This window comes from Shewanella sp. AS16, assembly GCF_021412365.1.
Lineage (GTDB): Bacteria > Pseudomonadota > Gammaproteobacteria > Enterobacterales > Shewanellaceae > Shewanella > Shewanella salipaludis.
In genome coordinates this window covers 57672-115342 of sequence record NZ_JAKCLK010000004.1, presented here as the reverse complement: position 1 = coordinate 115342, position 57671 = coordinate 57672, and the positions used below count along the sequence as shown (strand labels likewise).

Here is a 57671-nt window from a genome sequence, read left to right as displayed (position 1 = left end):
AGGAAGAGAAGTTACTCTCAAGCTATGCGCACCAGGAAAATCTGGCCAAGGCGATACATAAGGGGGTGCTGCGTTATTTCGAGAATAACCCGCCGGTCGACAGCCTGCTCGCCAGCAAGAGCGATATCAGGCATAAGGTGAGCCGGGGTGAGTCGCTCTCGGCGATAGCCAAGAGATATCAAGTGTCGGTCGCCAGCATCAAACAAGCCAACAATCTCAAGACCGACGTAGTGCGTATCGGCCAGAAGTTAGTGATCCCCAGGGCTTAACACAGGACGCATTTATGGGTATTCAAATACTGCCGCCGCAATTGGCCAACCAGATAGCCGCGGGTGAAGTGGTGGAACGGCCTGCATCCGTGGTCAAGGAACTGGTGGAAAACAGCCTGGATGCCGGCGCTACCCGCGTCGATATAGAGATAGACAAGGGCGGCAGCAAGCTTATCAGGATACGGGATAACGGCGTTGGCATTCCCAAGGATGAGCTGTCACTGGCCTTGTCGCGGCATGCGACGTCCAAGCTGCATAGCCTGGACGATCTCGAGGCGATCCTCAGTTTCGGTTTTCGCGGTGAGGCGCTGGCCAGTATCAGCTCAGTGTCGAGATTGACCCTGACATCCAATACCGCCGGACAGAGTGAAGCCTGGCAGGCGTATGCCGAGGGCTCGCAGATGGCGGTCAGGGTGATACCTGCGGCGCATCCCATAGGCTCGACGATCGAGGTGATAGATCTCTTCTTCAATACCCCGGCGCGGCGCCGTTTTCTCAAGAGCGATAAAACCGAATTTACCCATATAGATGAGTGGCTAAAGCGCATCGCCTTAGTGCGGGGGGAGATACATTTCACCCTGAGTCACAATGGCAAACTGGTGCGCAACTACCGCCCGGCGCTCACCCAGGCCCAGTATCTGCAGCGTTTGGCCCAGGTCAGTGACCGCCATTTTGCCGAGCAGGCGCTGCGGATCGAGTGTGAGCACGATGGCCTCAGGCTCAGCGGTTATCTGCAATCCCCGCTGCAGACCAAGGCGACCGAGACCCATTATTTCTACGTCAATGGCCGGCTGGTGCGTGATCGCCTGGTAAACCATGCGGTGCGCCAGGCGTTTGCCGGGCAGGCACAGGCAGAACAACCCGCCTATGTGTTGATGCTGGACCTGGATCCCCATCAGGTCGATGTGAACGTGCATCCGGCCAAGCACGAGGTGCGCTTCCATCAGGGGCGTTATATCCACGACTATATTTTACAGGCCTTGCAATCGGCCTTGGAGCAAGCGGGGGAACTGGCCCTGTCTGGCGCTGTGCCGGCGTTGGCCGAGGCGGTCGCTGAACCTGTCGGCGAGTATCTAGCCCAAGTCCAAGGTGCTGAAAGTGCTGCCGTAGCGGATGCAGCGCCAGAAGCTGCGGCCGCACCCCATACCTGGGTCGGCTCTGCGGCGACTCAGGTGCATGCCTCGCCGCATTCTTCCGCGGCAAGGCACGCCAGTCAGAGCCGTTATGGCAGCATGGAACTCCCTGGCAGCGGCGGTTACTCTGGCGGGCGGTCCGCCACCTCTGGCCAGCAAACGTTGCCCAGCCAGAGCGCCATCGCCAGTTATGGCGCCCTGTTGACCACGCCTTCGGCGAGCTGCCAGGGAACAACTTCGGCCGCTCAAACGCTCAAGCCGGCAGGCATGCCACCCTTGCTCGGCGGCCGCTATTGGGTATTGACCCAGGGAGAGGCGCTGAGTCTGTTGGCGGTACAAGATCTGGCACTCTCGACCCGCAAGGCGGAGATCTCGGCTAAGCTGACGACTGGCCTGATAGGTCAGCCGCTGTTGATGCCGGTATCCGTCGCCGTCGATCCGGATTGGGCCGAGATACTCGTTAGCCGCGAGACCCTGATCAGGCAGATGGGGCTGGAGCTAACTATTCGTTATCAACAGTTGATTATCAAGAAAGTGCCCCCATATCTGAGGGACAGTCAGCTCGCGACTCTCATCCCCGAATGGCTGCAATGGGTTAAGTATGAGACGCCAACCCCCGAGGCCCTGGTGGCTTGGTTGGCAAAACAGAGTTTATCGGGTTTTATTTCTGCGCCGCAGATTTGGTCGGCCTACCTGATGCTTGACGAGCAGCAACAAACAGATATTTTGCGTAGCGCTAAGGCGCTGCCCTGGCAGTCATGGTTAGAAGAGCAGGCAAGTGAATAAAGAAACCCAGCCGAGAGTCTTGTTTTTGATGGGGCCCACGGCCTCAGGCAAAACGTCATTGGCAATCGAAATGGCTCAGCAGCATAACTGTGAGCTGGTGTCTGTCGATTCGGCCTTGATCTATCGCGGCATGGATGTGGGGACGGCTAAACCTACTCAGGCCGAACTCGCCCTGGGGCCACACAGGTTGATCGATATTCGCGATCCCAGTGAAAGTTACTCGGCGGCGGATTTCAGGCGAGATGCGCTCAGCGAAATAGAACAAATAGTGCAGGCGGGTAAGACGCCCCTGCTGGTCGGTGGCACCATGATGTACTTCAAGGCCTTGCTCGAAGGCTTGTCGCCACTGCCAAGCGCCAACGAACAGATACGGGCCGAGATCCAGGCTGAAGCCGACGGCTTGGGCTGGCAGGCCTTGCATGACAGTTTGCGCAATATAGACCCGGTTGCGGCGGCACGTATTCATCCCAACGATCCCCAGCGCCTGGCGCGGGCGTTGGAAGTCTACCGCATCTCAGGCAAGACACTGACGGAATTGACCCAAACCAAGTCGGCGGCCTTACCCTATGAGGTGGTGCAGTTTGCGATAGCACCGAGCGAGCGTAAGGTGTTGCATGAGCTGATTGCGAAACGTTTCGAGATCATGTTGTCCCAGGGCTTTGTCGAAGAAGTGGAACGCCTGAGGGCAAGGGGCGACCTGCATTTGGATCTGCCATCCATGCGCTGCGTCGGTTATCGCCAGTGTTGGCAGTATCTGGATGGTGAGTACGACTATAAGACTATGGTCGAAAAAGCCGTAGCTTCTACTAGGCAATTGGCCAAGCGTCAATTAACATGGTTACGTGGTTGGCCGGCCTTGGAATGGCTGGAAAGCGGTGCGCAAGGGAATTTAGTTAGACTAATGCAACAAAGCCGCTAGCTTATTGGTCCTTGCTGTATAATACTAAAACTAAACAAGAAAGCTGCACGATAGTAGATTTTTTATAAATTAAAAAGGAAAAAACAAATGGCTAAGGGGCAATCTTTACAAGACCCATTTTTGAACGCATTGCGTCGCGAGCGTGTACCGGTTTCTATTTACCTGGTTAACGGCATCAAACTCCAGGGACAGGTGGAGTCTTTCGATCAATTTGTGATCTTGTTGAAAAATACGGTAAGCCAAATGGTTTACAAACACGCGATTTCAACGGTAGTGCCGGCGCGTCCATTTAACGTCAATGCGCATCAGAATACCCAAGGCGGTTATGGTGCCACTGGCGATGAAACCTCAACGGCTGAGTAATTTAGCCTTAAGGAGTTAGCTTCTTGTTTGATCGTTATGAGGCGGGAGAAACAGCGGTTCTTGTCCATATCGACTTTACCGATGATGAAAAACGCGAAGATTTGGTAGAGTTGCAACTTTTAGTCGAGTCTGCCGGTGCCCGTTCGGTCGGTGTCATCACAGGCAGTCGGCGTTCACCGGACCGCAAATATTTTGTCGGTTCGGGGAAAGCGGAAGAATTGGCCACTCTGGTGGCGGCAACGGACGCCAACGTAGTGATATTCAACCATGCATTGAGTCCGGCTCAGGAGCGTAATCTTGAGCAGGTGTGTCAATGCAGGGTATTGGATCGTACTACACTCATTCTGGATATTTTTGCTCAAAGGGCCAGAACCCACGAAGGCAAGTTACAGGTGGAGCTAGCGCAATTGCGCCACATGTCGACTCGCTTGATCCGGGGCTGGACTCACCTGGAGAGACAAAAAGGCGGTATCGGCCTACGGGGTCCGGGTGAAACCCAGCTCGAAACCGACAGGCGTTTACTCCGCGGGCGGATTAAGAATATCAACCGCCGTCTGGAAAGGGTCGATAAACAGCGGGAACAGAGCCGCCGGGCGCGCAAGCGCAGTGACATGGCGACTGTTTCGCTCGTGGGTTATACCAACGCCGGCAAGTCGACGTTGTTCAATGCCTTAACTTCTTCAGAGGTTTATGCCGCGGATCAGCTGTTTGCTACTCTGGATCCCACCTTGAGGAAGCTTGACCTGGCCGACGGTTCGGTGATCTTGGTGGACACGGTAGGCTTTATCCGCCATCTTCCCCATGATCTGGTCGCCGCATTTAAGGCGACCCTGCAGGAGACGCGTCAGGCCGAGATCTTGCTGCATGTTGTCGATTGTGCCGATGACAACATGGCGGATAACTTTGAGCAGGTACAGAATGTGCTCAAAGACATAGAGGCCGATGAGATCCCCCAATTGGTCGTCTGCAACAAGATAGACCTGCTCGATGAAGTCCCCCCCAGAATTGATTATGATGCTGAGGGCAAGCCTGAGCGGGTATGGATTTCGGCGCAGAAATCACAGGGTTTTGATTTGCTCTTGCAAGCCATAGGCGAGCTTATCGGGACTGTGATCAAAGAGCTGACATTGAAGATTCCAGCGACGGCCGGACATTATCTTGGCCAGTTTTATCGACTGGAGGCGATACAGCACAAAGAGTATGACGATCTGGGGAACTGTATTTTATCTGTTCGTTTATCGGATGCCGACTGGCGCCGACTGGCGAAACAGAGTCAGGGTGAGTTAGACACTTTTATCTTGAATGAAGATAGTGTAGCTTGCTAATAATCTAATTTATTTCATCCACTTATGGAGTGCTAAATGGCTTGGAATGAGCCCGGTAACAAGGGTAATGACCCTTGGGGAAATAAAGGTGGTAACGACAAGGGACCACCGGATCTGGACGAAGTATTTCGTAATCTTTCAAAACGCTTCGGCGGCAAAGGCAATGGCCCAGCGGGTCAGGGATTCAGCGCCTTGAGTTTCACTGTGGTGCTCGGCATTATCCTGGTGGTGTGGGGGCTTTCAGGCTTCTATACCGTCAAGGAAGCCGAACGTGGTGTCGCCTTGCGTTTCGGCAAACATGTTGGCGAAGTCGCTCCCGGTCTGCAGTGGAAGGCGACTTTCATCGATCAGGTCTACCCTGTGGATGTGCAATCGGTACGCTCCATTCCTGCTTCGGGCAGCATGCTGACTTCGGACGAGAACGTGGTGAAAGTTGAGCTGGATGTGCAGTACCGGGTTGTCGATCCCTATCTGTTCCTGTTCAGTGCCGTCGATGCCAACTCGAGCCTGCGTGAGGCCACCGACAGCGCACTGCGTTATGTCATTGGGCATAACAAGATGGATGACATTCTGACCACGGGACGTGACGCCATACGTCGCGACACCTGGAAGGAAATCGAACGCATACTTGAGCCCTATAAGTTAGGACTCACTATCGTCGACGTCAACTTCCTGCCGGCGCGTCCGCCGGAAGAAGTCAAAGATGCCTTCGATGATGCCATCTCTGCACAGGAAGACGAGCAGAGGTTCATCCGTGAAGCCGAAGCCTATGCCCGCGAAATCGAGCCTAAGGCCCGCGGTGAAGTGCAACGCATGGCGCAACAAGCCAGCGCCTACAAGCAACGTGAAGTCTTGGAAGCTCGGGGTAAGGTCGCCCGTTTCGAGAAGCTGCTGCCCGAGTATCAGCTGGCGCCGGAAGTGACACGTAAACGTTTGTATCTAGATGCCATGCAGCAAGTGCTGACCGATACCAACAAGGTTGTCATAGACGCTAAGAATAATGGGAATTTGATGTATTTACCCTTGGATAAACTGATGAATAACAAGTCTGCCCAGACCGAGCCCATGACTCAGACTGAACAGCATATCAATTCATCTTCTGTGTCCGGCACCCGCACTTCTGTGCCTCTGTCCGGGCGCCCGCCCCGTGATGAGCGTGCTCGCCAAGGGAGGGAGTAATGATGGGTAGATTTGGTGTTATTGTCATAGCGATAATCTTGGGTATCAGTCTGTCATCCATCATGGTGGTCAGCGAAGGCGAACGTGCCATAGTGGCGCGTTTCGGCAAGGTGCTTAAAGACGAGGTCGATGGCCAGGGGATTACCCGGGTCTATGCCCCAGGATTGCACTTTAAGATCCCGGTTATCGACAAGATCAAGCTGCTCGACGCGCGTATCCAAACCTTGGATGGCGCCGCGGATCGCTTCGTGACCTCTGAGAAGAAAGATCTCATGGTCGATTCCTATGTGAAGTGGCGCATCAGGGATTTCGAAAAATATTACCTGTCGACCAACGGCGGGGTAAAATCGAATGCCGAGTCCCTGTTGCAACGCAAGATCAACAACGATTTGCGTACCGAGTTCGGTCGCAGGACCATCAAGGAAATCGTGTCCGGCGAGCGTGATGAGTTGCAAAACAACGCCTTGGAGAATGCTTCCGAGAGTGCCAGAGATTTGGGTATCGAAGTTGTCGACGTCCGTGTCAAGCAGATCAATCTGCCGGCCAACGTCAGTAACAGTATTTACCAAAGGATGCGCGCCGAGCGTCAAGCCGTTGCCAAGGAACACAGGGCACAAGGTAAAGAGCAGGCCGAGATCATTCGTGCAACCATAGATGCCAATGTGACGGTCAAGATTGCCGAAGCCGAACGTAAGGCATTGACAGTGCGTGGTGAAGGTGATGCCCTGGCGGCGAAGATCTATGCCGATGCCTACAACAAGGACGCCGAGTTTTTTGCTTTCGTCCGCAGTTTGGAAGCCTATAAGGCCAGCTTCGCGGGTAACTCGGACATCATGGTGCTCGAGCCGGACAGTGAGTTCTTCAAGTACATGAAGACCACTTCGCCCAAGGGCAAGTAGCGCCGACACACAGACCCTCTCGCATAAGCCCGGCATCGCCGGGCTTATTTTTTTGCCTGCCCAATAGGGTCTGCACCGCTCAGCCTGTGCCAGGCTCGCCTCAATCAGCTGCGCTTGTCGGGAGTCGTTGGCATTGAAATATATTTGCTGTCGATCACAGTTTCGCCAGATAAATATTGCTTTCGATTGGGGGGGATTTTGCTTGCCGCTGCACCTCGATAACCTCGGCTAACCCATATGAATTATGGCCTTTTTATGCCTGCAAGCCATGCGCGGACAGCGTAAGCCGCAGGGCATTTTTGCTGCTTTTTTAATCCTCGTGTCCGCAAACCCGCAATCCCCACAAGTAACTTGTGTGTTTTCGCTATGATCTGCTTGCAGTTTTTAGCTATAATGAGCCCCGCCTCAAACTTTGGCTTTTATTCTTAGTCTAGGCTAAGCAATCTAAAGTCTTGATAAAACAAAAATTCCAACACCCTCTGGGAGATAAGTGGATGAGCAATGCGCCAGTCGATACCGGACGTCGCAGATTCCTGACAGCCGCAACCGCCGTAGTAGGTGGTGCTGGTGCCGTCGCTGCTGCGGTTCCTTTCATCAAGTCATGGAATCCGAGTGCCAAAGCGAAAGCTGCAGGTGCACCGGTCGAAGTAAATATCAGTAAAATAGAGCCAGGCCAGTTAATTCGTGTCGAATGGCGCGGTAAACCAGTATGGATTGCCCGTCGTACAGAAGCTGTGCTGAATGAATTGCCAACACACGAAGATAAGCTGCGTGATCCCGCTTCTGCAGAAATGCAACAGCCCGAGTACGCGAGAAACGCACTTCGTTCGATCAAGCCCGAGTACTTCATTGCCGTCGGTATTTGTACTCACCTGGGTTGTTCCCCAACTTACTTACCCGATTCATTCGGCGAGCAGGTTGAAGGCATCTCTTCAGGCTTCTTCTGTCCTTGTCATGGTTCAACTTACGACATGGCCGGTCGCGTCTTCCAAGGGGTACCGGCACCACTGAACCTGGTCGTTCCTCCGCATCAATACATCAATGATGGCACTGTCATCATAGGTGTAGACACAGGAGTCGCATGATGTTTACTAATCTGATTAATTGGATAGATGCTCGCATCCCAATGACGGCGACCTATAACCGTCACGTGGGCCAGTATGCGACACCAACCAACTTCAACTTCTGGTACTTCTTCGGCTCGCTGGCCATGTTGGTATTGGTTAACCAATTACTGACCGGCATCTGGCTGACCATGAACTATGTCCCTACGGCAGAAGGCGCATTCGCTTCCGTCGAATACATAATGCGTGACGTCGAATACGGTTGGTTGCTGCGTTATATGCACTCCACCGGTGCCTCGGCCTTCTTCGTGGTCATCTATCTGCACATGTTCCGTGGTGTGATCTACGGTTCTTATCAGAAGCCAAGAGAGCTGTTATGGCTGTTCGGTATGCTGATCTTCCTGGTGTTGATGGCCGAAGCCTTCATGGGCTACCTGCTGCCTTGGGGCCAGATGTCCTACTGGGGCGCTCAGGTGATTATCTCCCTGTTCGGTGCCATCCCCGTCATAGGTGATGATCTGACCCTGTGGATCCGTGGTGACTATGTGATCTCCGGTGCTACCCTGAACCGTTTCTTCGCCTTGCACGTCATCGCCTTGCCTTTGGTGTTGGTGGTACTTGTGTTCCTGCACTTGGTGGCACTGCATGAAGTGGGTTCAAACAACCCGGACGGCATAGAAATCAAGAAGAACAAAGACGAGAATGGCTGGCCATTAGACGGTATCCCATTCCACCCTTACTACACGGTCAAAGATATCATGGGCGTCGCCGGCTTCCTGATCGTCTTCTGTTATGTGATGTTCTTCGCCCCTGAGGGCGGCGGTTACTTCCTCGAAGGTCCGAACTTCGAAGCGGCCAACCCTATGAAGACGCCACCACACATAGCGCCGGTTTGGTACTTCACACCTTTCTACGCCATCTTGCGTGCGATTCCGGACAAGTTGACCGGGGTTATCATGATGGGTCTGTCGATTGCCGTGCTGTTTGTACTGCCTTGGTTGGATCGTTGTAAGGTCAAGTCGGTTCGCTATCGCAGCATGCTGCACAAGCTGAACATAGCGCAGTTTGCGATATCCTTCATGATTCTGGGCTACCTGGGTACCGTACCTGCAACGCCTGAGCTGACCATTCTTGCACGTGTTTTCACTGTGACTTATTTCGGCTTCTTCTTATTGCTGTGGCTCTACAGCAAGAACGAAAAAACTAAGCCAGTTCCAGCGAGGTTGACACACTAATGAAGAAATTATTGATTGCCTTAGTCGCATTACTGCCAAGCTTAGCCATGGCGTCGAGCGAACATCTGCATTTGGAAAAGGCCAATATTGACCTGCATGACAAGGCCTCTCTACAGCGTGGTGTGGATTTGTTCCAACACTACTGCTCAGGCTGTCATAGCACCCAATATCAGCGTTACGAGCGGGTAGCGACAGATTTGGGTATCTCGTTCGATGATATGCGCAAAAACTATATGTTTACCGATGTCAAAATCGGTGAGCTGATGCAGAACGCTATCCCGAAGAAAGATGCGGCCAAATGGTTTGGTACTACGCCACCGGATCTGACACTGGTTGCCAGGGCTCGTGGTGAAGACTGGGTATACTCTTACCTTAAAGGTTTCTACCAAGATCCCAGCCGTCCGTTCGGTGTGAACAACAAGGTGTTCCCTTCCGTGGGCATGCCACACGTGTTGCAGGAACTGCAGGGCTTGCCTGTCGAGCAGGAGGACGGTACTACCGTCGCCACCGGCGGCAAGTTGAATGCAGAAGAGTATGATCAGGCGGTACGTGATATCACGGGCTTCCTGGCTTACTCGGCCGAACCTGTCAAGCTTGAGCGTCAAGCCTTGGGCTGGTGGGTGCTCGGATTCCTGTTCGTGTTCTTCATAATTGCCTACCTCTTGAAGAAAGAATATTGGAAAGATGTGCACTAGCTTGCAATAACGGGTAAAATGTATTATCCGCATAGTGTAAACGGGGGGCTTAGCCCCTCGTTTATTTTTGTTTATTTCGATTCTGGAGGGTATCAATGGCTGTTGCTGCCAATAAACGCTCTATCATGACCCTGTTTTCGGGTGCTGATGATCTCTATAGCCATCAAGTACGCATAGTACTGGCTGAAAAAGGGGTAACTGTTGATGTTTTACAGGTCGACCCTAATGAAATGCCTGAAGAGTTGCTTGAGGTCAATCCTTATAACTCTGTGCCTACCTTGGTAGATCGCGAACTTGTGTTGTACGAGTCACGCATCATCATGGAGTATCTGGATGAGCGTTTCCCTCACCCACCTCTGATGCCTGTTTATCCTGTGTCTCGTGGCCAAAGCCGTCTTATGATGCACCGCATAGACACCGACTTCTATTCACTGGTCGAGCGTATCCGTAAGGGTGATCGCGCCGAGGCGGCCCGCAAAGAGCTGACCGAAGGTCTGCTCGCCATCGCCCCTGTGTTTGGCGAAGTGCCTTATTTCATGAGCGAAGAGTTTGGTCTGGCAGATTGCTATCTCGGTCCCTTGTTGTGGCGTTTGCCTGTATTGGGCATAGAGCTGGACAGTCGCGCCGGAAAAGATATCAAGGCTTATATGACGCGCATTTTCGAACGCGAATCCTTTAAAGCCTCTCTGACCGAAGTCGAGCGCGAAATGCGCATGGGTATCTGATGAAAGCTTTGACGCCCAATCGTCCTTATTTGCTGCGCGCCTATTATGACTGGTTGATGGATAACCAGTTGACGCCGCATGTGGTTGTGGATGCCTTCGTCAAAGGAACTGAAGTGCCACAGCAGTATGTGAAAGACGGCCAGATAGTGCTGAACATCACCGCGGGTGCCGTGGGAAATTTGCTGATGAACAACGAGTTTGTCGAGTTCAGTGCCCGTTTCGGCGGCGTGCCTCAGCGGGTGATACTGCCGATGGCGGCCATAGTGGCCATCTATGCCAGGGAAAATGGCGCCGGCATGGTGTTCGATCCGGAAGATGCCTATCTGATCGAAGACGAGGCCGATACCTCCCTCTCTGTGGTTGCCGATAAGCCGCCGCAGAGTGCAGTCGATAAGACTCAGGAGAAGAAACGCCCGAGTCATCTGACCGTCGTCAAGTAACCCTGTCTGTACCCAAAACGCCTGTCTCTATGACAGGCTTTTTTTTTGCCCTGGGCCGGGTCGACTCGGCGCCGGGATGATTAGTCCGGTCCAGTATGTTAGCATCAGCGCCAATCAAAGGCGGGCAGCAGCTTAACCCTGTGCCCAGCAAGAGCACCAGCGTCAGACGGATACCCTAAATGTTGTTGATGATAGATAACTACGATTCTTTTACCTTTAACCTGGTGCAATACTTTCAGCACTTGGGGCGGGACATCTTGGTTAAACGCAACGATGAGCTGAGCCTGGCGGATATCGAGGCCCTGAATCCCACCCATCTGGTGATCTCTCCCGGTCCCTGCAGCCCCAATGAAGCAGGGATCTCCCTGGCCGCCATCCGCCATTTTGCCGATAAATTGCCGATACTCGGGGTCTGCCTGGGCCATCAGGCGCTGGCCCAGGTCTATGGCGCCGCCGTCGTCCGGGCCAAGCGGGTGATGCATGGCAAGACCAGCAATATCAGGCATACGGGGCAAGGCCTGTTTGACGGCTTGAATAACCCCCTGACTGTGACCCGCTACCACTCACTGCTGGTCGAGCACTTGCCCGAGGATTTTCGTCTGGATGCCTGGTTCGACGATCCCCTGCACGGGCGGGAAATCATGGCCATGAGCCACAAGTCTCTGCCTTTGTTTGGGGTGCAGTTTCATCCCGAGTCGATCTTGACCGAACAGGGGATTGAGTTGCTGGCGAATTTTCTGCGTTATCCTTGAGTTAGGCTTCAAAGCCCAGATCCGCTTCCCTACAGGGGTTGCAGACCCGGCACCCGGCCCGGCTCAATCCCTGTTACAAGATTTCCACTTCCCGGCGCCCAGTTTACCTGGCAAATATGATATAACAGGCCGCAAAATAGCCCCAATCATCCTGGCTGCAACGTGACGCCGCCATGGCGGATTGAGATAACAAGAAAGGAAGATAGATGACCAGCCTGATGCGTAATACCGGCCTCAGCGCCATAGCACTCCTGGTGCTGACCGCCTGCAGCGCCACCCCCTCGACTCAAGCGACGACTCAAGTCAAGCACGCACAAAGGGCCACGCCACTCCTGGCAACGCCGCCCCGGGTGTCGGACCAACTGACATTGGAGCAGATCATGGCGGATCCCGACTGGATGGGGATTTTGGTCAAAGACGCCTATTGGAGCGACGATAGCCGGAGTGTCTATTTTGCGCGTCAGGCCAGCGCCTCACCGCTGCGTGATTACTACCGCCAGGGAATAACCCAAACGAGTGCGACCCAGTTGGGTTTGGATGCGTTGCATCTGGCGGATCAGCAATACGGGGTATTCGATGCCGAGAAGCGCCGCAAGGCCTACCTGTATCAGGGCAATCTGTTCGTCAAAGATCTGCACTCGGGCGAGATCAAGCAAGTCACACGTCAGAACGCCGCCATCGCCGGGGTACGTTTCCTGAAGGATGGCGATCTCGTCTATTGGCAGGGGGAGAATATTTTCCGCCTGCACCAGGACACAGGGCTCATAGAGCAACTGGCTAACATCCAGATGCTGAATGAGCCCAAGGGCGAAACCGAGCCCGACACCTATATTGGCAAGCAGCAACAGAGGTTGATCCGCTATGTGGCGTTGCAGCATGAGAATGCCAAGCGCGGCGAACAATACAAGGCCGAACTGCAAGCGGCCGATCCTACCCTGGCGGCCAACAGCTGGTATTTGGGTGACAAGGAAAAGGTCTCTGAGCTGAGCGTGTCCCCGGATGGGCGTTACGTCTTACTGGCGCTGACAGACAAAAATTATGATTGGCGCAGCGAGCATGACATCATGCCTAACTACCTGGGCAAGCAAGGCTATGTCGATGCCGTGCCGGTGCGGGCGCGGGTCGCAGAAGACAATCCGCCGGGGCAGCGTTTGGTGCTGCTGGATTTGAGTTCACACCAGAAGCAGGACATCACCATAGAAGGCCTGCAGGGTTTCGATGAAGACGTGCTGGCCAAGGTCAAGGCAGAGAACGCCAAGGCCATGGGGACAAGCTACAAGAGTGAGAAGTCCCCCCGCAAGATCCAGTTGATCGAAGACTGGGGCTGGAGCCAGAGCGCGATTCAGTGGAGCGATGACGGTAAGCACCTGGCGGTCATGCTCGAGGCTGTGGACAATAAGGATCGCTGGTTGGCCAGGGTCGAACTGGAAAAGGGCAAGCTGCGCACTGAGCATAGGTTGCATGACGATGCCTGGATCAACTATGACCATAACCAATTTGGCTGGTTACCTGGCACTGACAGCCTCTATTACCTCTCGGAAGAGACGGGTTATTCCCAGCTGTATCTCAAGCCGCTCGCCGCCAAGGCCAAGGCATTGACCCAAGGCAAGTTTGTGGTCTCGGATATCCAGCTGGGCCCCAAGGCCGAGTATATCTACTACAAGGCGAATAAGACTCACCCAGGTATCTATAATGTCTACCGCGTCGCCTTGGCGACGGGCGAGGACGAGCAGCTGACCCATTGGGATGGCAACCTGGATTACCGCCTGAGTCCGGATGGTCATAGCTTGCTGCTGACGGCCTCACGCCGTACTCAGCCCGCCGAGCTCTATGTTCAGCCCATCTCGGGTGAACTCAGGCAGCTGACGCATTACACCAGCGATGCCTTTAAAAACTACCCCTGGCAGGCACCCGAGGTGGTCACTGTCCCCTCGAGCCATGGCGCCGGCGCTATCTACGCCAGGGTCTACCTGCCACAAGGGTATGATGCAACGCGGGCGGCCAAATACCCAGCGGTGGTCTTCAACCATGGTGCCGGCTATCTGCAGAATGCCGACTATGGTTTCTCGGGCTATTTCCGTGAGTTCATGTTCCATAATCTGCTGAGCCAACAGGGCTATGTGGTGCTGGACATGGATTATCGCGGCTCCAAGGGCTACGGCCGCGACTGGCGGACCGCCATCTATCGCAACATGGGCCACCCGGAAGTGGAAGATCTCAGGGACGGTGTTAGCTGGTTGGGCGCCAATGCCCATGTCGACACGGAGAAGGTGGGCACCTATGGGGGGTCCTACGGTGGCTTCCTGACCTTCATGTCGCTGTTTACCGCCCCTGACCTATTCCAGGCCGGCGCCGCGCTGCGTCCCGTGAGTGATTGGGCCCATTACAATGCGCCTTATACCTCCAACATACTCAACACCCCGGATGTGGATGCCATCGCCTATCAACGCAGTTCACCCATAGAAGAGGTCCAGGGGTTGCAAAAGCCCTTGCTCATCATGAGCGGTGTGATGGATGACAATGTCTTCTTCCAGGACAGTGTGCGCGTGGTGCAGCGGCTGATCGAGCTGGAGAAACCCATGTTCGAGACGGCCATCTATCCGGTCGAGCCCCATGGTTTCCGGCAACCATCGAGCTGGCTGGATGAATATCGCCGCATCTACAAGCTGTTTGAGCGGGAACTGAAATAGTCCGCCGCCCATCCGCTGCAGTCCACTGAACAACCGCCGAAAGCCTGCTTTCGGCGGTTTTTTTTTCGAAAGCTCCTGCCCGCATGCCCAGGGCTAATGAACCGGAAAGCTGCGGCAGCAAGCATGCAGTGTCCTCATAACGCCATGGATTAAAAGCCATTTTAATATGTGGATAAGATCTGAGTGCCCACCCTTTTAGCGCCAAAATCGCCTGGTGCAGGGGCTATACTTTCTTATGCCAAGGTATCATTAGGAGGTAGGTATTATGGCGATTAAAGACACCTATGCGGAAATCGAGAAAACTCTGGGGTTGGTGCCCGAATGGCTGAAACAGATGCCGGAAGGGGCTGCCGAGGGTTTTTGGGTAACAGCGAGAGATTTTTGGTTGGCTGAAACTGAAATCCCAAATAAATATAAGGAGTTGATAGGTTTGGCCGTCTCAGGCGCGACCCGCTGCAAGTACTGCTGCTTGTTTCATACCGAAGCGGCGCGACTCTTCGGTGCTACCGAAGCCGAAATCGCCGAGGCCAGCATGATGAGTGGCGTCACCATGATGGGCAGCACTTTCATCAATGCCCAGCAGGTGGATTATGATAAGTTCGCGGCCGAGACCCGGGATATAATCAATTATGTCAGAAGCCATAGACAAGTTGCTGCAGAGCAAGCCGGCACTGAAGCCCATCATCACTGAGTTGAGTGCCAGGAAGTTAATCACCGTTAAGGGCGGCCGTTACCAGACCACCAGGCGTTGGCATGGTGCCATGATGCGCGCCGCCCGCTATTTTGCCGAGCAGGGGGAAACCCGCCAGGACATGCGCCTGCCCATCACCAAGGCGCTGCTGGAATGCTATGGACGACAGGTCAGCGATACCGAACTGTGCCAGGCCATAGGTATAATGTTGGTCCTGAGCTAACCTTGTCTGCTGCAGTCATGGGCAAGGCAAACAGACAACATCCCAGAAGCTCTGCTATACAATAGAGTTACATGGTAAATTACTCCGAATAAGATTGAGAACGGGAAAGGTTAACGGGTGTCAATATCTGTGACGGGTGGAGTCAGACCCGAAAAAATAATTGCAATAGAGCAGAGACTGTACCAGCAGCTGCTCGTGGCCAAGATGAAATCCGGCACCATGCAGGATGAGATCGACATGGAACTGGAAGCCGACGCCAACAAGCTGGATATAGAGCGTGAAGCCATACAGGCGCGCCTGGCCAGGCAGAACCAGGCCAGAGCCGTGTTCAAGGCCGTCAGTACGCAATTGAGCAACAGGGTCAACAACGCCATAGAGCATCACCTGGCGGTACCCGAGTCGGTACTCGCAGCCTGCGGGATCAGCGCGCAACAAATGTTGTTGCTGGAGATGCTCCAGAGCCAGAACCTAGATTTAATTCGCCTGCGTCCGGTGATTGCGGAATTGGACTGGCTGATCCGGGATCTGAGCAATGTGCTCAACAGCCCCTCTTTCAGGCACCAGCGCCAGCAGAGAGCCGATGTCCAAGTGACAGATCTCAAGCTGGTTCTCAATTATATCGGCATAGAAAATCTCAGGATTTTGGTGCCTTACTTCTGTCTGCGCCACTGGCTCCCCAGTGGTAACACCCATCTGCTGTGGACCATACGCAAGCTCTGGCGTTACAGCTTGGCCACGGGTATCGCCGCCCAGGCGTTGGCCAAGTTGCATGACGGCGACGAGGGCTTGATGTACACCTGTGCCCTGTTGAACCAGCTGGGAACCTCGGTGGTACTCAGCTGCAGTGCCGGCTTGTATGAGAAACACTGGGGTGAGTGGTTGCGCGAAGCCCATAAGAGCAAGGACAAGGAACTCTATGATGCCGTGATGGCGACGCCATTCCCCGCCAGGGCTTTGCTGGAACAAGTGCAGAGCCAGGGGCAGAGACTCAACTGGCTATTGCCCAGCTTGCTGAATTTCAGCGACAGCCGGCTGACGCTCATGCTCAAGGAACTGGATGAGTCACCCAGTTATGCCGGCTTGTCTGCCGATGCGGCCCTGATAGCGCGCGCCTCTTGCTATGCCAAGGTGTTGATGCTCGAAGAAATGCGCCAGATAACGCCGCAGGAGAAACGCCTGATGTTCGATTATTACCAGTTGAGCGAGCAGGAAGTGTTGCGCTTGAAAGGGCAGAATTATCGCAGGGTCGAGCTATTATGAGCTTGAGGCCGGGCTCAGTCCAGGCCGCATTTGGGCCCAGGACCGGTCCGAATCTGCGCCGTCGCTATTGGGGGAAATTATGCCCAGCTGGCAAGGGGCCGTGTTCAATGCCTTATTATCCTATCTGGTCCGCCCCTGCCTCGGCTATGGCAAGGCAAGAGGGTCACTGCCGCAGCTGAGGCTCAGACTTCTGGCCCTGGACCGCCGCTGGCTGGCCTGGCCCGCCGGGCTGGAGACGAGCCGCAAGGCCTTGAGCCAGAGCGAGCTGCTGTATTATCCCCGCATGCGCGCCGGGGAGAGCCGGGAAGCCAGAGGTAGTCTGTTCTACATTCGTGGCGGAGGCTTCTGTTTCAAGACGCCTCACGCCCATGCCCGCATGTTGGCCGAGTTGGGCCTTAGCTGCGATACGGATATTTATGTGCCGGATTATCGTCTCGCGCCCGAGCATCCGTTTCCCGCCGCCCTGGACGATGTGCTCGAGGCTTATATCCAAGTCTTGAGTCTCGAGAGCGCCACGCGCCTGGTGCTGATGGGGGACTCGGCAGGCGGTAATCTGGCGCTGAGCCTGTTGCTCGAATTGAAACGCCGTCATTTGCCCATGCCACTGGGCTGTGTCCTGATTTCCCCGGCTTTGGATCTCGCCTTAACTGGCGATGTTGAGCGCATGCTGGCTGCCGGGGATCCCTTCTTCAGCCTGGAGTCTCTGTTGCGTCTCAGGGGAGCCTATCTGGCGGGGGCCGACCCCATGGCGCCCGCAATCTCGCCGCTGCAGGGAGATCTCTGTGGTTTACCCACCATCTTGGTCATCGCTGGCACCCGAGAGTTATTGCTGCAGGATTCACAGCGGTTGCTGGATAAAGTCGGCGCCGCTGGCGGTGACATCCGGGCGCTGTTTTACCCCAACATGCCTCACGTCTTCCCCCTGGTCGCCGCCTTGCCCGAGGCGGTCGATGCCAGGTTAAAAATCTGTGAATTTGTCCGCGACAGGCTCCGAGGTTAACCTTGTGTAATTATTCATATTTCATGAATAGCTAGTGAAAATGCCGGCAAATAACTTTTTTTGTGACTATTTATGCCTTAAGCCCCCAGGCTAAACGCTTGTATAGTTCCTAATCCGCAATCTTTATGCATTATTCCCGTGCCCGAACCCAGGGCTGTTTGTGAAAAACTGGTATTTTCATCACAATTTCGCTAATAATGTCCACTAAGTAATACCAGCCCCGCAGTACCTCTGACTCGAGATGAAGATCTGTCGCGGTACCCGGCGACGTTTAAGCGTCGTGGACTAAAATAAAGGATGAAAGCAATGAGCGTTGACATGAATCTAACACGTGCCCAATTTGATGAAGTTATGGTGCCTAACTATGCGCCGGCAGCCGTTATCCCCGTCCGTGGCGAAGGCAGCCGCGTCTGGGATCAACAAGGCAATGAGTTTATCGATTTTGCCGGTGGTATCGCGGTCAACTGTCTAGGCCATTGTCATCCAGCACTGGTGGGCGCATTGAAGGAGCAGGGTGAGAAGTTATGGCACCTTTCCAACGTGATGACCAACGAGCCTGCCCTGGCGCTGGCGACCAAGCTGGTCAATGCCACCTTCGCCGAGCGGGTTTATTTCGCCAACTCGGGCGCCGAAGCGAACGAAGCAGCACTGAAATTGGCCCGTCGTTATGCCCTGGAGCAGTTCGGTGCCGACAAAGATCAAATCATTGCCTTCGACAAGGCCTTCCACGGCAGAACCTTCTTCACAGTGAGCGTCGGTGGCCAGGCCGCCTATTCAGACGGTTTCGGTCCCAAGCCGCAGAGCATCACCCATGTGCCATTTAACGATATCGCCGCACTGGAAGCCGTGATCTCCGACAAGACCTGCGCCATCATGCTCGAGCCGCTGCAAGGCGAGGGTGGCATCATAGATGCCGATCCTGCCTTCCTCAAGGCGGTGCGCACCCTGGCCGACAAACATAATGCGCTGGTGATCTTCGATGAAGTGCAGACAGGTGTGGGTCGTACCGGTGATTTGTATGCCTACATGAGCACAGACGTAGTACCGGATATCCTGACCACGGCCAAGGCCCTGGGTGGCGGTTTCCCTATTGCGGCCATGTTGACTACGGCCAAGATCGCCGAACACCTGAAGATAGGCACCCATGGTTCGACCTATGGCGGTAACCCTTTGGCCTGTGCCGTTGGCAATGCGGTGATGGATGTGGTGAACACTGCCGAAGTGCTCGAGGGCGTTAAGCATCGCGAACAGCTGTACCGCGATGGTTTGAACAAGATCAATGCCAAGTACCATGTCTTCTCCGAAATCAGAGGCAAGGGCCTGCTGCTCGGTGCCGTGCTGAACGAGCAATATCAGGGACGCTCGCGCGACTTCCTGGTTGCCTCCGTTGCCGAAGGCCTGATGATCCTGATGGCCGGTGCCAACGTGGTACGTTTCACGCCTTCGCTGGTGATCCCTGAAGCGGATATCGCCGAAGGTTTAGCGCGTTTCGAGCGCGCCGTCGCTAAAGTTGTAGCCGCCTAAGATGACCCTGGGTGTGGCTCGCCACCCCCAGGGTCATAGGGAATGCTTGCGCTTTTATCCACCGCCGCTAGTTTTAATCCTGAGGCGGTGCTATTGCCAAGTTCCAGTGAGGAGACATTAAGATGTTGATCATACGCCCGATCCGCGGCAATGATTTCGAAGCACTCTACCAGATAGCCGAAGAGTCGGGTCACGGTTTCACTTCGTTACCCGTGAATGCCGATTTGCTGCATAGCAAAATTGCCAGGGCGGAAGCCTCTTTTTCAAAGTCGGTCGATGAGCCCTTCGACGAAGGTTATCTCATGGTGCTCGAAGATACAGACACAGGCGAGGTGGTAGGCACCTGTGGTATCGAAGCGGCCGTCGGCATGGAAGATGCGTTTTACCATTACCGTCTCGGAACAGAGGTCTATCACTCGGAGCAGATAGATGTGCGCAACGAAGTGGAGACCCTGACCCTGTGTCATGACTACACGGGCGCCGCCGAGTTATGCACCTTGTTCCTGCGGGACTCCTATCGCAAAGACAACAACGGCCGCATGTTATCCCGTAGCCGTTTCCTGTTCCTGGCCCAGCATGCGGCCCGTTTCGGGGAAACTGTCATCGCCGAGATGCGGGGTGTGAGTGACGAGGAGGGCAATTCGCCTTTCTACGCCTGGTTGCAGCAACATTTCCTCGGCATAGATTTCATCCAGGCCGATTACCTTTCGGGTCTGGGCAAGAAGGCCTTCATGGCCGAGATGATGCCGCGCAACCCTGTCTATGTCTGTCTGTTGCCCGAAGCGGCGCAGAAGGTGATAGGCGAGGTGCATGCCAACACGCGCCCGGCGCTGAACCTGTTGCAGGCCGAGGGATTCAGATGCCGTGGTTATGTTGACATCTTCGACGGCGGTCCGACGGTAGAGTGTCGTTTGAGCGACATACGCTCGGTCAGGGAGAGCCGCTTGTTGACTGTGCGCCTGGGCGTCATGCCGGCCACAAACACGAGTTACATCATATCCAACACCTTATTGGCGGATTACCGCGCCACCTCGGCCAATCTCTTGGTGACAGCCGATACTGATGAGGTGGTCCTGAGTCCTGAATTGGCTGCCGCCTTGCTGGTGGCCGAAGGTGAACAAATCCGCGTATTGGCAATGTAGTAGGAATCAAGAATGACACAATATATTCAAGGTCAGTGGCTCGCCGGCAAGGGTCATGAGCTGACCTCAATCAATCCTGCCAACGGTGAAGTGATTTGGCGTGGCCAGGCGGCCACGGCCGAACAGGTCAATGAGGCCGTCGAGGCGGCCCGCAACGCCCAATTCGATTGGTATATGCTGGGTTACGAGCGGCGTCTGGCGATCGTCGAGGCCTATCGCAGTGAACTCGAGGCCCACAAGGCCGAGCTTGCCGAAGTCATAGCCCAGGAAACGGGCAAGCCTCAATGGGAAACCATCACAGAGGTCGGTGCCATGATAGGCAAGATAGGCCTGTCAGCGGCGGCCTACCTGAAGCGCACCGGCACGGAAGAGAACGATACCCCGGCCGGCAGAGCGGTATTACGCCACAAGCCCCATGGTGTGGTGGCGGTATTCGGTCCCTACAATTTCCCCGGACATCTGCCCAATGGCCACATAGTGCCGGCGCTGCTGGCGGGTAATACAGTGGTATTCAAGCCATCCGAGTTGACCCCTAAGGTTGCCGAAGAGATGCTCAAGCTGTGGCATAAGGCCGGCTTGCCGGCCGGGGTGATCAACCTGGTTCAGGGCGAAGTCGATACCGGCAAGGCGCTGGCATCCCACCCTCAGCTCGATGGCTTATTCTTCACCGGCAGTTCACGCACGGGTCACCTGTTGCACCAGCAATATGCGGGTCACCCAGGCAAGATCCTGGCACTGGAAATGGGCGGCAACAACCCCTTGATCATCAAGGGAGTGAGCGATATCAAGGCGGCGGTACACGACATAATCCAGTCGGCTTATATTTCTTCCGGCCAGCGTTGCACCTGTGCCCGCCGCTTATACGTAGAGCAGGGCGCCCAGGGTGATGAACTGATAGCGCAACTGGTTGCCGCGGTGAAGAAGATCCAGGTCGGTGCCTGGAACATGCAGCCACAGCCGTTCATGGGCTCAATGATCTCCGAAACCGCGGCCAGGGGCATGGTCGCGGCGCAGGCGCAGCTGCAATCCCTGGGGGGCGTGTCTCTGGTGGAACTCAAGCATCTGCAAGCTGGGACGGGCCTGGTCTCTCCTGGCCTCATAGATGTAACCGGGGTCGCTCAGTTGCCTGACGAAGAATACTTCGGCCCGCTGCTGCAGCTGGTGCGTTACACAGATTTCGATCAGGCGCTCAAGCTGGCCAACGATACCCGCTATGGCCTGTCGGCCGGCCTGCTCGCCGACAGCCGTGAAGACTATGAGTATTTCCTGGCCCGTATTCGTGCCGGCATAGTCAACTGGAACAAGCAGATCACGGGCGCATCCGGCGCGGCACCTTTCGGTGGCGTCGGTGCTTCGGGTAACCACAGGGCCAGCGCATTTTACGCCGCCGATTATTGTGCTTACCCTGTGGCTTCGGTCGAAGCCGATGCCGTCAGCCTGCCGGCCAGCCTGAGTCCAGGCTTGAGCCTGTAACCCCAAGCTTGCTGGGAATAGGGAAGTGCCGCTAGCGGCACTTCCTTTTTTTTTGTACCCCAAATAGCTAAAGCCCATAAAAAACGGCGTATTCGCTGGAATACGCCGTTTTTATGGGCTCTGGCATGGCCTCTTGGCGACGGCCGGGGAAGTCTAGCGTGTGCCGTAGACCACTATGGTCTTGCCGTGGGCCTGGATCAGATTTTGTTCTTCGAGCATCTTCAGGATACGCCCCACTGTCTCGCGGGAACAACCTACTATCTGGCCTATCTCCTGACGGGTGATCTTGATCTGCATGCCGTCGGGATGGGTCATGGCATCCGGCTGTTTGGCCAGGTGCAGCAAGGTCTGAGCTATGCGTCCGGCCACGTCGAGGAAAGCTAAATCGCTGACCTTCTGGCTGGTGGTATGCAGTCGGTAAGCCATCTGCGCCGACAGTTTCATCAGGATTTCCGGATTCACTTGGATAAGCTGTTTGAACTTCTTGTAAGAAATTTCAGCTATTTCACAGGCCTGCTTAGCCCTAACCGAGGCGGTACGCTCCGCCTGTTCTTCGAATAGCCCAAGTTCGCCGATGAAGTCACCCTGGTTGAGATAGGAAAGGATCATTTCCTTGCCTTCGTCGTCCTTGATGAATACCGCCACAGAGCCTTTGACTATGTAATAAAGGGTATCAGAGGCTGCACCTACGTGGATAAGGGTGCTCTTGGCCGGGTATTTGTGAATGTGACAGTGTGACAGAAACCATTCCAGTGTAGGGTCTGGTTTAGGCTTACCGATCAGCGCCATGGTGATTCCTCGATGGATTAACTCATAAGAATAATATTAACTGTGCATTCTAGGTCAAACTTTCCGTTAAAACCTTGATATAGGTCTAGTTTAGGTCAAGTAGACAGGGACTGTCCCATCCTAGATATCTGGGCTCATTGTGCGGTTTTAACATTACATGTCAACATTTTATCCGCGCCTAGCCGGCTCCGGGCTCGACTTATGGATGCAATTCTGGCTAACTGCCAGTAGTTTTCGATTTTTAGGGGGCAAGCTGTGAAGTACAGGCAGTGGATCATGGGGCTTGGACTTGGTCTTTCGTTGGGGCTGAGTTCGGCGGCAAACGCATTTTCTATCCCGCAACCCGTCAGGGAGCGGGCGGCCAGCAAGCTGGCGCATATCCAGTTACAGGCGACGCAAGGGGAAGCCGAGGCGCAATTTCTACTCGGCTTGATGTATCTGTCCGGCCGCTTCGTGGCGCAGGACAGTGGCTTGGGCATGCAGTGGGTGACAGAGGCGGCAAAGCAGCAGCATGTCAAAGCCCAGCAAACGTTGGCCGATATCGCCTTCGAGGGTAAGTTGGTGCCGCGGGACTTGGCGGCGGCCGAGCACTGGTACCGGCAGCTCAGCCAGCAGGGTCATAAGTGGGCTCAGTTCAGGCTGGGGTTCATCTACGCCTCGGGTGGCGATGGGGTGCAGCGCAATTGCGGCAAGGCCGTCGAGCACTTCAGTGCCGCTGGCGATGACATCGCCTTGGGCAATGTCGCCTGGATCTTGGCCACCTGTCCCGAGGCCGAATACCGTAACGGTGACAGGGCAGTGGCATTGGCATTGGAGCTGCTGCGGCATGATAAAGAAGATCCTACCCATCTGGATAACCTCGCCGCCGCCTACGCCGAAAGCGGTGACTTCAATGCCGCCATTGCCACCCAGGAGAAGGCGATTCAGGCGTTGAAACAGCAGTCGACCGCCGCCGATACCCAGGAGTTTGAATCACGTTTGAGCATGTATCAGCAGCGGCGTGCCTTTCGGGAAGTCTTCCCCTTGACGGATTAATACCTGCCGCCCGGGCCGTCACCGGCGGTCCAGGCTGAGGTCATTCATTCTCCTGAGTGCAGTTGTTGGCGCTTATCCATCAGCTCTTTGATCACTGGCGTTAAAATCAATTCCATCGCCAGTGACATCTTGCCGCCGGGTACCACCAGGGTATTGACCCTGGACATGAAAGATCCCTGGATCATGCGCAGGAAGTAGGGGAAGTCGACGTTATCCATGCCGCGAAAGCGGATCACCACGAAGCTCTCATCCAGGCTGGGGATGTCCTTGGCACTGAAGGGGTTGGAGGTATCGACCGTCGGCACCCGCTGGAAGTTGATATGGGTGCGGGAAAACTGCGGCGTCATATGCTGGATGTAATCGTCCATGCTGCGCACTATCGAGCCCATGACCTTTTCCCTGCTATGGCCCCGCTCCGAGGTGTCACGGATAATTTTCTGGATCCACTCCAGGTTGACTATCGGCACCATGCCGATAAGCAAGTCCACATGCTGGGCGACATTGCTCTCCGGGGTGACGACGCCGCCATGCAAGCCTTCGTAATAGAGCATGTCGGTATTGGCCGGCAGCGGCCGCCATTGGGTGAAGGTGCCCGGCATCTGATTGAAGGGCACCGCCTCATCGAAGGTGTGCAGATAGCTGCGGGTTTCGCCCTGGCCTGTGGCGCCATAATCCCGAAAACATTGCTCGAGCCGGTCGAAGTTGTTGGCCTCAGGGCCGAAATAACTCAGGTTACGGTTGGCGGCCTCAGACTTGCGTATCATGACCTCCATTTCGGCGCGGGTGAAATGATGAAAGCTGTCACCTTCGACGAAGGCGGCATTGATCCCCAATTGACGAAAGATATGGCTGAAGGCTGTGGTTGTGGTGGTCGTTCCAGCACCTGATGAGCCTGTAACGGCAATGATGGGGTGTTTTGCTGACATTTTTCCTACCCGTTGGAAACTGAAAAGCGCCGCTGCACTGAAATGGTATCGAGTGTTAAGGCCCTAGTTATACGGTAATTTTATAGCCGAGGTCAATCTTGTGCTTTGGCGACCTGATCATGATGGCGAATGGCGATGCTCTCATCTTCTTCGCTGTATTCCACCAGCAGTTTTCCCTGTTTGAGCGCCTGGCGACATTGGGCCAGTGCCGCCTGGATTTCCTCTTCGCCCAGGTTGGCGAAGCTGCCGTCTTCTACCTGGGTCAGCAGATACTCGCGCATCAGGCTGTCCAGGGTCTCGCTCGGCAACTGGCTCAGTGCTTCATAGGGTACCAGCATGATCTTCTCCGGTTAAAAATTGCATGATCCGCCCTTCGAGATAGAAGCGCGGTTTCCAGGGGCTGCCCCCCTGGATGAAACCTACGTGGCCACCGTGGTGGTGCAACTCATATTCTACCGCCGCCGACAGCTGTTGGCGGCTGGGGATCACGGCTTCGGTCATGAAGGGATCGTCCTTGGCGTGGATGATGAGTGTTGGGCTGGCTATGTTGGCGAGAAAGGCCATGCCGCTGGCGCGCTGGTAATAATCATCGACTCCGCTGAAGCCATGCAGGGGGGCCGTGACCTTATCGTCGAAGCGATAGAAGCTGGAGAGCTCGTCGACCTGGGTGTCGGCCACAGGCATGCTACTACTCAGCTTGGGATCGGCCAGCTTGGCCCTGAGTTTCTGTTGTAATTGTTTGATGAGATAGCCTTGATACAGCTTGGAGAAGCCTTTTTCCAGCCGTTTGGCACAGGCCGCCAGCTGCAGGGGCGCAGAGACCACCACGGCGCGCGCCAACAGGCTTGCGCTGTGGGTCTCACCCTGATATTTGGCCAGTACGTTGCCGCCGAGACTGTAACCCACGGCATACAGGGGCGAGTCGGGGAAGCGTGCCTTGAGTCGTGCCAGGTTGAAGGCGAGATCCGCCGTGTCACCGCTGTGATAGCTGCGGCCGAGGCGATTGGGTTCCCCGGAGCAGCTTCTGTGATGATGCACCAGGGCACACAGCTGCAGTGCGGCACAGGCCTGGAGCAGGCGTCTGGCATAGTGGGACTGGGCACTGCCTTCCAGACCATGAATGATCACCAGTATCGGTCGCCCCTGGCTCGGCTCGCCTTGCCAGTCCAGATCTATGAAGTCACCGTCGGTCAGCTCGAGCCTTTCCCTGCGCAGGCGTGGGCTGGCCACCTTGGTCAGCAGAGGCAGTATTGTCTGTACGTGGGGGCTGGTGGCCCACCAGGGAGGTGAAAATGTCTTATTCATTGTGTGCTAATCATGCCCTTGGGCTTGCCGAATATTAAAACGTGTGTTTAATTGGCTAACTGAATTGCCGCGACTCGAGAGCGTCGCGGCCGACATTGTAACACAGATGTTGATTCGTCTGACACTGGCGGGAGGGGGCATGGAGCGACGGACATTTTTGTTGGCGGCTCTGACGGGCACGGCGGCGTTGGCCCTGGGCAGCTACCTCTATCTGCCTGAGTTGGAAGGCATAGACACAGATCAGGATCACAGGGTGTTGCTGAGTGTGCTCTTGCCGGTTTTTCTCGACGGCGCCTTACCCGAGGTCGAGGGCCCCAGGTTGCAGGCGCTGAATCGCACCCAGGAGGCTATCGCCGCCTCTATGGCCGTGCTGCCCCCCTATCAGCAGCAGGAGCTGCAACACTTGTTCGGCTTGCTGGAGGCCCAGCTGGGCCTGTTGCTGCTGACCGGCAGCCTGACTCCGCTGATGTTGAGATCGCCGAGCGAACTTATCCGGATGCTGGAACGCTGGCGTACCAGTTATGTGGATCTGCTGGTGACTGCCTATCAGGGGCTGAGGGAGCTGGTGATGGCAAGTTTCTATGCCTGTCCCGAGCATTGGGCCAGGCTGCATTATGCCAAGCCCAGGCTGTTCGATGGGGCCCAATAGCATGATGGCCGAGATGATTGTTTGCACCTGGAGGCGACCGATTGGTGATTGAAGATCCTATTAGCGCAGGGCTGGCCGCAGGTTGGCAACACCTGGACGCGGGTACCCTGAAGCAAGACAGGCTGTTCGAAGCCGATGTGGTGATAGTCGGCTCGGGCGCCGGCGGCGGTGTGGCGGCCGAGATCCTCACCCAGGCGGGATTGCAGGTCATCCTGCTGGAAGCGGGTCCGCTCAAATCTTCCAGCGACTTCAACATGGAGGAGCGTCGCGCCTATCCGGATCTCTATCAGCAGGCCGCGGCCATGAAGACCGCCGACAAGGGCATCAGCCTGTTTCAGGGCCGGGCCGTCGGCGGCTCGACCACAATCAACTGGACCACCTGCATCCGCACGCCGGAAGCGACCCTGGACTTTTGGGCTGGGCATAAAGGGGTCGCCGGCTTGTCGGGCGCGAGTCTCGCTCCCTGGTTCGAACGCATGGAGCGGCGACTGAATGTCCACGAATGGCAATATGAGCCCAACCGCAATAATGCCGCCCTCAAGCAGGGCTGCATCGCCCTTGGCTGGGATTACACCCACATCAAACGCAATGTCAGTGGCTGCTGGAACACGGGTTACTGTGGCATGGGCTGCCCGGTAAACGCCAAGCAATCCATGTTGGTGACCTGCATCCCGGCGGCGCTGCAGGCCGGGGCCCAGCTGCTGAGCGGCGTCCGGGTCGTCAAGATAGAACAGCATAAGGATAAGGTTTACGCCTTGAAGGCCGAGGCGCTCGACAGCGCCGGCAAGCCGTCAGGGGTGACACTCATGTTCAAGGCCAGACATTATATTCTCAGCGCCGGCGCCATCCACACCCCGGCCTTGCTGCTGCGCTCGGGCGCCGTCGATCCCCATGAGCTTTTGGGCAAACGCACCTTCTTGCATCCGAGCCTATTGTCCGGGGCTGTGTTCAATGAGGCCATCAACGGCCACAGCGGTGCGCCTCAGTCCATCTATTCGGATCAGTTTGTCTGGCAGCATGGCGCGGCGGGAGAGCTGGGCTATAAGCTGGAGGTGCCACCCATTCATCCCGTGCTCATCGCCTCCAAGACCTTGGGTTATGGCAGCAGTCATGCTGAGCTGATGGCGCAATTCAATCAATTACAGGTGACCATTGCCCTGGTGCGCGACGGTTTTCATGAGCAGAGTCTGGGTGGGCAGGTGCGCCTGACCCGCAGCGGCTATGAGCTGGACTACCCCCTGGACGATGGTTTCTGGCGCGCGGCGCGGCGGGCCTTTGCCAGCATGGCCGAGTTGCAGTTTGCCGCCGGTGCCCGCAAGGTGTTGCCTATCAGCGAAGGCATGGGCTATCTGAACTCCTGGGCCGAGGCGCAGCAGGCGATCGCCACTATGACATTGGCACCGCTGAAGACCCCGGTGGCATCGGCCCATGTGATGGGGGGCTGCGCCTTCGGTGAAGATAAGACACAGGCCATGGTCGACAGCTGGGGCCAGTCGCACTATCTGGAGAACTTGTCCGTGATGGATGGCTCCATTTTCCCCACCAGCCTGGGGGCCAATCCGCAACTGTCCATCTATGCCATAGTGGCCCGTAATGCCAGTGCCCTGGCCAAACGCCTAAGGCCAGAGCCGGCGAAAGCTGCGCCGGCCGACGTGCGCGGCCATTGATGCGACGATTGATGCGAGCAGGCTGGTGCGGCTAGGCTGTTTCAGGACTCAGCTCTGGATATGTGCCGGCATCCAGCGCGAACAGGCCAAGGTAGGAGGAGAGATTGGGCTGCGCGCCTTCGGGTGTCAGCAGATTGAGCTTATGGAGGATCAGGCGCTGTGATTTGCGCTCCAGCATCAGCTCGAGCGCCAGCATCTGTTGATATTCGGCCTCGAGCAAGTGTGATTTGGCCAGCCGGCGTAATTGCCTGTAGGGTAACAACAGGCTCTGTTCCCAGTGGGCTATCTGTTGCTGCAGCGTCTGCCATTGGGCCGGTGCGAGCCAAACGCCGCACAGATCCAGCTGCCTGGCCAGGAGCAGCAAGTTGACATTAACCCCGTGACTGTCCTGCAGTGTGAGGCATAGGACGCCATGCCGGGCATAAGCCTGTTCGCATTCTTGCCATAAGGCAGGGTCATACTGCGTCTTTTTTCCCAAAATCAATTTCCCTTCGATTGGCCCAAATATCCATTAATACCAATCACATTAAATATCTAATCAGTTCAGAGCCGCCCAAGCTTTTCAATTCAAGGCGCATTGATGCAGAAATGGTCATTCCCTTTTAAATCAATGGAACACTGAAGTGGAATGCTTGAGCGGCTCCCGTAGGGCGGGTTTGAAAGCGCTTTATACTGCGTTGAAGTCTTTCTACAGAGCACCACTATGTCTTCAAGCCTTCGCCTTGCCTAAAGTGCTTTCAATTCCCGCTGAATGACCAGATATTTAGTACGATTGGTATAACTCCATGATAGATAAATTGGCTTCGGAGATAAACCTTTAATCAGACGAAGGTTTCCTGTTCTATTACTTCTATGCTTTCCTGCAGTTCCAGCCAGGCCATTTCACTCTCTTCCAGGGCTTGGGTCAGCTGGGTACGCTCATTCAGTACCTGGGTCATGCGTGCCTTATTCTCGGCGTCATACAGGCTGGTATCCGCCAGCATATGTTCCAGCTCCGCGAGTCGGGCGCCGATCTTCTGCTGCTCGGTTTCCAGCTTGGCCTGCTGCTTCTTCAGCGGCGAGACCTTCTGTCTCAATTCGGCCTCAAGGCGTTTCTGCTGCTTCTTGTCCTGGGCCGGTTTGGCCTCCAGGGCATCGCCGGCTTGACCCGCGGCCTTGGCGGCATCGAGCAGCCACTGGTGGTAATCATCCAGATCGCCGTCGAAGCTCGCGACAGTGCCGTTGTCGACCAGGTAGTAGTCGCTGCAGCTCAGTCGCAGCAGATGCCTGTCATGGGACACTATCACCATGGCGCCTTCGAAGGTTTGCAATGCCATGGTCAGGGCATGGCGCATCTCGAGATCCAAATGGTTGGTCGGCTCATCGAGCAACAGGAGGTTGGGGCGCTGCCACACCAACAAGGCCAGCACCAGCCGCGCCTTCTCACCGCCGGAGAAGGGTCTTACCGCTGACAGGGCCATGTCGCCGTTGAAGCCGAAGCCCCCCAGAAAGTTGCGCAGCTCCTGCTCTCTGGCATTGGGAGCCAGGCGCATCAGATGCTGCAGCGGGGTGTCGTCCAGGCGTAAAAACTCTATCTGGTGCTGGGCGAAATAACCTATGTTCAGCCCTGGATTGGGTTGATACAGGCCCGTCATGGGGGCCAGCTGGCCGGAGAGCAGTTTGATCAGGGTAGATTTACCTGCGCCGTTGCGTCCCAGCAGGCCGATGCGCGCGCCGGGTACCAGGTTCAAGTGCACGCTCTTGAGTATCGGCTTGTCGGTGTAGCCGACCGACACTTGCTCCATGGTCACCAGGGGATTGGGCAGGGCATCGGGTTCACGGAATTCCATGTAGAAGGGGCTGTCGGCCTGTGATGGCAGCAGTTCCGTCATGCGTTCCAGCGCCTTCAGCCGGCTCTGGGCCTGCTTGGCCTTGCTGGCCTTGTAGCGGAAACGGTCGACGAAGGACTGCATGTGTGCCCTTTCTTTTTGCTGGCGTTCGAACGCCACTTGTTGCTGGGCCATGCGTTCGGCCCGGATGCGTTCGAAGGCGCTGTAGTTGCCCTTGTAGAAGTTCAGCCTGTAGTTTTCCACATGGACTATTTCATCGACTATGGCATCGATGAAGTCCCTGTCATGGCTGATGAGGATCAGTGTGCCCTGATAGGACTTGATCCAACCTTCGAGCCAGTACATGGTATCCAAGTCCAAGTGGTTGGTTGGTTCATCGAGCAGCAGCAGATCTGAGCGGCATAGCAGTGCCTGGGCCAAATTGAGGCGCATGCGCCAGCCGCCGGAAAAGCTCTTGACCTGGTTGCTCTGCTCGGCTTCGCTGAAACCCAGCCCAGCCAGCAGGGACGCGGCGCGGGCGCGGATGGCATAACCCCCTATGGCGTCCAGCTTGCCATGCAGGGTGGCTATGGCATGACCATCGTTGCGCTCCTGGGCGGTATGAAGTTGGGTTTCCAGCTCACGAAACTCCCTGTCACCATCGAGCACATACTCCAGCGCCGACACCTCCAGCGCCGGGGTTTCCTGGGCCACAGTGGCTATCTGCCAACCCGCCGGCAGGTTGAACTCGCCCTTATCCAGGCTCAGCTGTCCCAAGATCAGCGCCAGCAAGGAAGACTTGCCCGTGCCGTTGGCGCCCACTAAGCCCACCTTATGTCCTGGGTAGATGGTGAGCGAGGCCTCGTCGAGCAGTGTCTTGGTGCCGCGGATTAACTGTGCTTGGTTGATGCTGATCATTGACTACAACTTGGTTAGAACGTGAAATCGTCGGGCACAGATGATAGCCCACATGGGTGGGGCTGTGCTACCCAAGCTGAGCAAAACTTGGTCCCAGGCGCGGCAAACGCCATTCGCGGATCCTATGCTGTGGTCCGGGCCGTTCTGTGGCAAAATAGGCTGATTCAGGCCCTGATCCCCGGGGCTGCCAGTCTGGACGATAGAACCAAGATGACAGTGACCAAGATTAAGAAGCGTTTCGTTGCCGGTGCCAAGTGCCCCACCTGTGGTGCCAAAGACAGCATCTTGCTTTTCAAAGAAAACGGTATCGAGACCATAGAGTGTGTCGAGTGTGATTACCGTGAGCAGCAGACGGACGAGAAGCTGGCGGCCAAATCCACAGGCGCAGTGATAGGCGTATTCAAGCCGGATTGAGCGCTCCGGGCTTTCCCAAGCCCTGTTTTTTGCCTCTGAGGCACTGATGCTAAATGGTTTTTTTAGCAAGCCGCCGACTAACCACTATACTCTATCTTCGAGGGCCTAAATTGTTATTTGTCCGCTGTAGCAAGCCTGACAACTGAGGGAAGGCGTGTTCTATCCCCGTGGCGGCACCATTAGGTTCTCTGCTTTCTGTGAGTTTTCTGCGTCTTTAAGCGTCCAGAATGCCTTGGGCCGAGTTAAAGCCCGGGTCAATCCAGTCAAGGGTAGATAGCATGAAAAAAATAGCGGCATTGTGTTTGGCTTGTCTTTCGTCCCTCTCGGTCGCCAAGGCTGAGCCCTTGGCGAGTGTGTATGCCGTCTGGGGCGATGGGAATACTGAAGGCGTCAAGCTGGCTTATGAGGCGGACACTCGGTTGTTGAATGCCTGGTTACCCGCATGGCTGGCCGAGGGCGAGTTGTCCCTTGAAACCAGTGTGGGCTACTGGGGCTATGACGGTAAGAAGGGGCATGAGACTAATTGGCTGCTGACAGGCTCGCCGGTATTGAGGTACCCCTTGGGCTCGCTGGCCGATCTGGATGTTTTCTTTGAGATAGGCGTTGGCCTGGCATTGCTGCAGGAGACCCGCTTCGCCAACCGCAATCTGGATACCCATTACCAATTCGAGAGTCGTCTCGGATTGGAGACTCGTCTGGGAGAAGCAGACAGGCATAGATTAGGCTTGAACTACTTGCATTATTCCAACGCAGGTCTGGGGTCCCCCAACCCAGGCATGAACTTCATCAGCCTGTCATACAGATATAGTTGGTAATACGCTCCTAGTGTTCTTGCTTGGTGATGGCCTGTTTCAACTCGGCGATTTCGGCCATCATGCTCGCCTGATTTTGCTCCATTCTGAACAGTGCCCTCGCCAGCTCCGACTTGAGTTCATCCGCGTGAACATCCAGGCGTTCGCTCTCTTCAGGCGCGACAAAGACCGAGGCCATATAACCCGATATCACCCCGAAGAAGCTCACCCCGCTGATGATCACCAGGCCGCCAAGCACATGACCCGCTGTGCTGACCGGGTAGTAATCGCCATAGCCGACGGTGGAAATAGTCACCAGCGACCACCAGATGGCCTGTTCCGCCGTTTGGATATTGGCGCCCTCGGTACCGCTTTCGACAATCAGTATTATGATGGAGGAGAAGGCCAGTATGGTCACCATGGCCACCAGTAGGCTCGCCAGGGTAGTCTGCTGGCGTTGCTTGATGAGTGGCACCAGCAGGGAACGACTCATGCGTATGAGGCGGACCACCCGCAAGATTTGAAATATCCTGGCAAATCTGAAGGCTTCGATGGCCGGAATGCTGGCAATCAAATCTATCCAATGCAGCTTGAAGTAGTAAGACTTGCTGTGTGCCTGGAATAAACCGACGGAGAAATTGGTAAGAAAAATCAGGCATATACCTGTATCTATGAAGAAGAGCAGCCTGCTGGTCTCTGTGTCCAGCGGCGCGAACGTCATGACCAGCACCACTATCACAGACATGAGGGAGAGCAGCATCATGGCCAGTTCGAAGGGTTTTGGGCCGCTCAGGGTCCGCAGAGACCAGCGAGTTTTTTCCGTCATGCTTGGCTAAATCCTGTTATTGGGTCCGTGGCGATGGGTGGGGTCGCTCATCCCAACAGGGTAAAAGACTTGCGCTTGAGTGTAAATGCTTGGTGTCGACAGTGCCCGGCTCGGACGCCAGGCACTGAGGTTGGGTTTGAGGCTCAACTCTTGTCGACGAAATGCACCAGATCGTCCAACACACGTTTCTTGATTTCCAGTTGGGCGTCGGCGGCCAGGCCATATTTTTCCGCCAGCAGCACATAATCTTCGGCGCTGAGGGACACAGTCAGCCTGGGGCGTTTGGGGCGTTTGGCGACCGAGAGTCCTAGTATGGTGCGGATCTGATCCGAAGGGCTGACACCTGCGTCGAGTGCGGCCTTGCGGATCGAGTATTGAAACTGCTCATCCAGGTCGAAGGCGACCTGAGTCGCCTTGGCCGCTTGTTGATTCTTCAGCCATTTTTCCGGTATTGGATGTTTGCTCATGCCGCAATCTTCTCCTGGCAGTACTGATCTGGGCCCAGTCTTCCAGACTTAAGCTGCGGGCCAATATTCACGTATGTCACTCAAGGGGCGATACAGGGTCAGCATCACATCCGTGTCGCCACCCTGATAGACTTCCACCTCTATGGCGCGGGTTTCCTGCTCATCGAGCAGTGCGTAGGCCTCGAAGGGCTCACCCGTGGCGCCATCTGCATCCTGGGGCGGCTTCTGGCCGCGATAATCCTGGCGGTGAAAATAGCCGAATTCGGCGAAACTCGTCTGGTGGTATTGCTTGCCCAGCCATGAATCGAAACGCGCCGCGGCCTCGCTGCTCAGTTCCTTGGGGGTAAGCTCGGCTCTGCCAGGTTCCTCGAACAGCTCGCTGAAGGCATCGAGATCGAACAGTTGCTCGACCGTGCTGCGGTTGATCTTGATGGAAAAGGCCAATCTGGTCTCATCATCCTGTTCCAGCGACAGGTAGATGCTGTCTCCGCTGTGACCCTTGAGCAGCCACTCGGTTTCTTGCGTCGTTTCATACTCATAGGTATGCACAGCCTCGACCCTCAGCTGTTGCCCGCGCAATTGCCCGGGCAAGGCGAAGCTGTCATCGAGGGCGATCATGTCGCCTTCGAGCAGCTCCGAGGGATGGGCGAGCCGGCGCTTGGGGGCTTCCTGTTTGCCAAACAGGCCACGGAAAAATCCCATGTGTTACTCCTTAGATTAGCCCTTGCGTGCCTTGATGCGATCCAGCACAGCATTGGCATTGGATTTTTGCTCGCCTATGCCGGCCTCGGCCAATTTAGACTGCAGCGACTTATCGCTGTTTTCTTCGGCCAAGGTTTCCGCCGCCTTGAGGCGATCGTCAAACTGCTGCTGGCGGGCCTTGATGCGCTCCAGTGAATCTTTGGCGTTCAGCAGCTTGGAGTTGCTCGAGGCGAAAGAATCTGTGATGGTCGCGGTGGCTTTTTGCACGCTCTCAGTGGTCTTCACCATAGACAGCTGGCGCTGGTAATCGCTCAGTTGACGCTCTGTCTTTTTGACCAGATCTTTCAGTCGCGCCGCATGGGCGGAGAAGCTGTCGTTGGCGCTCTGCTGCTCGGCCAGTTCCTGATCCAGTTGGGCTATCTTCTCGGCCACTTCGATCGCCAGGGCTTCGTTGCCTTTGTCCAATGCCTGAGTGGCATAGCCTTCATGTTCGGCTATGCTGCGTTTCAGGCGTTCGATCTCACGACTGGCCTGCATTTCCTTGGCCATCACATCCGTCAGTTCCCGCTTGGCCTTGGTCAGGTGTTTCTCGGCATCGCGGATTTCCTGTTCGAAGATGCGGGTGGAGTTGGCGTCAACTATGCTTTGGCCAACTTCGGTGGCACCGCCGCGAAACGCTGTCAGAATTTTATTGAGTATGCCCATGATGTGGCTCCTTAGTTAAGATAGTCGACCATTTCGTCTATGACTTCGAGGCAGTTATCGGATAATACAGATAACTCCTGTTCTATTTCCTGCATGCTGGATTGCAGCGACAGCGCGCCGTAAACCACGTATTTATCGTCAATTTTTGCAAAGGCTGACAGTGGCATAGGAATGTTAAGTTCCAACATGGCCTCGAACATCTCGGCCCTGCGCTCCTGGTTTACCTCGGCCTCGCCCCACAAATAACTGATGCAGAGGATCTGGTTGTCCGTGACTGAAACAAACACAGGGATCTCTTCCCGTCCAACCACATTGACCTGTAAGACTTCCACTTCACCATCAATGGGATAACAATCGAATCTCAAGCCTGTCTGGCTGTTGTCACCTAGCGCGTTGAGGTGATTGGCAATCGTATGGATATTCATATTTGTCCTCTATGACATATTATGTCTGCGGTTAAAGATAGCATCGAGACATAATATGTCAAGCGCTATCTGCGTCTGTTAGAAAAGTTCCAATCCCTGACTTTCTGACCAGGCTTTAAGGTGGTAGTGATACAGGTTCAGGGAGCCTATTTCATTGACCCGAATGCTGTCTGCATCCTGATAAAAATTACCGGGAAACTCGAGGGCGCCGCGGATAAGCCCAGGGGTCAACCAGGCATCCTCGACCGGCAATGTCGCCAGGGCGCTCAACCTCTGCTTGGCATCTTTGCCCGCCACTGTCCCCATGCTCCAGCCCCATTCGCCGAAGCTGGGCACATTATGATGGTACTGGCTGACGCTGAAACCTGCACTGCTCAGGGTCTTGCCCACAGAAATGAAGGCGTTTCTGGCGTGATAGGGCGAGGTGGACTGCACTGTGATGGCGCCATCTGCGCTCAGGAGTTCCTTGAGCTTGCGGTAGAAGTAGTCCGAATACAGCTTGTTGAGATCCGGATGGCTGGGGTCGGGCAGGTCGACTATGATGGCATCGTATTTCTCGCCCGCGGCCAGCAGTCGGTCGACCCCGTTGAAGGCATCGTCGTTGATGATCCTCACCCTGGCATCGTTGAGGGCATCGCCGTTCAATGCCAGCAAGGCGCGATTCAGGCGTGGCGGCAGCTTATCGTTCCTGCCCTTGAATATGCGGATGAGCTCGGCATCGAGATCCAGCAGGGTCACGGCCTCGGGCCGCCATTTCAGGACCTGCCTGAGGCCCAAACCATCGCCGCCACCAATGATCAACACCTTGTCATGCCGGGCACTGGCCGCGAGCGTGGGGTGCACCAGGAAGGCGTGGTAGATGTGCTCATCGCTGCTGGAAAACTGCAAACGACCATTGATGTAGAGGTTATATACGGGAGGCAGGCCATGGCCACGCAGCCGCTCGGTAAAGGTCAGCTGTTGGAAGCGGGTCGCCTGGGCGTAGACCACCTTATCCTTGTAGAGCAGATTGTTGAAATCCTGCTCCCACTTGGGGCCCTGCAGCGCGAGCAGGAGCAGCAGCGCCGTGGCCAGCAGATGACCCGTGAGTATCAGGCCCACCCTATGGATCTTATGCCGGAAACGCCAGATGAACAGGTAGCCGGCCAACAGGTTGAAGCTGGCGGTGAGGGCCGCGGCCAGCTGAATATCCAGCGCCAGCATGAAGCCGACCCAGAGCGCCGCGCCTATCCCTGCGCCTATGTAGTCGGCGCCATAGATGGTGCCGGCATTATGCAGCAGATGCTCATCGGACAGGGACTGGCGCACTCTGGCGATCAGCGGGATCTCCATGCCTATCATCAATCCCAGCAACACGCCCCAGACATAGGGCAGGTATTCGCTGAGCCTTTGCAGTTGGCCGATGAAACCGCCATCGGGCAGTTGATCCGGCGGTAAGCCCAGGGTGTTGGCGATGAATAACGGCAGTTGCTGGCCCAAGCCTATGACGGCGGCGGTGAGCAGAATCGCCAGCGCGCCACACAGGGCGACGGCCAGTTCGAGCAGGGCGAAGCCGGTAAAGGCACAGCGTATCTTGCGGGCGGCGAAGGCGCCCAGTCCCATGGAGACTATCATCAGGCCTATCATGGTGTAGATGGCGGCCTCCAATGCGCCGAGGATCCGGCCGGCGTAGTGGGACAGCAGATACTCATAGATCAGGCCGCAGGCGGCGAGCACCGCCATTATCCCCAGTAGCAGGGCGTCATCGAGCCAGCCCAACCTGGCGGGCGTGCCCCTGTAACCTGCTGTCGGCCCTGTGCTTGCCTCTATATTCGCCTCTTGGTTGGCCATGGGGTTAAGCCATCAGGGCGGTGAGGACCAGGGCGATGGCCAGACTGATGGCCAGCTCGACCGTGGCTATGCCCAGGTTTTGCTGCTGCTCCACTTCTGCGGCCAGATTGATCCGCGCCAACACCAGCTTCTTCACCAGGCCGATCAGCAGCGTCAGGACGATCAGCATCAACACGGAAAACAGCAACCAGCCGAGCAGGTTGGTGACATGCGCCGTCGGTTCGAACAGGATGAAATGGCTGGCGGCATTGAAGCTGAGGGCCATGGCGATCATATAGCCGGAGTGACGCACCGCCAGGGCGACTTGCCCCTGCACCAGTGCCGCCTGCATGGAGGCGCCCTGATTGCGGCGGGCATAACGCATCTCCCTGAATCGGGTCAGCAGCACCAGCATGAGTTGCGAGATGGCGAAGGCGCTGAAGATGGCGATGAAGGTATCCAGGGTCAGGTCCTCGGCCCACAGCAACACGGCCCTGATGATGATGGCGGTCGCTATGGCGGCACTGGCATCGACCAGGGCGACCGACATATTGCCCTTGAGGATCTGGGCGTTCTTGTCCAGCTCATTGAGGGCTATCTTGTCATGCAGGAAACGGCCGAGTTTGATCAACACCAGACCGAACAGGCCATAGGCGCTCATGCCTATGGCTTCGATGAGATAGGAGGAGGCGGCGGCGCCTGTGATGGCGCCGGTAAGCACTATCCCCAGGGCGGCGACGGCACCCGCTGTGCTGATGCCGAAGGCGAAGTTGTCGCGCTCGGCCAGTTCGGCCGAGCTGTTGACCTTGATGCTCCAGCCCTGCAGGTAGCGCATCAAGGTTAACAGGGCGACCGCTATGGTCAGATCTATCGCCAATATGATGGCCAGTTCCTGGGTGATACCGAAATCCTGAAATAATGTCATGGGAAATCCTTTAATTACTTGCCCCGGCGCACACCGCGGGTGGTACGGTTGCTGGAGTTACGAAAACTGCTGTCTTTGGCATAGTTGGAACGAAAGCCGCTGCCGCTCTTGCTGCGCATGCCTGTGCTGCTGGCCTTGGGGACACTGCTGCTGGCCCTGGATAGGCTGCTGGCACCGCTGCGCGGTTTGGCATAGGGGCTGTCGAAGTTTTTGCCCTGGGCGTTGAACTGCTTCTTGGTGCGCTCATAGGTCTGGGTTTGGGCGCTCGCCTGTTTGGGCGAGGTATAGCGGTAGCGGCCAACGTCGTTGTAGTAGCTGTAACCCCGGCGATCCGACCAACGGTCGTAATATATGGGTCTATGGAATATGTTGGAGAACATGGAATACATGCCGTACCAGGCCCAGAAGGAGGTGCCGTTCGAATTGGTTTGCCAGTTGCCATAGGCAGGGTTGCCCACCAATTGGCTCCCCGGACCGAAGTCTTCCGCGCCGTTGGCGAGCGCGGCGGCCTCGCGGCTGATGGCATTGACCCGACTCAGGCTGCCGCCGGACATGTCGGCGACCACGTTGACGGGATCGGACAGTATATCGTTATACAGGCTGGGATCGGCGGCCTGATACAGATTTTCCGCCTCGCTCAGCTGCTGCGCCACGTCGACGAAGTTGGCGGCGTTGCGGGACTCCTCCAGCCGGCGTTGCAGCGAGCCATACATGGGACCTGAGCGGGTCGCATCTTTGGCCAATTCCTCCAGCAGTGGCGCCAGCTCCGGCTTTTGCTGGCGCAGTAGCTGGGTGTATTGGCGCAGCAAGTTGGCATTGCGCACCTGGCCCTCATCCAGCATCTTTCCCAGGGTATCCAGGCGTTGTTGGGTGAGCTGTTGGTATTTGAGGATTTGCTCCGGTCTGTCATCGCCGCAGCCGCTGAGCAGCAGACTGACGGAACAGAGCAGCACTGTGAGAATACGGGGTAGCATTCCTGCCATGTTTTCTCCAAATTAGGTTTGAGTTGGCTTAAGGGAGGCGCAAGAATATTCTTTGCGGCCAATATGCCTGACGCTTGGGTTATAGTACCCTTTAACGCAACATATGAAAGGCTTAAGCCAAACTGAGTTCATTGCCGGAGGCGACTCGCGGTCTCGCAATCGCATTGACCCGCGTCTTGCGAACGAGGCGCAGCCGGCAAAAGTACAGAGTACTTATTGCAAGGTACAGATCTATATCATTCACGACATAATATGTCGATAGTTAAATTTGTTAGGGATTACTATGGCGCCGCAAGACAAGACTCAAAACGACCTGCCGTCCCCGCTGGCGCAGGTGGCCACAGGGCATTGGCAACGGCTGCTCGAGTCCTGGCCGCTGGTCATGGCGGCGCTGAAGCCGGCCCAGGCGGACGAGCTCAAGATTGTCCTGGGGTTGAGTGATTATATTGCCACTCAGCTATGTCGCCATCCCTACTGGCTTGAGACCCTGTTCGCCGGCGAGCTTGAGCAGCTGGAGCGCCAGAGTTTCAGCGCCGAGCTGGCAAAGTGTTTCGCCGGTATAGGCAGTGAAGATGAGGCCAAGGCGGCGCTCAGGCGCTACCGCAACTACCAGATGGTACGCCTGGCCTGGCGTGACTTCATGGGGTACGCCGAGCTGGAACATAGCCTGCTGGACTTGTCGGCACTGGCCGAGGCCCTGGTTATCGCCGCCCGCGATTGGCTTTATCTGGACATGTGCAGGCAATACGGCACGCCGATGGACGCCGAAGGCAGGCCGCAGCCGCTGCTGATCCTGGGCATGGGCAAACTGGGTGGCCGGGAGCTTAACTTCTCCTCGGACATAGATCTCATCTTCACCTTCCCCGAACATGGCGACACCCAGGGGGGACGCAGGAGCCAACCCAATCAGCAATTCTTTATCCGCATGGGCCAGCGCCTGGTCAATCTGCTGGATCAAGTCACGGTCGACGGCTTCGTATTCAGGGTCGACATGCGGCTGCGGCCCTACGGCGAGAGCGGCCCCCTGGTGGTCAGCTTCAGTGGTCTGGAGGACTATTACCAGGAACAGGGCCGTGACTGGGAGCGCTATGCCATGGTCAAGGCCCGGGCCCTGGGCCCCTGGACCTGCTATTCGGACGAGCTGCACGATCTCCTGCGGCCCTTCATCTATCGCAGATACATAGACTTCTCGGCGATAGAATCCCTCAGGCGGATGAAACAGCTTATCGCCCAGGAAGTGCGCCGCCGTCAGCTGACGGACAACATCAAGCTGGGGGCCGGCGGCATTCGCGAGGTGGAGTTCGTGGTGCAGAGTTTTCAGCTCATTCGCGGCGGTCGCGAGCCGGCATTGCGCCAGCAGAGCCTGTTCGGCGCCATAGACGTGCTCTACCACCTGGGGCAGCTGGAATACCTGGCCGTAGATGAGCTCAAGCAGAGTTACCTGTTGCTGCGCCGGGTCGAGAACCTGCTGCAGGCCATAGGCGATAAACAGACCCAGACCCTGCCGGATAACAGCCTGGATTGGCAACGCCTGTGTTACGGCATGGGGCTGGCAGACGAAACCGAACTCAGGCAGCAGATAGCCGCAGCCATGCTGAAGATCCATCGCCATTTCAAGGCAACGGTCGGCGGCGATGAAGGTGAAGACAAAGCCGAACATTGGACGGCGCAGCTGTGGAATAGCCAGGAGGCCGAGGATGCCCAGGCCCTGCTGAGCGAGCAGCAACTGCAGGACGACGGTCTCTGGCCGCTGCTCAGCCATTGGCGCGACAGCATGGCCAAACGTGCCATAGGCCCAAGGGGGCGGGAGACCCTGGACAAGCTGATGCCCAGGTTGTTGCAGGAACTCCTGGGGCAACAGAGCCCCTCGGCGGCATTCGAGCCGGTTTCCAGGGTATTGGATCAGATACTGACCCGCACCACCTACCTCGAACTCCTGTGTGAAAACCCGGGGGCGCGCCAGCAACTGGTGAGCCTGTGCTGCGCCAGTCCCTGGATAGCGGCGCAGCTGGCCAAGTTCCCCATGCTGCTCGATGAACTCATAGATCCGGCACAGTTGTACGATACCACCTCGCTGGATGACTATGGCAGCGAGCTGCGGCAGTACCTGTTGCGGGTGCCGGAAGAGGACATGGAGCAACAGATGGAGGCGCTGCGGCAGTTCAAGCTGTCACAGCAGCTGAAGATCGCCGCCGCCGATGTCACCGGGGTGTTGCCCGTGATGGAGGTCAGCGATCATTTGACCTTCCTGGCCGAGGCCATCATAGAGCAAGTGGTAGTGCAGGCCTGGCAGCAGATTTCGGCCCGTCATGGGTTGCCGCCACAAAGGGAAAACGGCGGCCTGGGCTTCGCCGTGGTGGGTTATGGCAAGCTGGGGGGCATAGAGCTGGGTTATGGCTCGGATCTGGATCTGGTCTTCCTGCACGACAACACCAGCACGGACTTGACCAATGGAGAGCGGCCCATCGAGGTGAACCACTTCTACCTCAAATTGGCGCAGCGGATCCTGCACTTGTTCTCCACCCGCACCACCTCGGGTGAATTGTACGAGGTCGATATGCGCCTGCGGCCCTCGGGGGCTTCCGGGCTGCTGGTCAGCGAAATCGAGCGTTTCGGCGAATACCAGAGGGATGAGGCCTGGACCTGGGAACACCAGGCCCTGGTGCGGGCGCGTTTCGTCTTCGGCGACAATGCCCTGGCGGCCAGATTCAGCGCCATCCGCGCCCAGGTGCTGGAAAAGCCGAGGGATAAGGCCGAGTTGGCCAAGGCGGTGCGGGAGATGCGGCAGAAGATGCGCAGTCACCTGTTGAAGGTGAGCGACGACCAATTCGATCTCAAGCAGAGCCCGGGCGGGATCGCGGATATCGAGTTCATCGCCCAGTATCTGGTGCTGGCCAACGCCAGTGACTACCCTGAGCTGACCATCTGGTCCGACAATGTGCGCATCTTTGGGGTGTTGGCCGAGCTGGAGCTGTTGCCCATCATGAACGCCCAACACCTGACCCAGGCCTATTGCCTGTTACGGGATGAGAACCATAGGCTGACATTGCAGCAGTTGCCCGGTCTGGTGGCGGCAGACAAATTTGCCGCCCAGACCCTGGAGGTGCAAAACATCTATCGGGCCGTCCTGGGGGATTAGGCGAAGGGCAGGGCGAGGCCGGTTTCCCCTGGCGCGGCTTGGTCCTGCCGAGTAAATTCTTAAATGGTTAAGTATAGGTAAAATCAACTGTACTTAACTGATTTAATTATGAAACAATTGGATTTTATTGGAACAATACCTTAAGGAAGATGATGAAACCTGCACTCTGTATTTTACTCGGATTATTGGCCACAGGCTGTGGCTCGACCGGCAGTTCTCAAAGCAGTGCCCCAACCCGCCAGGAAACTAACCAGGAAGCCAGCGACAAGGCGGTTGTTGCAACGACAACAGCCGGCGCAACTAAGCTGTCTCAATCACAAATGTCGACAAAGCCTGTCAAGGCTAACGCTGCTGCGGCCCATGCCGGCGACATAGTGATACTCTTCGATGTGCCTTTTGCCAACGAGAGCCATATTGCCGACAATGTGGTCGAAGAGTGCAGTGACATAGGCAAGCAGTTTTCGGCTTCGGTCATCAAGTACGCCCATTCCAACAACCTCAAGATCAGCAGCGCAGCCACGTTACCCGAGTCGGGCAAGGTAGTGCAGCTGAGCATAGACAATGTCTACAGTGCAGGTAATGCCTTCATAGGCCACAGGAAATCAGCCACAGTGTCGGCCAGATATTTAGTCGACGGTAAAGAGGTGGCTCATACGGAGAAAACCCGTAATTCAGGTGGTGGTTTCTTTGGCGGCTTCAAGGGCTCATGTTCCGTGTTGGCACACACAGTCAACACCTTGGGCAGTGACGTTGCTAAATGGCTCAAGCAGCAGACTCAATAACCTACCAGATAAGGCCGCGATGCGGCCTTTTTCAACAGTGGTGCGGCTTTTGTCTGGGCCAGGGCTTAAGCTATTTGATCCGCACTCTGCATGGGGCTGCCGGCCTTGACCTTGTGGCTCATTTCTATCAGGCGGCTATGGGTGCGGCGGAATTCGAAACTCAGGGCGCCGCCTTGATAAAGCTCGGTTAGCGGTACTGCGGCGCTGATGTATAAGTTCACCCCTTGATCATAGAGCTCATCCACCAGGCTGATGAAGCGCCTGGCCGGGTCGTCTCCCTGAGCGTAGGCCAGTTGGCGCTCGCCCGTGGTCGCCGCCTGGTTGCTGCCTGTACCGTCCTCTGTGCCGCGGGCGCGGATCCAGCCCTTCACTTCTCCGCCCAGACGCGGTACACCGCTGAGCAACAGGGTGTGGAAGCGTTCGGCCAGTTCTATATAGTCCAGCTGTGAGCGTGGCCCGTCACACAGGTCATTGAAATCGAACCAGGCGACATCGGTAGTGGCGGCGATGACGGGAATGGGGCGCCGGCATAGGGTGACAGCCTCGGCGCTAATGGCCGCGGGCGTCAGCTCGGTCAGCAGCTGGCCGAAGTCTTTCTCATGGGGTAAGAAGTAGTTGTGCAGGACGCAGTTGCTTGCCTGTAGCTCTGTCATGGCATGCAGTCGGTGATCTTGATCGCCGTCCAGGTGCAGCTCCAGGGTATGGCGCTGCAGCAGCTCGATACAGGGCAGGAAGCGATCCCGCGCCAGGCCGTTGTGGTACAGCTTGGCGACGGGAATGTTGGAGGTGGCGACCAGAATGACCCCTTGCTCGAATAAGGCCTCGAACAGCTTGCCGAGGATCATGGCGTCGCCAATGTCAGAGACAAAAAACTCATCGAAGCATAATACCCGGCATTCGGCCGCTATGCCTCTGGCCACCCTTTTGAGGGGATCCCGGCTGCCGGCGATCTCGTTCAACTCCCTGTGAATGCGGGCCATGAAGCGGTGGAAATGCAGCCTGAGTTTATGCTGCAAGGGCAGACTGTCGAAAAACAGGTCCATCAACATGGTCTTGCCGCGACCGACATCGCCCCAGAGGTATAACCCCTTGGGCTCGGGCTTAAGTTTGGCCTTGGAGGCGTCGAGCAGCCTGTGATACAGCGCATCCAATGCCTGCACCGCCTGATGTTGGGCGGGATCGTCGATGAACTGCCGGGCTAGCTTGGCGCGATACAAATCCTGGGGTGATAGGGTCATGGCTTGGGCTTCTGCTCTGTCTGCTGTAGGGCTGTGTTGCTTATGCATGCGGCGGCCAGTATAGCAGTCGCTGTTCATGAGATAAACGCGGCTGCCTCGGGAGCAACCGAGGACGACCTCGGTAAAACTGGATCTGTTTCTCACCTTTATTGAGGGTCATTGCCGTTAGTCTCGGATGCCGACGGGGATGGAAGCGCCTGGCAGCTCACACTTGTATGGGGGAGGAGACGGGGCCAGCAGAAATACCGCGGTACCGGCTGTTAACATCAGGCAGCAAAAAGGGCCATTAAGGCCCTTCAGGTATCAGTGGTGCGTATCAACAACGGCAATCAGTTGCCTGATATTGAACCACCGCCACCGCCACTGCCGCCACCGAAACCTGGGGTCGCAGGGGCTGGAGCCGATGTCTGGACAGTGCCAGCATTCAAGGCTGTTTGAGTGTTGGCTGCATCGTTGCTATTGGTTGCATCGTTGTTGTCACTTGCAGTCTCATCACCGGTGTTACCTGCAGCAGCGGCAGTCGCAGGGACAGCGGCTTCTACGGCTGAAGGCTCAACACCATTGGCAACGGCAACGGCAAGAATGGTATCTGAACTGACGTTAGCTTCTGCTGCGGCACTGAGTACGGCACTCAGAGTTTCAGGGCTGTCTTTGGCCGTTTGAATGGCTAAAGCCAGAGCTTGTTCAGCCTGTTCAGGGTTGGCTTCAATAACCGACTTGACATAGTCGGCCAAGGATTGACCCTGCTCGGCTGCAGCTACATATCCCTGTTGAAAGCTGTCGGCAGTTAAACTTTCAGCGGCGGAAACACCACCGGCTAAAAGTGCAGATGCGAGCAGCACTGCGATTTTTGTATGGCGCATAATGGTCCCTCATTTATCTGTAGTATAAAAAATTAGCGATAAAAGATTTTAAACCAGATTGATTTCAATTGCAGCTTAATTTTTATGGCTCATGGCGTTAGCCCACTATAAAACAAGCAGATGCGCTGGGGGAGCGGCAGGTAGCGCCGATTCCCAAAGCATCACTGTTGGCTCATTTCACCGATCTGAGACCATGATGAATACTAAAGCCGCTGTCCGGCGCTATCAGGGTATCCAGGCGTTTTATACATGCGGAGAAACTTTCGTTGGGGTTTACCTTGAGCATGACATGTTGTGCAAAACCATTGGGGTAGCCGGTACCGCGCGCGGCATTGAAAACGATGGATAACTTGTTGTCGAGTATCTTGGCGACGGAGGCGCTAAGCCGGGTCAGAATGGCAAACTCAGAGCCGGATACCCGATAGATACGCAGATAACCTATATCGAGCATCTGTGCCTGCAGTGTCATGGCGGCCTTGGTGACGTATGCATCGCCGCTACCATAACCTTTGCTGCTGTTGATTTCCGTCAGGGAAGGTAAAGACACCAAGCCCAGATATAAGGCCTTTCCTGAACTATCGCCTTCCAGTTGCATATTGGCAAACTGTTGCAACAGGGCGCGCCTATTGGGTAAGCCGGTCAGACTATCCAGATACACCTCCATAGAAAGCTTGTCGGTTTGCAAGGACTGATCCTCGAAAGACTGTCGCAGCTTGGTTAGCATGCGATTCAATGCCTGTGCCAGAGCGCGGATTTCGCTGGTGGAGAAGACGGCCTCATCCAATTCAAATTGCTTATGGGGCACACTCTGGGTCTGCTGTTCCAGTTTTTTCAGGGAACCAATGACAGACTTGAGGATCAGGTAAGCGACCAATAATGAAAACAACAGCTGGATGAGGCTAATGGCAGCCACTTTCATGCTCTGTTGCCACAGGGTGTCATAGGCCATACCCGGATGGGATTGTACCCGCAGACTACCGGCGGGCCTCCAGCCGGCATTGACTTCACTGACCATCACAGGCGGGTTGAGCGGAAACCAGCGGCTAAACCAGTCGGGTACCTGGAAGCTGTTGCCCGTATGCTGACGGCTGAAAAGCAGTTTATTATCGGGATCCACGAAGCTTATCTGTTGGTAATAACCCGAGTTGAAAATGGCGTCGACCATGGTTTCGGCTGTCACTAAGTTATCTTCATCCAGATAGGGGGAAATAGACAAGCCCAGGCTGTGAGCTGCCCCTTGGGCGTGGGAGGCTAGTTGAGCCTCAAGGTAGTCCTGCATGCTGGTAATATTGTTGTAGAGCGATGCCGAAAAGGTCAGTAACGCCAAGCAGACAACCAAGCTGTACAACTGAGTCGTCAGTGGTAAACCATGCCATTTTTTCACTTGGTGCACTCCATTGTTATTCACCCTGCTCTATGCGTTGTTGTAACAGCTGCCAGTTTTTTACCCCAGGACTGGAAGCCACTTTCTTACCTAGCCCCTGAGCACGCGCCAGCCATAGGCCAGTACCGTTGAACGAATAGATGGGCTTGAGATCCGGGCGTTGACCGGCGGGTAAAATACTGTCCTTTAAATTATCCAATACGAGGGGCATCGCCTTGGGATCGCTAAAGTAAATTAACACTATATGCGGGCTGTCTACCGTTAAGGCCCGCACGTACATTAACCTGAGTTTACTCTCATCCATCCCCATGGCCAGCAGGGTCATATATTTGAAAATAGCATAATCTTCACAGTCGCCCTTGGCGCTGGTCAAGGTTTCTATCGGGGTAGCCCAATAGTCCTCCACGTGCCAGTGCCGTAGATCGCTCATATATGCCACCCGTGAGTTCGCAAATTGATTCGCGGCCTGCAGCCGCTGCCAATCGGAACTGCCCTGGTTATCTTCTATCAAGTCCTGCCAGGCTTCGAAACGTGCAACCACTGTCTTGCCATAGGAGGCCAGTAGCGGCAGCCGAAAATCAATCCCCAGACTCTGCAGCGACAAGCAGCAAATGATCAGTCCCGCTAGCCGCAATGATCGCCGCTGCCGGCTCAGGAGTGGCTTGAGTCGATTAAGAATGGAATGCATGATGTTCGATGCAACATTCGGCGCAGAGTGTCATTTCAATGGCCCATACCAAATATAGATAGAAGCGAATAAAGAGTATAGCAATGGCCTTAGGTAAAGGTTGTGCCGAATTAGCTTGGCAAGAAGCACGCTATTTGATCCTCAAGGGCTCTGCCCTGACTTTACATCCCTTCATAGGTAAACAAGCTTAAATATGGGATGAGATAGCCCTGAAATAGCGTCAAAGCGGGCCGTAATGGTTAATTCAGTACTGTGCATTCCATGTCTGCAGTAAAAACAACCAGGCTGTTTAAAGGGAAGGATAGAATAATTCCACTCATACATAGGGTGGAATACCAAGCACTGTATCGCCACTTTTTTGACGTTGGAGATATTTATCCGGCAGGCATTTTATGACATGGATATAAGCAAATTTATGGCGTAATGCATTGATTGTGCGTGTCTTGCTGGCTGAGTTTGAATTGTGGCTAAACGGCCGGTGACAATAAACTGCCTCGATCTTGGCATGGGGTGATAGTTTTTTGAACAGCCGCTAATTGACCTAAACGGCTAAAATCGGCATTATAGCGCCTCCAAAGGAATGGAATCAGCGGAAAAGGGAAGTAGTAGCTATTATGAAGCATCCCTTTTTGTAATTCATAGCCAAATAGATGCTAACAATGCCAAAAAAAATCCATCATAAGGTGCGTAAGGCCGTTATTCCGGTCGCGGGCCTGGGCACTCGCATGTTGCCTGCCACCAAAGCCATCCCCAAAGAAATGTTACCTCTGGTCGACAAGCCACTCATTCAATATGTGGTGCAGGAAGCCGTCGCGGCGGGGATCACCGAAATAGTGCTGGTAACTCATTCCTCCAAGAACAGCATAGAAAATCATTTCGACACTAGTTATGAGTTGGAAGCCACCCTGGAAAAACGGGTCAAACGCCAGTTACTCGAAGATGTGCGCTCGATAGTCCCAAAGCATGTCACAGTGATCTCGGTGCGCCAACCCGTGGCCCTGGGCTTGGGTAATGCGGTGTTATGCGCCAGGCCAGTGGTGGGCGACAATCCATTTGCAGTGATTTTGCCCGATGTGATCATAGATCAATATCAGAGCCATCTGAAAACTGAAAACCTGGCCGCCATGATGCAGCGCTTCGACGACACAGGGGCTAATCAGATCATGGTCGAACCCGTGCCCCATGAAAGCGTCAACCAGTACGGGATAGTAGATCTCGCCGGTCACCAGCTTGTTCAGGGGGCCAGCGCAGCTATTGAAGATATGATTGAAAAACCTGAATTGGATGAGGCCCCAAGCAACTTGGCTATAACCGGGCGCTATGTGCTGTCGGCCGCCATTTGGGACTTGCTGGAATACACTCCGCCCGGTGCCGGCGACGAAATCCAGCTTACCGATGCCTTACATCAGCTGCGGCTGCTCGAACCCATGGAAGCCTACCGTGTGGTCGGTAAGTCCCACGACTGCGGCAGTAAGCTCGGCTATATGATGGCCAATATGGAATATGGCCTGCACAACGAGCTTCTGGGCAAGGCCCTGAAGCAGCATATGCTGCAATTGTTGCAGAATGATAAGGCAGAAGCCGAACTCACTGTCGTAGCCTAGTAAGCCAAGGGCTATTCCAGGGAATAACAGGCTGTTTGTCACATAGAGTGCCGGCGGGATGCTGCTGATTAACAGTTATAGGTGCAGTGTGACTCAAAGTGGAGTCGCCGCCGTGAAGAATACGAAACGCCAAAAGCACCGTAAAAACGGTAACACAAAGCCGTTAGAACAAAATTGTAAGAGCAAAGTTTAGCGCGAGTCTTAAATGGCTCGAATTTATATAAAAGTTCTTTTTAATTAAATAGTTGGGTAACACATAGGCACACTGGAAGCTGTAATTCAGGGGCGGTAGCGTGCCTGAATGTAAGTAAACTCTGATTAAGGGAATAAGATTAAAATCGCTATCGTGGGGCCATCACCGGCGGCGGGTAAGTCCTTCGTATCGGTCAACCTGGCGACCGTGCTGGCCCAGAGCGGCAAGAAGGTGTTGTTCATCGACGCCGACATGCGCAGGGACTATATGCAGAAGTATTTCAACCAGCAGTGGGACTATGGCCTGAGTGACTACCTCACCGGCTGTCTGGACTTGTCCGGGGCGATCAAGCCCACCGACATCGATGGTCTGCACATCATCACCCGCGGCATGATCTAGCCCAACCAGTCTGAGTTCTTGATGCAGCCGCGCTGGTGCAGCAAGTTAAGCAGGATTATGACCTGGTGATCATAGATACCCCGCTGCTGTTGGCGATCACAGATGTCGTCATCGTCAGCGCCTATGCGGGCACTGCTCTGCTGATCATCCGCTTCGGCCAAAACCCAGTAGGGGAGATAGAGCATACCCATAAGCGCTTCGAGCGGAATGGGATAGACGTCAGGGGCGTGGTCTTCAATGGAGTAGAGCGCAAAGCCCACAACGTCTATGGCTATTACAACTACGAATATAAGTCAGAAATTGATAAGGAAGATTAATGAGAATATTAGATTGCACACTTAGAGATGGTGGATATTACAACGATTGGGATTTCAGTGAAGTTATTGTTAATAACTACTTGAACGCAATTTCTAAATCTGGTGTTGATTATGTTGAACTTGGTTTAAGGAGCTTTCCTAAAAAAGGTTTTTTAGGCCCTTTTGCCTATACAACAGAAACATATCTTAACTCACTAGAATTGCCTGAAGGTGTTGTCTATGGCGTTATGGTTGATGCTAAAACAATTTTGGATTCACAATTTGGCATTGAAGAGACAATAGATAGATTATTTTGTTGTGCAACTAAAAGCAAAGTAGGCTTAGTAAGAATTGCTGCTCATTTCCATGAGATAGAAAAATCAGCCAATATTGCCAGAAAATTGAAGGGGCTGGGCTATCTTATTGGCTTCAATATGATGCAAGCTGGTGGTAAAACTACACAGGAATTGACGGAGAAGTCAGCTTTAGTAGAAAGCTGGGAGTGTGTTGATGCCTTATATTTTGCAGATTCTTTAGGCAATATGGATTCGAAAGAGGTTATTCGAATTACTGAAGCAATTCGTTGTGGTTGGAGTGGGGAAATAGGTATACATACTCATAACAACATGGGCAGAGCACTTGATAATTGTATGGTTGCTCTAGAATATGGAGTGGCATGGGTTGATGCAACTATTACGGGTATGGGACGAGGTGCCGGAAATGCACAAACAGAAAGCTTGCTTGCAATACTAGCGAAGACAAATAGTCATTTGGAACCGACGTCAGTTTATGAGCTTGTTATTAGATATTTTGAAAAAATGCAAAAAGAGTATGGCTGGGGTAGTAACTTATTGTACTTTTTAGGGGCTCAACATGATGTACATCCGACTTATATTCAAAATATGTTATCTAACAGCCATTTAGGTAAAGACGAGGTCGTGGGTGCGTTGAAGTATTTGTTGGAAAAAAGTAGTACTTCAAAATACGACGGTAAAGTCTTAGAAGATGCGTTAAGCCTCCGAGGAGATAAAAAGTTGCCAAGTGGGTATGATGTAACAGCGCTTTTTGCGAATAAAGAAGTGTTGTTAATTACAAATGCACCAACAGTTAAGGCACATCGAAGAGCCTTAGAGCTTTACATAGAAAAATATAAGCCTGTAGTTATTTCATTAAATATAAGTAATGTTATAAATGAGTCAGTAATAGATTATGTTTGCATTTCGCATAATTTAAAGTTTTTAGCCGAAGCTGAATGTTATAAGTCATTGACTAAACCTTTTATACTTCCAAAACATAGATTTAGTGATGAAGAGTTGGGTTTGTTTACGAATAACCCTAAGAGTATTGACTACGGCGTTGAAGTTATAACTGGCACCTTTAACTCAACTGCGACTCACTGCAGTATTCCATTTGATTTAACGACTGCATATGCTATTGCCCTTTCGTTACAAGCTAAGGCAGCTAAAATCACTCTAGCTGGCTTTGATGGTTACAATTCGACAGATATAAGGCAAAGTGAAATGGTTCAGCTTTTTAGCTTTTTAAAGGAGAAATCTAACGCCTTTGAAAAGGTCATCGCTATAACACCAACTTCATACCCTATACAGGTGAGCAGTGTTTATGCACATATTTAATAAGTATGATGTAATTATATTTGATTGTGATGGGGTGATTCTTGACTCCAATTCAATGAAGCTAAATGCTATGAGTGATGCGTTAGTTGAATCTGGTTATTTCAATGAAATTCAGGTTGAAAATTGTATTGACTCATTTAAAAAAAATTTTGGCAGAAGCCGATTTTATCATGTTGATAAATTTGTTGAGTTACTAACAATGACGGCTTCAGATAAGAAGGAAGCTGTTGATTCAATAATCAGTACTTACAGTGACAATGTGGAGCGCCTTTATATGAGCACTCCTTTGTCTAGTGGGCTTATCGCGGTATTGGATAGATTTAAAAATAAAGCAATGTATGTCGCATCGGGTTCGGAGCAAACGCAATTGAGGCGAGTGTTTCATACGCGAAATTTGTCACAATACTTTAGAGACGTATTAGGCAGTCCGATGGGTAAGGCGAAAAACATTGAAAATATATTGTATTCAGAACGTTGTTCAAATGCCATTATGATAGGCGATGCTGTTGCTGATTATGAGGCCGCTAAACATAATAATATAGACTTTATGTTTTATTCGCCTCTATCTAATGTTTTAGAAGAAATGTTAAGTTTGTCCAAAAAATTTAATTTTCCAGTAATTGATGAATTTAAGGTGTGATGATGTCACTATCATATGCAGTTGTGATACCGGCTCGATATAAATCTAGTCGTTTCCCTGGGAAGCCACTGGTTGATATTTTGGGTAAACCCATGATTCAACACGTATGGGAGAGATGCATCTCTGCGGTAGGTACTGACTTGGTATATGTAGCTACTGATGATGTCAGGATTAGAGATGTAGTGAGAGCGTTTGGTGGGCATGTTATCATGACTTCGTCTGAATGTCTTACTGGTACAGATAGAGTTGCTGAAGCGAATGAGGTTTTACAAAAGGATTTTATCATCAATGTGCAGGGAGATGAGCCTCTTATTAAACCACAGGATATTATAACTGTTGTTACAGAGTATCAAAAAAATCCTGAAATAATAGTAAATGCATTTTGTAAAATATCAGACGAAGAGAATGCTTTTTCTTTTACTCTACCTAAAGTGGTGTTTAGTGTCTCTAAACGACTACTGTATATCAGTAGAGCTGCAATACCTCTTACAAAATGTGGGAAAAACAATATTGCCTATAAACAGGTCTGTATTTATGCTTTTTCGAGAAAGCATTTAGAGTTTTTTTTGAATCAAGGCTCAAAAATGCCTTTAGAAGATCAAGAGGATATTGAAATCTTACGATTCTTAGAGAATGATATAGAAGTTAAAATGGTAGAAGTTGATAATAGTAGCTTAGCAGTTGATATCCCATCAGATTTGGATGCAGTGAGAAATAGGTTGCTGACAAGATAATGGATATCGAGAGAATAAAAGTAGCCACATTTTTTGAACTTGTTTCTAAGTTGGGTATATTTTGCATTAGTTTTGTTGTTGCAAAATTGTTTACGCCATCTGATTTTGGAGTGTGGAATTTATCTCAAAGCTATTTTTTCTTCATTATTATCGCCGTGGAATATTCATGTCATCAAAATGGAGTGAGAATCATTGTTGCGGCAAAGCAAAAAGGTGAAAGTATTGCTGATGCTTGGAAGCTTAGTGTTTGGTTTAGATTCGTTGGATTAACACTTTCGTTGTTTTTAATCACTTTTTTGAAGGTGATTAATGTCATTGATTTTCTGTTATTTATATCGTTTATTATTTACTCGATTGCTATGTTTATCAACTCTGACTATTTGTATAGGAGTGTAGGAATACCTTTGTTGGCTTCTTTGCAAAATATTTTCATTATTGCCTTGGTTTTTTTATTAGTGTTAACCGGTGGTTGGTTCTCAGAAAATATTGAAGAGTTAATTTTATTTCGGAGTTTTATTCTGCTTGTACTATGCACATCCTTTTTTGTGTATTCAAGGAGAAATATTTTTGATTTCAATCTTTTTAATGTTTTCTGTTTAGATTCGTGCACAATAAGAAAGTTTAAGAGTAATTTTAAAGTGTTTACTTATGTTTTTTTAGGGGCCTTATTTGCAAGGGCTGTGTCAATTTTAAATATATTCATATTGGATGGTAAGTTAAATAAGGAAAGCTTGGGGTTGTACTCGGCAGTTAGTTTGTTTTATTTGGGATTTATAACATTGAAGGGTGTGATAATGACGCAATTATATCCTTATTTATGTTTTAAATACGAGAGTCATAGTTACTTTGATTTCGTTAAAAGAATCACTTGCTTAGTAATTGTTTTTTGTCTTTTAGCATATCCCCCATTATTTTATTTTGGTAATGAGATTCTAAAGGTTTCTTTTGGGGAGAGCTATCTAAATCCCGATACTATTCTTGCGTATAAAATTTTGATATTAACCTGCATGTTAATGTCAGCAACATTGTTTTTTCCAAATTTTCTACATGTATCAGGTAATGCAAAACGATTTTTTATTTTGATGGTAATAACGGTATGTTTAAATGTCCTGCTTAATATTTATCTAATTGATAAGTTGGGAATTGTTGGTGCGGCAATGACTACTTTGATGTGCGAAATCTTAGTTATTTTGTATTCTATTTATTTTTTCTTTAGGTCGTTTAATCATGAAGTTTTATATAGTAGGTAGCCCTTGGCATTTGATCATTGCGGCAGCAATACATCTCCGTGCTGGGGAAAAGGGATTGTTTTTACTTGAGGAGATCTCTGATACTTCGTTAAAATCAATGATTTTTATTTGTGAACGTTTAAAACTTGATTATAAATTTATCGGTAGTATAAGTCGAGTTAGATTTCATCATCTGAAACTAAATAAAATATTTTCCTTTGTGAAGAGAGTTTATCATGAATTTGAGAGTGTGGAGGAAGGTTTTAGTGAAATATGTGCTTTATATTCACCTAATACAGTTTACTACTTTAATATAAACAGTCCTATAACTAGGAAACAATTACTTGTATCTTCTAAACTACAGCTGAAACTCGTTAGAGTTGAAGATGGAATATGTGATTACTTTGGCTTTCCATTTGTGCATTATTCCATTAGCCATAGAGTTATGAAGAGATTGTTTTCAGCACTCATCGGTTTAGATGTTTTATATAGAAATGGTTCGGATTCATTTCAAAAAAGAACGTCTGAATATTTATTGTTTTTCCCAAAAATTCGAAATTCAAATAGAATTAAAAAATCAAATTTACTTGTTTACAAAAAAAATATTGTTGAAGTTATTCAATTGTTAGCTTCGTTAAATAAAGATGTTTTAAGTATTAATCTAAATGAGTCTAGCCTGATAATTGGACAAACTTTGTTTGAGGATAATTTAACTTCACTTGACGAGGAGGTTAAGGTGTATGTCAAGGCTGCTAAAAAAATTGGAGGGCTTGTTTATTACAAGCCACACCCAAGAACGTCACCTGAAAAAATTAAGAAATTAAGCACTATTGATTCTTTTACTATTATCGATATAGCCTGTCCAGTTGAAGAGCTTTTAGTCATGTTTAAATTTAATGTGGTTGTAGGCATGTGGAGTAACACAATTTTTTATAGTGAGCCATTATTTGACACTAAATCATATTCACTTATAAACAATATTAATATTAAGGGCGGACATGTAAATAAGATCCTTAGGTTTATAAAAGAAAATATGAGCAATCATGTAACTATTTTAAATGACTTGGATGGCTAAAATGTTTTATGCTTCTGCTGTTTTTCGTTTAGATTTATTTATTTCACTATCATTTTTGGTCGCCGTCCTCCAAGCGTTATTAGGTAACTTAACGGATGTGAACGCATTTTTATTAATGCCAGTTTATCTTTCTGTCTTCATTTTCCTCTTTCATAAACAGTTGTTTTTAAGGCTTACGCCAGAAGTCTTCTTTTATATGTTCTCTATTTTACTTTTCGTGTTGGTTAGTTTGTTCTCCGTTTTCACATTGAAAGAAGAGTTCTATTATCAGATTTATTTTTATTTATGTTTTGTTTCATTATATTTAGTGTCGAGTTGCTTGTATCTCGACAGTGATAAATTCGTGGTTTTCTCTGTTGTTCTTGCTATTTTCTTTTTGATATCACTTGCCATTCATATATTTTTTTGGGAGCCTGTTGCTCTGTTGTTTTACTCCAAGGGGAATGAATTTGGTGGCCTGTTGTTGGATGGAAATTACCATCGGCTCTATTCTCTTTTGTTGAACCCACTGACAACAGCCTTTTCCAGTTTGTTTATCCTTGCCACGCTAATGATTGTTGGTATTAGGAATAAGTTTCTATACTTATTACTTTCATTGCTGTGCTTTCTTGCCTTTTCTAGAACAGCGATATTATGTTTACTCCTAATTTGGAGTGTGCATTTATTTACAAAAAAATATTATTTAACACTTGTGTTTGTCGGTATTACCTTGCTTTCGTTTATTGTTTCGAATGATCAGCTTTTTGAAATTGTGTCAAATGTATTTATGGGGACTGATAAAACAGGGTCAGCTGATGAGCATTTTCTAAATTTAGGTATTGGTTCAAATTTTATTTTTAGTTTTTCTGGTAATGGCTATGTGAGTGCTACAGATTTTGGTGGGTGGAATGTAAGATTGGAAAGCACACCATTTCAATTGGCATTCACTGGTGGTTTCTTCCCCTTTTTGTTTTCTCTCTCTGTTATCTTTTTTAGTGCTTATAATCTATATGTTGTAAAAGGATGTAGGGCTACATTAATTTTTATTTCTGTTATGCCTGTGTATTTTTTCTTTCCGCTCCATACTTTTAGTTTTGGTGTTTTTGCTTTTTGTTTGTTGTGTAATTCTTGGCGATTTACAATTGAGGGTCTGAAAAATGACTGAGTTGAATTTGTTTGGTGTTCTTTTTACTAGATCTACATTTGATGAAACTGTTAGTCTTGTCCTAGATGAGGAACAGTCTATTTGTCGTTATGTGGTAACTCCTAACGTAGACTTTGTGGTTCGGGCAAATAAAGAACCATTGTTTAAGAAAATTGTTGATAATGCTTGGATAAGAACTGCAGATGGTATGCCTATAGTTTGGTTTAGTAAATTGTTTTGTAAAGGCTCTTTAAATGGGCGCATTACGGGCGCTGATTTGTTGCCTGCTATTTGCAAGGAGAATCAATCAAAAGGTAGGAGGATAATATTTGTAGGGGGGAGGGATGGGGTTGCTAGCACTGCTAGGGACAGGCTTCTAGATACTTATCCAAAGGCTAATATAATTGACGTTTATTGTCCTCCGTTTGGGTTTGAAAAATCGGAGGGTGAAAGTCTTAAAGTTGTTGATTTTATAAATAGTACAAGTTCAGATATCGTTTTTTTTGGTGTTGGTAGCCCAAAACAAGAAGAGTTCATTTTTAAATATCGTAATAAACTTAACTGTAGTGTTGTTTTGTGTACTGGAGCCGCATTCGATTTTGTTGCAGGTACGATTACTCGTGCCCCAAAAATTTTTCAAGATTTAGGTTTTGAATGGTTATGGCGACTTTTAAGTGAGCCCAAGAGGCTATTTTATAGATATATCATTGTAGATAGTTATTTTTTTGTTTTAGTGATAAAAGAGATTTTAAAAGGAAGGTTGAAGGGATGATTTTGCCTGTAATCATGGCCGGTGGTTCCGGCACGCGTTTGTGGCCGCTTTCGCGCGGCAACTTCCCTAAGCAATTTTTATCCCTGACCTCGGATTTGACCATGTTGCAGCAGACAGTGCTGCGCCTCAAGGGCCTGCGCCAGCTGCCACCGCTGTTTATCTGCAATGAGGAACATCGTTTTATCGCCGCCGAGCAGGTGCGTCAACTGGACTTGGAAGGTGCGGCTATCTTGCTTGAACCTGTGGGACGCAATACGGCACCGGCGATTGCGCTGGCAGCTTTCAAGGCCATGCAGGATGTCGAAAACGCCGCTGGCAGCGAACCTTTGCTGTTGGTGTTGGCCGCAGATCATGTGATCCAGGATACCCAGGCATTTCATGGCGCGATTGCTAAGGCCCAGCCACTGGCCGAGGCAGGCAAGCTGGTAACCTTTGGCATAGTGCCGACCCACGCCGAGACCGGTTATGGCTATATCAAGCGGGGCAAGGCAGTCGCGAGTAGCGAGTCACGAGTAGCGAGTGAAAACAGTGGCGAGCTGCGGGGAACGGCAGAGGCGAGTGGCGAAGATCAAAGCAGTGACGAGTCGCGAGTTTCGAGTCACGGCTTCGTGGTGGCTTCCTTTGTGGAGAAACCGGATGCGGACACGGCACTGCAGTATTTGGGCTCCGGTGAGTATTACTGGAATTCAGGTATGTTCATGTTCAAACCTTCCCGTTATCTTGAGGTATTACGGGAGTTTCGTCCTGACATCTATGCTGCCTGCGAGCAGGCCATGACCCGGCAGGCGCCGGACATGGACTTCATTCGCATAAACCAACAGGCCTTTATGACCTGCCCCGAAGACTCCATCGACTATGCCGTGATGGAGCCTTTGTGCGGGGGGACTTCGGGCACGCATGCTGTGGTGGTGCCTCTGGATGCCGGCTGGAATGATGTCGGTGGCTTC

Annotated in this window: 55 protein-coding genes and 1 pseudogene (2 of these 56 cut by a window edge); 38 read left to right on the top strand and 18 right to left on the bottom strand. The window is 52.9% G+C overall.

Annotated features, from left to right (window positions below; translation table 11 throughout):
- From LZP73_RS12585 to astD, 21 genes are all read left to right on the top strand, one after another.
- Nucleotides 1–269, top strand: the end of a protein-coding gene (locus LZP73_RS12585) for an N-acetylmuramoyl-L-alanine amidase (protein ID WP_234235371.1). 1063 nt of this gene lie to the left of the window's left edge; 269 of the gene's 1332 nt are visible here — the last part of the coding sequence; its start codon lies off the left edge, out of view; it ends in the stop codon at nt 267–269.
- Nucleotides 270–283: 14 nt separating this feature from the next.
- Nucleotides 284–2188: a DNA mismatch repair endonuclease MutL gene (gene mutL, locus LZP73_RS12580; protein ID WP_234235370.1), complete on the top strand. Its 1905-nt coding sequence runs from the start codon at nt 284–286 to the stop codon at nt 2186–2188.
- Nucleotides 2181–3107, top strand: coding sequence for a tRNA (adenosine(37)-N6)-dimethylallyltransferase MiaA (miaA, locus tag LZP73_RS12575; RefSeq protein WP_234235369.1), 927 nt, complete (start codon nt 2181–2183; stop codon nt 3105–3107). The genes mutL and miaA overlap by 8 nt, the downstream gene beginning before the upstream one ends.
- An 87-nt stretch (nt 3108–3194) precedes the next feature.
- Nucleotides 3195–3470: an RNA chaperone Hfq gene (gene hfq / locus LZP73_RS12570; RefSeq protein WP_169564023.1), complete on the top strand. Its 276-nt coding sequence runs from the start codon at nt 3195–3197 to the stop codon at nt 3468–3470.
- A 23-nt stretch (nt 3471–3493) separates the two neighbouring features.
- Nucleotides 3494–4795: a ribosome rescue GTPase HflX gene (gene hflX / locus LZP73_RS12565; RefSeq protein WP_234235368.1), complete on the top strand. Its 1302-nt coding sequence runs from the start codon at nt 3494–3496 to the stop codon at nt 4793–4795.
- A 36-nt stretch (nt 4796–4831) separates the two neighbouring features.
- On the top strand, nt 4832–5974 hold the full coding sequence (gene hflK / locus LZP73_RS12560) for an FtsH protease activity modulator HflK (protein WP_234235367.1): 1143 nt from the start codon (nt 4832–4834) through the stop codon (nt 5972–5974).
- A 2-nt stretch (nt 5975–5976) separates the two neighbouring features.
- Nucleotides 5977–6873, top strand: coding sequence for a protease modulator HflC (gene hflC / locus LZP73_RS12555; protein WP_234235500.1), 897 nt, complete (start codon nt 5977–5979; stop codon nt 6871–6873).
- A 494-nt stretch (nt 6874–7367) separates the two neighbouring features.
- On the top strand, nt 7368–7958 hold the full coding sequence (gene petA, locus LZP73_RS12550; protein WP_234235366.1) for a ubiquinol-cytochrome c reductase iron-sulfur subunit: 591 nt from the start codon (nt 7368–7370) through the stop codon (nt 7956–7958).
- On the top strand, nt 7958–9172 hold the full coding sequence (locus LZP73_RS12545) for a cytochrome b (RefSeq protein WP_234235499.1): 1215 nt from the start codon (nt 7958–7960) through the stop codon (nt 9170–9172). The genes petA and LZP73_RS12545 overlap by 1 nt, the downstream gene beginning before the upstream one ends.
- Nucleotides 9172–9867 carry a cytochrome c1 gene (locus tag LZP73_RS12540; RefSeq protein WP_234235365.1) on the top strand — a complete coding sequence of 232 codons (696 nt, stop codon included), beginning with the start codon at nt 9172–9174 and terminating at the stop codon, nt 9865–9867. The genes LZP73_RS12545 and LZP73_RS12540 overlap by 1 nt, the downstream gene beginning before the upstream one ends.
- Nucleotides 9868–9962: 95 nt before the next feature.
- Nucleotides 9963–10592 carry a stringent starvation protein SspA gene (sspA, locus tag LZP73_RS12535; RefSeq protein ID WP_234235364.1) on the top strand — a complete coding sequence of 210 codons (630 nt, stop codon included), beginning with the start codon at nt 9963–9965 and terminating at the stop codon, nt 10590–10592.
- Nucleotides 10592–11032, top strand: coding sequence for a ClpXP protease specificity-enhancing factor (locus tag LZP73_RS12530; protein WP_234235363.1), 441 nt, complete (start codon nt 10592–10594; stop codon nt 11030–11032). Before sspA ends, LZP73_RS12530 begins: the two co-directional genes overlap by 1 nt.
- Before the next feature lie 179 nt (nt 11033–11211).
- Nucleotides 11212–11784 (top strand): anthranilate synthase component II, encoded by a 573-nt coding sequence (locus tag LZP73_RS12525; RefSeq protein WP_234235362.1) that lies wholly within the window; start codon nt 11212–11214, stop codon nt 11782–11784.
- Nucleotides 11785–11990: 206 nt separating this feature from the next.
- Complete coding sequence (locus tag LZP73_RS12520; protein WP_234235361.1) at nt 11991–14474, top strand: S9 family peptidase; 2484 nt, start codon at nt 11991–11993, stop codon at nt 14472–14474.
- 265 nt (nt 14475–14739) lie between these two features.
- Nucleotides 14740–15165, top strand: coding sequence for a carboxymuconolactone decarboxylase family protein (locus tag LZP73_RS12515; protein WP_234235360.1), 426 nt, complete (start codon nt 14740–14742; stop codon nt 15163–15165).
- The gene (locus tag LZP73_RS12510; protein WP_234235359.1) at nt 15104–15388 is read left to right on the top strand and encodes a hypothetical protein; all 285 of its coding nucleotides are present in this window, start codon (nt 15104–15106) and stop codon (nt 15386–15388) included. Before LZP73_RS12515 ends, LZP73_RS12510 begins: the two co-directional genes overlap by 62 nt.
- 117 nt (nt 15389–15505) lie before the next feature.
- Nucleotides 15506–16648 (top strand): HDOD domain-containing protein, encoded by a 1143-nt coding sequence (locus LZP73_RS12505; protein ID WP_234235358.1) that lies wholly within the window; start codon nt 15506–15508, stop codon nt 16646–16648.
- 79 nt (nt 16649–16727) lie between these two features.
- On the top strand, nt 16728–17648 hold the full coding sequence (locus LZP73_RS12500) for an alpha/beta hydrolase (RefSeq protein ID WP_234235357.1): 921 nt from the start codon (nt 16728–16730) through the stop codon (nt 17646–17648).
- Between the two features lie 306 nt (nt 17649–17954).
- Nucleotides 17955–19172 (top strand): aspartate aminotransferase family protein, encoded by a 1218-nt coding sequence (locus LZP73_RS12495; RefSeq protein WP_234235356.1) that lies wholly within the window; start codon nt 17955–17957, stop codon nt 19170–19172.
- A 122-nt stretch (nt 19173–19294) separates the two neighbouring features.
- Nucleotides 19295–20314 (top strand): arginine N-succinyltransferase, encoded by a 1020-nt coding sequence (astA, locus tag LZP73_RS12490; RefSeq protein WP_234235355.1) that lies wholly within the window; start codon nt 19295–19297, stop codon nt 20312–20314.
- Nucleotides 20315–20326: 12 nt separating this feature from the next.
- Nucleotides 20327–21787, top strand: coding sequence for a succinylglutamate-semialdehyde dehydrogenase (astD, locus tag LZP73_RS12485; RefSeq protein WP_234235354.1), 1461 nt, complete (start codon nt 20327–20329; stop codon nt 21785–21787).
- Between the two features lie 153 nt (nt 21788–21940).
- Here astD and crp read toward each other — a convergent pair whose 3' ends face one another.
- Nucleotides 21941–22576, bottom strand: a complete 636-nt coding sequence (crp, locus tag LZP73_RS12480) for a cAMP-activated global transcriptional regulator CRP (protein ID WP_169564039.1) — start codon at nt 22574–22576, stop codon at nt 21941–21943.
- 255 nt (nt 22577–22831) lie between these two features.
- Between crp and LZP73_RS12475 the strand changes: the two genes are divergently transcribed.
- Nucleotides 22832–23611: a tetratricopeptide repeat protein gene (locus tag LZP73_RS12475; RefSeq protein ID WP_234235353.1), complete on the top strand. Its 780-nt coding sequence runs from the start codon at nt 22832–22834 to the stop codon at nt 23609–23611.
- Nucleotides 23612–23655: 44 nt separating this feature from the next.
- On the opposite strand, the gene LZP73_RS12470 is transcribed toward LZP73_RS12475, so the two are convergent.
- The 3 genes from LZP73_RS12470 to LZP73_RS12460 form a co-directional block, all read right to left on the bottom strand.
- Complete coding sequence (locus tag LZP73_RS12470; RefSeq protein ID WP_234235352.1) at nt 23656–24537, bottom strand: phosphoribulokinase; 882 nt, start codon at nt 24535–24537, stop codon at nt 23656–23658.
- A gap of 92 nt (nt 24538–24629) precedes the next feature.
- The gene (locus tag LZP73_RS12465; RefSeq protein WP_234235351.1) at nt 24630–24875 is read right to left on the bottom strand and encodes a YheU family protein; all 246 of its coding nucleotides are present in this window, start codon (nt 24873–24875) and stop codon (nt 24630–24632) included.
- Nucleotides 24859–25842 carry a hydrolase gene (locus LZP73_RS12460; protein ID WP_234235350.1) on the bottom strand — a complete coding sequence of 328 codons (984 nt, stop codon included), beginning with the start codon at nt 25840–25842 and terminating at the stop codon, nt 24859–24861. Before LZP73_RS12460 ends, LZP73_RS12465 begins: the two co-directional genes overlap by 17 nt.
- A gap of 139 nt (nt 25843–25981) precedes the next feature.
- Here LZP73_RS12460 and LZP73_RS12455 point away from each other — a divergent pair, with 139 nt between their 5' ends.
- Nucleotides 25982–26491, top strand: a complete 510-nt coding sequence (locus LZP73_RS12455) for a TAT leader-containing periplasmic protein (protein ID WP_234235349.1) — start codon at nt 25982–25984, stop codon at nt 26489–26491.
- A 41-nt stretch (nt 26492–26532) separates the two neighbouring features.
- Nucleotides 26533–28158, top strand: coding sequence for a GMC family oxidoreductase (locus LZP73_RS12450; protein ID WP_234235348.1), 1626 nt, complete (start codon nt 26533–26535; stop codon nt 28156–28158).
- 31 nt (nt 28159–28189) lie between these two features.
- Here the strand turns inward: LZP73_RS12450 and LZP73_RS12445 are convergent, their stop codons facing one another.
- Together LZP73_RS12445 and LZP73_RS12440 are read right to left on the bottom strand one after the other, a co-directional pair.
- Complete coding sequence (locus LZP73_RS12445; protein WP_234235347.1) at nt 28190–28636, bottom strand: TIGR02444 family protein; 447 nt, start codon at nt 28634–28636, stop codon at nt 28190–28192.
- 343 nt (nt 28637–28979) lie between these two features.
- On the bottom strand, nt 28980–30884 hold the full coding sequence (locus LZP73_RS12440; protein ID WP_234235346.1) for an ABC transporter ATP-binding protein: 1905 nt from the start codon (nt 30882–30884) through the stop codon (nt 28980–28982).
- 210 nt (nt 30885–31094) lie between these two features.
- On the opposite strand from LZP73_RS12440, the gene LZP73_RS12435 reads away from it, so the two are divergent.
- Nucleotides 31095–31298, top strand: coding sequence for a YheV family putative zinc ribbon protein (locus LZP73_RS12435; protein WP_234235498.1), 204 nt, complete (start codon nt 31095–31097; stop codon nt 31296–31298).
- A gap of 278 nt (nt 31299–31576) precedes the next feature.
- Complete coding sequence (locus LZP73_RS12430; protein WP_234235345.1) at nt 31577–32113, top strand: acyloxyacyl hydrolase; 537 nt, start codon at nt 31577–31579, stop codon at nt 32111–32113.
- A gap of 7 nt (nt 32114–32120) precedes the next feature.
- On the opposite strand, the gene LZP73_RS12425 is transcribed toward LZP73_RS12430, so the two are convergent.
- From LZP73_RS12425 to LZP73_RS12390, 8 genes are all read right to left on the bottom strand, one after another.
- On the bottom strand, nt 32121–32915 hold the full coding sequence (locus tag LZP73_RS12425; RefSeq protein WP_234235344.1) for an ion transporter: 795 nt from the start codon (nt 32913–32915) through the stop codon (nt 32121–32123).
- Nucleotides 32916–33058: 143 nt separating this feature from the next.
- Nucleotides 33059–33382 (bottom strand): hypothetical protein, encoded by a 324-nt coding sequence (locus tag LZP73_RS12420; protein WP_234235343.1) that lies wholly within the window; start codon nt 33380–33382, stop codon nt 33059–33061.
- Between the two features lie 48 nt (nt 33383–33430).
- The gene (locus LZP73_RS12415) at nt 33431–34084 is read right to left on the bottom strand and encodes a hypothetical protein (protein WP_234235342.1); all 654 of its coding nucleotides are present in this window, start codon (nt 34082–34084) and stop codon (nt 33431–33433) included.
- 15 nt (nt 34085–34099) lie between these two features.
- Nucleotides 34100–34789 carry a PspA/IM30 family protein gene (locus LZP73_RS12410; RefSeq protein WP_169564053.1) on the bottom strand — a complete coding sequence of 230 codons (690 nt, stop codon included), beginning with the start codon at nt 34787–34789 and terminating at the stop codon, nt 34100–34102.
- Between the two features lie 11 nt (nt 34790–34800).
- The gene (locus tag LZP73_RS12405; protein ID WP_234235341.1) at nt 34801–35214 is read right to left on the bottom strand and encodes a YjfI family protein; all 414 of its coding nucleotides are present in this window, start codon (nt 35212–35214) and stop codon (nt 34801–34803) included.
- A 78-nt stretch (nt 35215–35292) separates the two neighbouring features.
- Entirely contained in the window at nt 35293–37044 is a 1752-nt protein-coding gene (locus LZP73_RS12400) for a polyamine aminopropyltransferase (RefSeq protein WP_234235340.1), read from the bottom strand.
- Between the two features lie 4 nt (nt 37045–37048).
- Nucleotides 37049–37948: a DUF350 domain-containing protein gene (locus LZP73_RS12395; protein WP_234235339.1), complete on the bottom strand. Its 900-nt coding sequence runs from the start codon at nt 37946–37948 to the stop codon at nt 37049–37051.
- Between the two features lie 14 nt (nt 37949–37962).
- Nucleotides 37963–38931: a hypothetical protein gene (locus LZP73_RS12390; RefSeq protein WP_234235338.1), complete on the bottom strand. Its 969-nt coding sequence runs from the start codon at nt 38929–38931 to the stop codon at nt 37963–37965.
- Nucleotides 38932–39214: 283 nt separating this feature from the next.
- Between LZP73_RS12390 and glnE the strand changes: the two genes are divergently transcribed.
- Complete coding sequence (gene glnE / locus LZP73_RS12385) at nt 39215–42070, top strand: bifunctional [glutamate--ammonia ligase]-adenylyl-L-tyrosine phosphorylase/[glutamate--ammonia-ligase] adenylyltransferase (RefSeq protein ID WP_234235337.1); 2856 nt, start codon at nt 39215–39217, stop codon at nt 42068–42070.
- A 149-nt stretch (nt 42071–42219) separates the two neighbouring features.
- Nucleotides 42220–42852, top strand: coding sequence for a hypothetical protein (locus LZP73_RS12380; protein ID WP_234235336.1), 633 nt, complete (start codon nt 42220–42222; stop codon nt 42850–42852).
- Between the two features lie 65 nt (nt 42853–42917).
- On the opposite strand, the gene zapE is transcribed toward LZP73_RS12380, so the two are convergent.
- The 4 genes from zapE to LZP73_RS12360 form a co-directional block, all read right to left on the bottom strand.
- Nucleotides 42918–44090, bottom strand: coding sequence for a cell division protein ZapE (gene zapE, locus LZP73_RS12375; protein ID WP_234235335.1), 1173 nt, complete (start codon nt 44088–44090; stop codon nt 42918–42920).
- 329 nt (nt 44091–44419) lie between these two features.
- Nucleotides 44420–44953, bottom strand: coding sequence for a hypothetical protein (locus LZP73_RS12370; protein WP_234235334.1), 534 nt, complete (start codon nt 44951–44953; stop codon nt 44420–44422).
- 172 nt (nt 44954–45125) lie between these two features.
- The gene (locus LZP73_RS12365; protein WP_234235333.1) at nt 45126–46337 is read right to left on the bottom strand and encodes a LapD/MoxY N-terminal periplasmic domain-containing protein; all 1212 of its coding nucleotides are present in this window, start codon (nt 46335–46337) and stop codon (nt 45126–45128) included.
- Between the two features lie 16 nt (nt 46338–46353).
- Nucleotides 46354–47025 carry a transglutaminase-like cysteine peptidase gene (locus tag LZP73_RS12360; protein ID WP_234235332.1) on the bottom strand — a complete coding sequence of 224 codons (672 nt, stop codon included), beginning with the start codon at nt 47023–47025 and terminating at the stop codon, nt 46354–46356.
- A gap of 659 nt (nt 47026–47684) precedes the next feature.
- On the opposite strand from LZP73_RS12360, the gene galU reads away from it, so the two are divergent.
- From galU to LZP73_RS12310, 10 genes and pseudogenes are all read left to right on the top strand, one after another.
- Nucleotides 47685–48629 (top strand): UTP--glucose-1-phosphate uridylyltransferase GalU, encoded by a 945-nt coding sequence (galU, locus tag LZP73_RS12355; protein WP_234235331.1) that lies wholly within the window; start codon nt 47685–47687, stop codon nt 48627–48629.
- Nucleotides 48630–48966: 337 nt separating this feature from the next.
- Nucleotides 48967–49538 (top strand): annotated as a pseudogene (locus LZP73_RS12350) (tyrosine-protein kinase family protein); the annotation flags it as partial.
- Nucleotides 49538–51151, top strand: a complete 1614-nt coding sequence (locus tag LZP73_RS12345; protein WP_234235330.1) for an aldolase catalytic domain-containing protein — start codon at nt 49538–49540, stop codon at nt 51149–51151. The pseudogene LZP73_RS12350 and the gene LZP73_RS12345, both read left to right, overlap by 1 nt.
- Entirely contained in the window at nt 51138–51791 is a 654-nt protein-coding gene (locus LZP73_RS12340; protein WP_267960173.1) for an HAD family hydrolase, read from the top strand. Before LZP73_RS12345 ends, LZP73_RS12340 begins: the two co-directional genes overlap by 14 nt.
- Nucleotides 51791–52525, top strand: coding sequence for a 3-deoxy-manno-octulosonate cytidylyltransferase (kdsB, locus tag LZP73_RS12335; protein WP_326490348.1), 735 nt, complete (start codon nt 51791–51793; stop codon nt 52523–52525). The genes LZP73_RS12340 and kdsB overlap by 1 nt, the downstream gene beginning before the upstream one ends.
- Nucleotides 52525–53775 (top strand): polysaccharide biosynthesis C-terminal domain-containing protein, encoded by a 1251-nt coding sequence (locus LZP73_RS12330; protein WP_234235328.1) that lies wholly within the window; start codon nt 52525–52527, stop codon nt 53773–53775. The genes kdsB and LZP73_RS12330 overlap by 1 nt, the downstream gene beginning before the upstream one ends.
- Nucleotides 53753–54829 carry an alpha-2,8-polysialyltransferase family protein gene (locus tag LZP73_RS12325; protein ID WP_234235327.1) on the top strand — a complete coding sequence of 359 codons (1077 nt, stop codon included), beginning with the start codon at nt 53753–53755 and terminating at the stop codon, nt 54827–54829. Before LZP73_RS12330 ends, LZP73_RS12325 begins: the two co-directional genes overlap by 23 nt.
- The gene (locus tag LZP73_RS12320) at nt 54822–55973 is read left to right on the top strand and encodes a hypothetical protein (protein WP_234235326.1); all 1152 of its coding nucleotides are present in this window, start codon (nt 54822–54824) and stop codon (nt 55971–55973) included. The genes LZP73_RS12325 and LZP73_RS12320 overlap by 8 nt, the downstream gene beginning before the upstream one ends.
- A complete protein-coding gene (locus LZP73_RS12315; RefSeq protein ID WP_234235325.1) occupies nt 55966–56724 on the top strand; it encodes a WecB/TagA/CpsF family glycosyltransferase in 759 nt (252 codons plus the stop codon). The genes LZP73_RS12320 and LZP73_RS12315 overlap by 8 nt, the downstream gene beginning before the upstream one ends.
- On the top strand, nt 56721–57671 hold the 5' portion of the coding sequence (locus tag LZP73_RS12310; RefSeq protein ID WP_234235324.1) for a mannose-1-phosphate guanylyltransferase/mannose-6-phosphate isomerase. Its footprint extends 588 nt past the window's final position; 951 of the gene's 1539 nt are visible here — the first part of the coding sequence; its start codon is at nt 56721–56723; its stop codon lies off the right edge, out of view. The genes LZP73_RS12315 and LZP73_RS12310 overlap by 4 nt, the downstream gene beginning before the upstream one ends.

Coding starts and splice junctions, on each gene's coding strand:
- mutL (WP_234235370.1), top strand. CDS start 284: ATGGGTATTCAAATACTGCCGCCGCAATTGGCCAACCAGATAGCCGCG.
- hfq (WP_169564023.1), top strand. CDS start 3,195: ATGGCTAAGGGGCAATCTTTACAAGACCCATTTTTGAACGCATTGCGT.
- hflK (WP_234235367.1), top strand. CDS start 4,832: ATGGCTTGGAATGAGCCCGGTAACAAGGGTAATGACCCTTGGGGAAAT.
- hflC (WP_234235500.1), top strand. CDS start 5,977: ATGGGTAGATTTGGTGTTATTGTCATAGCGATAATCTTGGGTATCAGT.
- petA (WP_234235366.1), top strand. CDS start 7,368: ATGAGCAATGCGCCAGTCGATACCGGACGTCGCAGATTCCTGACAGCC.
- LZP73_RS12545 (WP_234235499.1), top strand. CDS start 7,958: ATGTTTACTAATCTGATTAATTGGATAGATGCTCGCATCCCAATGACG.
- LZP73_RS12540 (WP_234235365.1), top strand. CDS start 9,172: ATGAAGAAATTATTGATTGCCTTAGTCGCATTACTGCCAAGCTTAGCC.
- sspA (WP_234235364.1), top strand. CDS start 9,963: ATGGCTGTTGCTGCCAATAAACGCTCTATCATGACCCTGTTTTCGGGT.
- LZP73_RS12530 (WP_234235363.1), top strand. CDS start 10,592: ATGAAAGCTTTGACGCCCAATCGTCCTTATTTGCTGCGCGCCTATTAT.
- LZP73_RS12525 (WP_234235362.1), top strand. CDS start 11,212: ATGTTGTTGATGATAGATAACTACGATTCTTTTACCTTTAACCTGGTG.
- LZP73_RS12520 (WP_234235361.1), top strand. CDS start 11,991: ATGACCAGCCTGATGCGTAATACCGGCCTCAGCGCCATAGCACTCCTG.
- LZP73_RS12515 (WP_234235360.1), top strand. CDS start 14,740: ATGGCGATTAAAGACACCTATGCGGAAATCGAGAAAACTCTGGGGTTG.
- LZP73_RS12510 (WP_234235359.1), top strand. CDS start 15,104: ATGTCAGAAGCCATAGACAAGTTGCTGCAGAGCAAGCCGGCACTGAAG.
- LZP73_RS12500 (WP_234235357.1), top strand. CDS start 16,728: ATGCCCAGCTGGCAAGGGGCCGTGTTCAATGCCTTATTATCCTATCTG.
- LZP73_RS12495 (WP_234235356.1), top strand. CDS start 17,955: ATGAGCGTTGACATGAATCTAACACGTGCCCAATTTGATGAAGTTATG.
- astA (WP_234235355.1), top strand. CDS start 19,295: ATGTTGATCATACGCCCGATCCGCGGCAATGATTTCGAAGCACTCTAC.
- astD (WP_234235354.1), top strand. CDS start 20,327: ATGACACAATATATTCAAGGTCAGTGGCTCGCCGGCAAGGGTCATGAG.
- crp (WP_169564039.1), bottom strand. CDS start 22,576: ATGGCGCTGATCGGTAAGCCTAAACCAGACCCTACACTGGAATGGTTT.
- LZP73_RS12470 (WP_234235352.1), bottom strand. CDS start 24,537: ATGTCAGCAAAACACCCCATCATTGCCGTTACAGGCTCATCAGGTGCT.
- LZP73_RS12465 (WP_234235351.1), bottom strand. CDS start 24,875: ATGCTGGTACCCTATGAAGCACTGAGCCAGTTGCCGAGCGAGACCCTG.
- LZP73_RS12460 (WP_234235350.1), bottom strand. CDS start 25,842: ATGAATAAGACATTTTCACCTCCCTGGTGGGCCACCAGCCCCCACGTA.
- LZP73_RS12455 (WP_234235349.1), top strand. CDS start 25,982: ATGGAGCGACGGACATTTTTGTTGGCGGCTCTGACGGGCACGGCGGCG.
- LZP73_RS12440 (WP_234235346.1), bottom strand. CDS start 30,884: ATGATCAGCATCAACCAAGCACAGTTAATCCGCGGCACCAAGACACTG.
- LZP73_RS12435 (WP_234235498.1), top strand. CDS start 31,095: ATGACAGTGACCAAGATTAAGAAGCGTTTCGTTGCCGGTGCCAAGTGC.
- LZP73_RS12430 (WP_234235345.1), top strand. CDS start 31,577: ATGAAAAAAATAGCGGCATTGTGTTTGGCTTGTCTTTCGTCCCTCTCG.
- LZP73_RS12425 (WP_234235344.1), bottom strand. CDS start 32,915: ATGACGGAAAAAACTCGCTGGTCTCTGCGGACCCTGAGCGGCCCAAAA.
- LZP73_RS12420 (WP_234235343.1), bottom strand. CDS start 33,382: ATGAGCAAACATCCAATACCGGAAAAATGGCTGAAGAATCAACAAGCG.
- LZP73_RS12415 (WP_234235342.1), bottom strand. CDS start 34,084: ATGGGATTTTTCCGTGGCCTGTTTGGCAAACAGGAAGCCCCCAAGCGC.
- LZP73_RS12410 (WP_169564053.1), bottom strand. CDS start 34,789: ATGGGCATACTCAATAAAATTCTGACAGCGTTTCGCGGCGGTGCCACC.
- LZP73_RS12405 (WP_234235341.1), bottom strand. CDS start 35,214: ATGAATATCCATACGATTGCCAATCACCTCAACGCGCTAGGTGACAAC.
- LZP73_RS12400 (WP_234235340.1), bottom strand. CDS start 37,044: ATGGCCAACCAAGAGGCGAATATAGAGGCAAGCACAGGGCCGACAGCA.
- LZP73_RS12395 (WP_234235339.1), bottom strand. CDS start 37,948: ATGACATTATTTCAGGATTTCGGTATCACCCAGGAACTGGCCATCATA.
- LZP73_RS12390 (WP_234235338.1), bottom strand. CDS start 38,931: ATGGCAGGAATGCTACCCCGTATTCTCACAGTGCTGCTCTGTTCCGTC.
- glnE (WP_234235337.1), top strand. CDS start 39,215: ATGGCGCCGCAAGACAAGACTCAAAACGACCTGCCGTCCCCGCTGGCG.
- LZP73_RS12380 (WP_234235336.1), top strand. CDS start 42,220: ATGATGAAACCTGCACTCTGTATTTTACTCGGATTATTGGCCACAGGC.
- zapE (WP_234235335.1), bottom strand. CDS start 44,090: ATGACCCTATCACCCCAGGATTTGTATCGCGCCAAGCTAGCCCGGCAG.
- LZP73_RS12370 (WP_234235334.1), bottom strand. CDS start 44,953: ATGCGCCATACAAAAATCGCAGTGCTGCTCGCATCTGCACTTTTAGCC.
- LZP73_RS12360 (WP_234235332.1), bottom strand. CDS start 47,025: ATGCATTCCATTCTTAATCGACTCAAGCCACTCCTGAGCCGGCAGCGG.
- galU (WP_234235331.1), top strand. CDS start 47,685: ATGCCAAAAAAAATCCATCATAAGGTGCGTAAGGCCGTTATTCCGGTC.
- LZP73_RS12345 (WP_234235330.1), top strand. CDS start 49,538: ATGAGAATATTAGATTGCACACTTAGAGATGGTGGATATTACAACGAT.
- LZP73_RS12340 (WP_267960173.1), top strand. CDS start 51,138: ATGCACATATTTAATAAGTATGATGTAATTATATTTGATTGTGATGGG.
- kdsB (WP_326490348.1), top strand. CDS start 51,791: ATGATGTCACTATCATATGCAGTTGTGATACCGGCTCGATATAAATCT.
- LZP73_RS12330 (WP_234235328.1), top strand. CDS start 52,525: ATGGATATCGAGAGAATAAAAGTAGCCACATTTTTTGAACTTGTTTCT.
- LZP73_RS12325 (WP_234235327.1), top strand. CDS start 53,753: ATGAAGTTTTATATAGTAGGTAGCCCTTGGCATTTGATCATTGCGGCA.
- LZP73_RS12320 (WP_234235326.1), top strand. CDS start 54,822: ATGGCTAAAATGTTTTATGCTTCTGCTGTTTTTCGTTTAGATTTATTT.
- LZP73_RS12315 (WP_234235325.1), top strand. CDS start 55,966: ATGACTGAGTTGAATTTGTTTGGTGTTCTTTTTACTAGATCTACATTT.